This window comes from Paenibacillus haidiansis (assembly GCF_036553665.1).
Lineage (GTDB): Bacteria > Bacillota > Bacilli > Paenibacillales > Paenibacillaceae > Fontibacillus > Fontibacillus haidiansis.
The window spans coordinates 570,853-628,523 of sequence record NZ_JAZHPZ010000001.1 but is presented as its reverse complement, the minus strand read 5'-3'; the positions used below and the strand labels follow the sequence as shown (position 1 = coordinate 628,523).

The following is a 57,671-nucleotide window of genomic DNA, read 5'->3' as shown; positions in this document are numbered from 1 at the left end:
CGGCTTCCGGGTTCAGCAGCTGTTGTACCGAAAGGCCAGGGAAGGGGTCAAAGTCCGGCTGATCTACGATGGAATCGGCTGCCATAAATTGAGCAAATCGTATATCCGCCGACTAGAGGAGGCCGGGGTGGAGACCGGCTGTTTTTTGCCTCCATGGCTTTCCTTCTTCAACCGGAGCCTCAATTACCGGAACCACCGCAAAATCGTGGTTGTGGACGGGAAAATCGCCTATTTCGGCGGATTGAACATCGGGGATGAATATTTGGGCAAAGATCCGAAGGTGGGCCATTGGCGGGACACTCATTTCAGAATCGAAGGCGATGCGGCATTATGGGTTCAGTATACGTTTCTGACCGATTGGTACTTCGTGAAGAACGAATTGTTGAGCGATCCGGACTTTTATCCGCTACAGGAAAGCAAGGGGAGCGAATGCATTCAAATCGTCAAAAGCGGGCCGGACGAACCGATCTTTGAGACCGTTTTTTCCTGCCTTATTTCGGCCAAAAGAAGGCTCTATATCGAAACGCCTTACTTTGTTTTGGAGCCTGCCATATTTTTGGCTTTAAAAACCGCGGCCGCCAGCGGAGTCGACGTGCGCGTCATCCTGCCGGCCAACCCCGACTCCCGGATCGTTTACCTTGCTTCCCTCTCCTTTGTCGAGGAGCTGCTGGAGGCCGGGGTGCGTTTTTACTTGTACGAGCAAGGGTTCATTCATGCCAAGGTGATTATCGTCGACGACTTGGCCTGCTCCGGCTCCGCCAATATGGATATCCGCAGCTTCTTCGGCCAATTCGAGTTGAACGCCCTCTTTTTTGACGGCAAGACCGTCGACCGCCTGGTCCGTGATTTTTACCGGGATATCAGCGTAAGCAAGGAAATCGACTTGGCCCGGTTCCAAAAGCGCCCGCAATCGCAAAAGTGCAAGGAGGCGGCAGCCCGCCTATTTTCACCGTTGTTCTAGTTCCAGGTTGACAGCATGCTTTGAAAATCATTTATAAAAATAAGAGGGGTGAAGTGAACGCCTAATTTTTGCAGCCCGGAGAACAGGTTTTCAGCTTTTAAGCGTTCAAAAGCGTAGCGAATGACCGCGTTCGTGACGCCAGGTTCCCACTATAACATTCCGGCGAAATAAAAAAGAACCCCGTTTTAAAATTTACTGCAAAAGTGCAGTTATTTCCCTGGCAAGCGCCCGAATTGGGTGGAATACCTGCAAATGTGCAGGTATTTCGCATCCGATTGCTCATAAGAGGCGAATTGGCGGAAAATTGCTGCATAATAGCAGGCATTTCTTCGGTTGCTCAACACTAGCAGAAGAAAACTGCACTTTTGCAGGAATATCATACGGATTCTTTTTTTAGCTCGATGATGGTCTTGAGGATGGAATCCAAATAGGTATTCCAATGCAAGCAGGATTCCCTTTCGTAAAAGTGACCCTCTATGAAATTATGCTTCGCGCAACCGCCCATGCATAAAGGAAGAAACCTGCAATCGATACATTCGTTTATTTTTAAGGGGCTTAAATTGTGCCATCTCCCGAAATTGGAATGATGGTCGTAATCGTCCCAAATGTAAGAAGCCCCCAATGAAGAGTCATGGATGTCCAAGCCGCATTTGAATACCTGCCCTGAGGGGTGAATACATAGAGAGTTGGGGTTTTGCGCTCCACATGCGCGGCGTATGGATTTTGGTATTTCGACCACATCCTCGACTTCCAGGTTTGGAAATCTCCTAAGAACCTCTTTCTGAAAATTCAATGCATTTGCATAAAACTCTCCCACCGGAATTGTTTCGTCGTTCAAACTGCCGCATGCCGAGCTAAGCGGGCCGATCATTGAGATATAAGGGACCACCTTTCTCCCGTTCGAACTTAAATGAAGGTCAGCGAGCCGGTCCAATAGTTCATAAGCCGCGGGCAGAGTTTCCTGGTTTACATTAATTCGTATGAACGTATCGATCTTTTTGGCGGCCGCCTGAATTCCGTTCAGGACGGAATCGAAGCTTGGCTTTCCGCCTCGGTAAGGCCGATTGTTGTTATGTATAGAAGGCGGGCCGTCCAAAGTAATCTGAATACTGGAAACTTGCAGTTTATCCAAGGAGTCGACGACAGCCGGGGTTAGCCGGGTGCCGTTCGTGACCATGCTCGCTTTATAGTCAATGTGCAAATTCGAGGTCAGCCCGATCAATTTTTTCGAGAGATATTCGATGCTTTCCAAAGCCAATAGAGGCTCACCGCCATACCAATCAACGATTAATTTCTTATAGTTTCCTTGAGTCAGCCTTTGTTCAATATGAAAAAGAATTCTATCGCAAATCTCTCTATTAAGCTGGATCGCGCTGTGCTCCTGGTAGCAATAATAACATGACAGATTGCAATTCAAGGTGGTGGCTATGGTTACCGAAAAAGTTTGCGAAGCCACAGCAGAATTATATTTTTCCTCAATGATACTCAACTCGTCGCTATCTTGGCGCACAATAAACCCGCCTTCTAATAAGGCACCCACGACTGAAGAGCTCGCCGCCGAATGATCGTCGATCAGGAGAGGGTTGTCTTTGGAAATCGAGTCCAATAGGATACCGACCGAACGCGGCAGCTTAATGAAACTCCCTTTTAAGCAATTAAATAAATAAATTTGGTCAGGGTCATCCGTGATGACCCGGTAATTGTATTTTGAGCATACGTAATGTCCGGTTATCATGCGATACATACATTCCTGCATCCGCAGAGTCTGGTTACGGTTGGGTCGGCTTCACCTTCGCCAGGCTTAAAAATCCACAAATCTTCTATTTTTAATTTCGATAACTCTTCCATAGAGAGTGTGTTTATTTTCACAATCTCGAACCCTTGTTTTTCTTCATTATTATTTTTATCCATAGCTTTAATGCTCCTTTTTTAATTTTTCACTTCAAAGTATCCCCTGGAAAAAGGATTTGTATACCGGTCCTCGTACCCATTCCCCTCAAAAAAGTAAGCGCTTTAAAAAATCCAATCGGAGCGATAAATAACCAACCGTTGTTATATAGGCGTGCTATGCGCTTCCCTTTATGATGGAGATATCAACAAGGGGGGATGCATATTGTTCGCCAAGTTTTACAAGTATCGCTGGCAATACTTGATGATTCTGCCCGGCGTATTGCTGCTGTTCCTGTTCAACTATATTCCGATGGCGGGGATTCAGGTGGCCTTCCGGGATTTCCAAATCGGAACATCGATCTGGAACAGCCCGTGGATCGGGTTCGACAATTTTTCATTCCTGGAGGACCCCCAATTTTTGACGGTGGTCAAAAATACGCTGTACATCTCGGTGCTCAAATTCATTTTCGGGTTTCCGGCTCCGATTCTGCTGGCGCTGCTGATCAACGAGGTGACCCGGCCGTTATTTAAGCGTTTCGTGCAATCGGTCAGCTATTTGCCGCATTTTTTCTCTTGGATTGTCGTCGCTTATATTTTGCAGTCCTTTTTGACGCTCGACGGCGGCTTGATCAACCAGTTCATCACCAAGGCGGGGGGCGAACCGATCTTCTTTCTCGGCTCGACGGAGTGGTTTAGGCCGATGGTCATTGCCAGCAGCCTGTGGAAAGAGACCGGGTGGAACACGATTCTCTATCTAGCCGCGATCACGACGATCGATCCGCAGCTGTACGAATCCGCCAAGGTGGAGGGGGCCGGGAAGCTCGCGCAAATCCGGCATATCACGATTCCGGGAATTCTTCCGACAGTCTCGATCGTGCTGATCCTGAGCATCCCGAGCCTGATCACGGTCGGCATGGATCAAATTTATCCGCTCATGAATTCGGCCAACCAGCAGGTGGCGGATGTGCTGGATACGTACATTCTCCGCAGCGGTTTGCAGCAAGGCTACTTCGGCATGGCGACGGCCGTGGGCTTGTTGTCCTCGCTGCTCAGCCTGATTTTGGTCGTGTCGACGAATCAGTTTTCCCGAAAAATCAACGGCGAAGGATTATGGTGACGGCCTATGAAAATGAGCAGCGCTGAAAAAATAGCCCAGTATATCATCGTGACGCTTCTGGCCCTGCTGTGTCTGTCCGTACTGTATCCGTTCCTGTATATGCTGGCCATCTCGCTGAACGACGGCGCGGATGCGGCCAAAGGCGGAGTCTATTTATGGCCGCGGAAATTCACACTGATCAATTACGAAATCGTGCTCGGCAATGAGACGATCCGGCATGCCTATCTGATTACGATCCTACGAACGGCGATCGGAACATTTACGGGACTTATTGTAACGCTCATGGTGGCGTTCGGCGTGTCTTACCGGAGGCTGCCGCTCAGAAACGCCATTCTCGGTTATATTCTCGTGACCATGCTGTTTAACGGCGGACTGGTGCCCTTTTATATTCAACTGAACAATTTGGGGCTGATCAATAACTTTTGGGTTTACATTCTGCCGGGCATGTTTTCGGTTTGGAATATGTTCGTCATGCTGAAATTCATTCAGGGAATCCCGGAAGCGCTGGTGGAATCCGCAGAACTGGACGGTGCCGGGCCAATTCGGATTTTGCTGCAGATCATTATTCCGCTATCCAAGCCGATGCTGGCCGCGCTCGGGCTGTTTACCGCCGTCGGTCATTGGAACGATTGGTTCGCCGGCGCCTTCTATGTGACCAAGCAGGATTTGATCCCGGTCCAAACCTTCTTGCAGCAGCTGCTTGCGGCCTCGGACCTGTCGGCCGTACTCGGCTCGAACAACAATCAGGAGGCGCTGGCCAGAAGCGCACAGATGCAAAATATTACACTGATGTCGATCAAAATGGCCGTCGTGATGGTGAGCGCCATTCCGATCCTTTGCGTGTATCCGTTTCTGCAGAAGTATTTTGTGAAAGGAGTCCTAGTGGGCTCGGTGAAAGGCTGATTTTTGGGTACTTTTGCAACAATGACATACAGCTTCTGAAGTACAATAATGGAACAGGGGGAGTTCATCAGTGAAAAGCAAAAAAGTACGTTTGGCGGCCGTTGCTGTCGCGGCCATGCTGGTCTTGGCCACCGGCTGTTCGGGTTCGGGCGGAAATACCGCGGGAAACGCCGGCACAGGCACATCCGACGGAACGGCCGGGAACCTGCAGGCGAGCGGCTCCACGGCATTCAATCTCTGGTTAGGATGGTCGGCGACCATTAACAATGACAGTACGATTCAGAAATATTGGCGGGAAGGGGAACCGGGGATCGATGTCGAGCTGGAAACGAGTCAAGGGGACGCGATGACCGCGCTGAATCTGAAAATCAATACCGGCGGCTTCGAAGACGCGGCGATCTTCGCCCGCAACGAAACCGTAAAGAGTGCCATGAAGCGTTCCAACCAAGTGATGCCGATGGAGCAGTATTTTGACATGCCGGACAAATACCCGGGACTCGCTGCGATACCCAAGGAATATCTGGGGCTCATGAAAGACGAGGACGGTCATATCTGGTCCATTCCGACCTGGTTCGATCAGAATCCGGACGATCCGTGGCCGGGCTGGGCCTCGCAGGGCTGGTTCGTCAGAAGTGATGTGCTGGAGAAGGCGGGCATGACCAAAGAAGATCTGGCTACGATCGAAGGGGTTGAAACTTTCCTTCGCAAAGCCGCGGAGCAAAAGGATGAATCCGGCAAAGCCCTGCTTCCGCTATCTTTCCTGATGGACACAAACGATACGATGGGCTGGAATGACGAGAACTCGATTTTGACCGCTTTCGGGGTGAGTACGGCCGGAAGGGGCGGCGTCGAGAAGCGCGGCGACGATTTTATGTTCGCCTTCGACGATCCCAACTATAAGGCCGCCTATCAATGGATGAATAAAATGTACCGGGAGAAGCTGATCGACCCCGAGGTCGTAACCAGCAAGAAGGAGCAATATAACGAAAAGAACAAAGCCGGACGGGTCGCGATGAATGTGGGCGCGTTCTGGAACATTCCGGCCTCCGTTTGGGAAACGCTGGACGGCCCGACGGAAGCCGGATGGTACTATGAGGTCATTCCGTTCCCTCAAGTACCGGGCGTTGAGAAACTGGGCATCAATCAGGTGACCAATCCGAATCCGGGCTACGATGTGTATATCAGCAAGGATACGAAAAACCTGGAAGCTATTTTGAAATTTTTCGATTATACGCTGCAACCGAACCCCGAGCAGCAGCAGGTCATTAATGAAGGACCGGCCGGACTTTACTGGGATTGGATCGATCAGCCGCTCGGCAAGTGGAAATTCACGGACGAGACTTACAAGGCCAGCCGCAATTCCGGAGACACGGCTCAAAAAGCCAAGGTAACCCCGGAGCTGTATATGACTTCATCCTACAGCAACGAATGGTATCCATGGTGGAATACCGAGGATGCCGGCAAGGCGGGGGCCGCCAAAACGATCCAGTTTACGGAGGCGATCGGTAAAATGGGGACGATCCGCGTTGCCGAGCCGTATGATCTGCTCGAGACCAAGCCGGGTGGACTCTGGGAGAAATATTCGCTGGAGCTCGAGAACATCCGCAAGGAATATCGGGCCAAGCTGCTGATGGCCAAAGACGACGCCCAGTTTGAAGCCGATTGGAATGCGTTCCAGACGGCGCTGGAGAAACGCGGGCACTGGAGTGAAGTGAAGCAGGAATGGTTTGACAGCTATCGGGAAGAAATCGCGGGCGTACAGAACTAGATTTTGCAGGAGCAGCCTCTCTTTTGGGGGTTGCTCCCTTTGCGGTTTTCGGGGAGGACATATGAAGCTGAGACAACGCGTGGAGAGATGGATCATTCGGATCACCCGTTCCATGAACCTGAGAAGCAAGATCGTCCTGTTTTACGGTTTGATCGTGTTCATTCCGACCGTTCTGCTGGCCGTAGGCGCCGGCTATGCGGTGCTGCAGACGGTGCGGGCCAATTATATGCTGACGATCAAGGAGGCGGTCCGCCAGAGCGCACAAAGCATCGAGTTCCGCAAGCAGAGCTATGACCTCCTTGCCACCCGGACGGCGATGGACGGTGAGCTGATTTCCAGATTGTCCAGGGACTACGAGGATGTTGCGGAGCAATTAAGCACGATCAATTATGTGGACCGATCTTTCCTGCTAACAAGCAAATACCTGCCGGGGATCGAGAATTTCCGCATCTACCACGACAACCGGACACTCACGCAGGACGGAGGCCTTCTGTGGAAACCCGAAGAACGGATGCTTTCCGGCCTCCCGGAACGGGTCTGGTATGCCCAGAGGCTGCGTTCCCCGGACACCCTGGTCTGGACCAATGCCGTGGACGACAAGACGAAGCTGGTGGTCTCCCGCAAAATCCTGAATATTTACGGCGATGTTTACGGGATTGTCTATTTGCTGCTGAACTATAACGAGGTATTTGCGGAATCGTTCAACCATCCATTTGACGGGGCCGGCGAAATGTACATTGTTGACGGCAATGGCGTGATCATCGCTTCTTCGAATCCGGCCGAAATCGGCATCCTGCTGTCTTCTTCCTCGCTCTACCCGTATTGGGACAGCCAGGGAGAAACGCGGAAAACGATTCAAGGAATGGCGCTGATCACCGAGGAGATCAAGTCCGGCTGGACCGTCGCCGCGTTAGTGCATCTCGACCGGTTGGAGGAACAATCCAAACGGATTATGTACTATATTGCGCTCGGCATCGCCTTTTTCCTGCTGCTATCCATCTTTCTGATCATGATTGTGCTCAGGAACGTCATTTGGCGGATCCGCAAGCTGGGCATCCGGATGATGGATATTTCCGAGGGATATTTCGAAGCTACCGTGAAAAACCGCGACAATGATGAGCTCGGTGAGCTTGAGGTCATGTTCAATACCATGTCCGGCCGCCTGAGAAAGCTGGTCGAGGAACACACCGAGGCTATCATCAAAGAGCGCGAGCAGTCGTTCAAGGCGCTGCAGGCGCAGATCAATCCCCATTTCATTTACAATTCGCTAAGTTTGCTCCGCTGGCGGGCGCTGGATTTGAAGGATGAGATGCAAATCCGGACCATCGACGCTTTGACGACCTTTTACCGGCTGGCGCTGAGCAATCGGGTTAACGTAACGCGAATCCGTGACGAGCTGGAGCATTTAAAAGCGTACGTGGAAATCCAGCAGCTTCGCTATCCCGGCCGGGTGACCATAGAATGGCAGGTGGAGCCTGAGGTGCTCGATCTGTACACCATCAAGCTGATTCTCCAGCCGATCGTGGAGAATTGCTATTTGCACGGCGGCATTACGACAAGGCCGCATGCGTTCATCCAGATTGCGATCGGGCGCAGCCTTGATGCGGTCCGGTTCCAAATTTTCGACAACGGCAAAGGGATCGAGAGCGGGAAGCTGGAGCGGATCCGCGGAGGCAGCTACACCGGTACGAGAAACGGATTCGGCATGAACAATATCCGCGAACGGCTGGCGCTGTACTTCGGCCCGGAGGGCCGGTTTGAAATCGACAGCATGGAAGACGAATGGACGGTAGTCACCATTCATATCCCCGTTTGCAAAGAGAGTCCCGAAATTAAAAAGGGGGGGATTATGATGCGGGCGTTGATTGTCGACGACGAGCCCATGCAAATCCAGGGGCTGGTTCGTCATATCGGCTGGGAGGCCCTGGGGTACGAACAGCCGCTGACCGCGGAGTCGGGAGAGGAGGCGCTGGCGTTGCTAACCGCCGCTCCGGTGGATGTTCTGATCACGGATGTCTCAATGCCGGGCATGACCGGCATCGAGCTTCTGGCCAGATGCAAAGCGGACTATCCGGAGCTGCAGCATCTGCAAACCGTGATCATCAGCGGTTACGATGAATTTGAATTCGTTCAGGAAGCGATTAATCTCGGGGCCAAAGCATACGTTCTCAAGCCGGTGAAGACCGGAGAGCTGGAAGAGAAGCTGGCTTCGTTCCGGACGGCTGCCGAAAAGAAAAAAGAAATCGAACGGGAAACCGTCAAGCTGAAGGAAAGAGTAACCGAAAGCCGCGAGGTACTGCAGGAACGCTTCGTCAAGGATTTGCTCGAAGGCTGGGTCCACAGTGAAGAGCTCCTGGAATCCTGGCGGCGGCTTCTGGAGCTGCCGCCGGAAGAATGGCGCGCCACGCTGTTCCTGTTCGGCTACGACCACCTTATCCTGCACAGTCCGCACGATGCCAAGGAGCGGATTATGCTCAGCGAGGGGCTGATGAATTGCGTCAAGCTCGGGCTGTCCGGCTTCTCCGGAACCTACATCGGCAAGACGGGCGCGGACGAGGCCGCGGTCATCTTGTTGAACGCGGCTCCGCTCTGCCGGGCCAAGCTGGAGAAGCAGCTCGCTTTGATCCGGGATGTTCTGCAGGAGCAGTATAACGCCTCGGTTACGGTCGGGATCAGCCGAGAGTGCCGATCCTGGTCGGAGATTCCGCTGCTCTACAAGGAAGTCCGACATATGATGGCGAACGCCAGGCTGGACGGTTACGGACAGATCCTCTATTTCGACCGGCACCTGATGCAGGAATATAACGACTTCCGGCTGCGAGAGGAGTACATTCCCGAGATCGTCAAGCTGCTGGATGGAGAAGAGAGCGATAAAGCGGCCGCTTATTTCGACCATGCCTTTGAGCTGATGCTTGCGGAGGAATGTGTCTCCTTTTCCTATGTGCAGGCATTCGGAATGGGTCTCATCAGCGAGCTGGCGCGGAGATTGAAACGGCCCGCGGATACGGACCCGGAAACGAACATTCGGATGTGGCAGCGGCTGATCGACTGCAAAAATGCCGAGGAAGTCAAAAAAGTTGTACAGGAATATTTGTCCGAGTATGCTAATATGAAGCAGAAGGAACAGACTGTGCAGCGGCACAATCTGATCCGGCGTGTCGCACGCCATCTGGAGGAGCATTTACGGGAGAATTTGACGGTGAAGCAGCTCGCCGAGCAGTTTCATCTGAACCCAAGCTATTTGAGCGTCCTCTTCAAGAAAGAGATGGGCCGGACGATCTCCGATTTCGTCCAAGAGGCGCGCATGAACAAGGCCAAGGAGCTGCTCCGCGACCCAAACGTGAAGGTTTACGAGGTGGCCGAGCAGGTGGGATTTCAGACCGCGGCTTATTTTACGTTCCTGTTCAAGAAACTGACCGGCTTAACGCCTCAGGATTTCAGGGACTATCATTATTAGGAGGGATATTTTGCTTACGAAGATCAGCTTGGAGGGCGAATGGAGCCTGCAATTGGATGCGGCGAAACAGGGAGCGGAGCTGCCGTATACGGACGTCATCACGCTTCCCGGCACAACGTCGCACGCCCGGAAGGGACCGGTAAACGAGCATAAATTAGTCGGTGCCCTGACGGATGAGTATCTGTTCGAGGGATACGCCTGGTACGCGAAGGAAGTAGTGATCCCCGAGGAGCTTGCCGGGAAGACCTGTTTCCTTTATCTGGAGCGTACGCGGATGACGACGGTTTGGGTGGACGGTCAAGAGATCGGCAGCCGGAATAGCCTCAACACGGCCCATGTCTACGAACTATCCGGTAAGCTTGGGGCGGGAAGTCACACCATCACCGTCCGGGTCGATAATACCGATTATCCGACCAAAGGCGGTCATTTAACCTCTCCGGATACCCAAACCAACTGGAACGGAATAACCGGCCGTATTGAGCTTCAATTTTACGGCGAATCTTATTTGAACGGCATCCGGCTCGATCCGGATCTCTCCGCACGATCCGTTCGAATTACGGCCCGGTTGGAGGGCGCGGCCGGAGTAAGGCTTACGATATCGGCCGCAAGCTTTAACGGTGCATCGAAACATGAGGTGAATGAACGCGCGTTCACAGTCTCGCCGGGGGATATTTCGCTTCAATATGAGCTGGGCCAAGGGGCGCTGCTCTGGAGCGAAGCCGCGCCGCATCTATATAACCTGAGCATTACCCTGAAGGATGACAAGGGAGAGGTTGCAGACCGGCATGAACTGATCTTCGGCCTGCGGGAATTCAAAACGGACGGCGACAAGTTCACGATCAACGGAGAGAAGACTTTTTTGCGCGGCAAGCATGACGGCCTGATCTTCCCGCTGACCGGGTATGCCCCGACGGACGTGGAGGAATGGCTGAGAATTCTCGGCATCGCCAAATCGTACGGGATCAATCACTACCGCTTCCACACCTGCTGTCCGCCGGAAGCGGCCTTTACCGCCGCCGACATACTCGGCATCTACATGCAGCCGGAGCTGCCGTTCTGGGGAACGATCACGGAGGAAACGGACGAAGGCCATAACCAGGCGGAGCAGGATTACCTGATCAGCGAGGGATACGAGATTTTGAAAGCGTTCGGCAACCACCCGTCCTTCGTGATGATGTCGCTCGGCAATGAGCTGTGGGGCAGCAGACCGAGAATCGACGCCATTTTGAAAGCCTATAAAGAGTTTGACGACAGGCATCTGTATACGCAGGGCTCCAATAACCATCAGTTTATGCCGGAGGTTCTGGAGCATGACGATTTCTTCAGCGGCGTGCGTTTTTCCCGGGACCGTCTGTTCCGTGGCTCCTACGCGATGTGCGACGCTCCGCTCGGTCATGTCCAAACCGATTCGCCAAGCACGATGAAAGATTATGACGACGCGATCGTTCCTCCCGATTTCGGAAAAGGCGGGGAAAACGGCGAGCAGGCCGGAGGTACGATCCAGATTCAATACGGCACGGAAGCCAAAACGGTGCAGGCTGGCGACGGCTCGGGAGAATGGATTCCACAAATTCCGGTCGTCTCCCATGAGATCGGGCAGTACGCCACTTATCCGGATTATGAGGAAATCGAGAAATATACGGGCCCGCTGAAGGCCGAAAATTTCAAAATATTCCGCGAACGGCTGGAAAGCAAAGGGCTAGGCCATCTCGCCGCCAAGTATTTTGAGAGCTCGGGACAGCTGGCGGTAGCCTGCTATAAAGAAGAATTGGAAGCCGCCTTCCGCTCACGCCGCCTTGCCGGGTTCCAGCTATTGGACCTGCAGGATTTCAGCGGTCAGGGAACGGCGCTCGTCGGCATCCTCGACGCCTTTATGGATTCCAAGGGCATGATTACGCCGGAGGAATGGCGAACATTCTGCAACGATGCGGTACTGCTGGCGAGATTTCCGAAGTACAACTACGCTTCCGGCGAAAGCTTCAACGCCCATGTCGAGCTGAGCCTATTCCGGAGCGGGGCGCCCGAATCCGTCTCGCTGCAATGGAAACTGGCCGCGGCCGGAGGCCAAACGCTGGCGGAAGGCCAAGCTGAGGCCGCTGTTCCGGCGGGCGCGAATTATATCGATATCTGCGACCTCGCCGTCGACCTGCCCGCCGTGGAGCGGATGACCAAAGTGGTATTCTCGCTGCAACTCGCGGGAACGGACATTCGTAAGAATTACGATTTGTGGCTTTATCCGTCGAACGTAAGCGCCGATTTCAGCGGTGTCCGGATGTTCGAAGAGCTTACCGACGAGGCGCTTGCGCTGCTGGAACAAGGGGAAAACGTGCTGCTGATGCCGAAGCCGGAGTCGCTCGAAAACGCGATTGAGGGCTTTTACTGTACGGATTTCTGGTGCTATCCGATGTTCCGCTCTATCTCCGAGAGCATGAACCGGCCCGTTCCGGTCGGCACGATGGGGCTGCTGATCGATAACACCCACCCCGTGTTCCGCGACTTCCTGTCCGAAGAATATTCCACCTATCCGTGGTGGAACATCATCGAGAACTCGAAATCGATCATCATGGACGGAACCGCCCGGGAATGGAGTCCGATCGTGCAGACGATCGACAATTTCGAGCGCAACCACAAGCTCGGATTTTTGTTTGAATGCCGCGTGGGCGCAGGCAATTTGCTCGTATGCCCGCTGGACGCGGACAAAGTGAGCGGCACGCCGGAAGGCAGACAGTTCCTGTCCAGCCTGGCGGGCTACATGAAATCGGCGGATTTCAAGCCTCAGTATGAAGCAAGCGCGGCCGAGCTGCGCGAAATGATTCGATAAACCGCCGGTTAAAATGAAACAGCGGTTGGCTAAGATTTGCGAGTCTTAGTCAGCCGCTGTTTTTGTATTGAACGGGAGTATTCTTTTATGCAAGCTGTTTGGTAAGCATAATTTCCAAGGCCTGAGAATCAAGTATTAGACATCCCGAGTCTTTATAACCCAGCTTTCGATAGAAATGTTGAGAGCCCTCATCCGCTTGAGTCGATGTCATTACCATTGTATGACCTTGCCGCTTCATTTCATTCTCCCAAAAATCCACTGTAATTTTTCCAAAACCTTTACTGCGGTAAGGTTCCTCGATCCAAATCATATTCATAAAAGGCGTATTGTCCCAAAAATACCCGTAGCGCATCCAACCGATCTTTTCTCCGTTTTCGTCCTGTAATAAGTAAATTTCTTTTCCCTTGATTTTCGGCAGGATTAATTGTTCGTGGAGATGGCGGTCCTTTTCTCTGACCCATTCGAAGTCCTGTTCGGTTGCGTATGTAATTTTCAACTTTCGGTTCCCCTTTCCATTATATGGAGGATGGCTGAGCTTATTATCCTCTTCTTCACTTCGCATTGGCAAGGGGGAGGATATCTATAATCAATTTCGGACAAAAATAAAAACCCTTGGATTCCAAGGGTTACAATGCGTATGTATGGTCGAGACGACAGGATTTGAACCTGCGACCTCTTGCTCCCGAAGCAAGCGCTCTACCAAGCTGAGCCACGTCTCGATAATCATAAATATGGGGGAAACAATACTTAATTATACTCTTTTCGTCGAAACTGTAAAGAGCGGCACTTTAAAATTTTTGTGAACAGTCCGCAGCAAGCGGCCCCATTGACGAAGCGGGCTCATTTTTATATAATGATTGGTAATTCAAAAGCATATTTGCAAACTTTGATGAGGATTATTAGTTTGGATCCGGCCATGCAGAGAGCCGGCGGTTGGGTGCAAGCCGGTTGGAGGGAACAAACGAACTCGCCTCGGAGTTATGATGCAAACATCATCGTTTTACCTGCGTTAAGGGTATAAAGGGAGCTGAGGACAAAGCATGTCCGACGCTAACTAGGGTGGTACCACGGGAAATTTCCTCTCGTCCCTAGCGATGATACGCTATGGATCGGGAGGTTTTTTATGTTTAAGCAATGCAAGCAATTGAAGAGACGTATTTAGGGAGGATTTTAGCACTATGGCGGACAATAATGTGCCACAAGATGTTTACCGGGCCCAGAGCATTGAGCCGAAATGGCAGGCATTCTGGGAAAAAAATCAAACCTTCAAAACCCGGGAGGATGCGGGCAAGCCGAAATTTTACGCGCTCGACATGTTCCCTTACCCTTCCGGCGCCGGCCTTCATGTAGGCCATCCGGAAGGCTATACGGCGACGGATATCGTATCCCGCTTCAAACGGATGCGCGGCTACAATGTGCTTCACCCGATGGGCTGGGACGCGTTCGGCCTGCCTGCGGAGCAGCACGCTTTGGATACGGGCGAGCACCCTCGCGATATTACGATCAAGAACATCAACAACTTCCGGCGCCAAATCAAGTCGCTTGGTTTCTCGTACGACTGGGACCGCGAGATCAGTACGACCGACCCGGAATATTACAAATGGACCCAATGGATCTTTATTCAACTATATAAGAAAGGGCTCGCTTATGTCGCCGAGGTGCCGGTGAACTGGTGCCCTGCGCTCGGTACGGTGCTGGCGAACGAGGAAGTCATCGACGGCAAGAGCGAACGCGGCGGCCACCCGGTCATCCGCAAGCCGATGCGCCAATGGGTGCTGAAGATTACCGAATATGCCGAACGTTTGCTGGAAGATCTCGAAGATCTCGACTGGTCGGAGAGCATCAAAGATATGCAGCGCAACTGGATCGGCAAATCCGAAGGCGCGGAAGTCGTATTTGCCATCGACGGCCATGACGAAGTGTTGACCGTGTTCACGACCCGTCCGGATACGCTGTTCGGCGCGAGCTATGCGGTGCTTGCACCGGAGCATGAGCTGGTGGCCAAGATTACGACGGACGCCCAGAGCGAAGCGGTCAAGGCCTATCAGGAACAGGCCGCCCGCAAGAGCGATCTGGAACGGACGGACCTGGCCAAGGACAAAACCGGCGTGTTCACGGGCGCTTACGCGGTGAACCCGGTGAACGGCGCGAAGCTGCCGATCTGGATCGCCGATTACGTGCTGGCCGGTTACGGCACCGGCGCGATCATGGCCGTACCGGGCCATGACGAGCGGGACTACGAGTTCGCCAAGCAGTTCGACCTTCCGATTGTCGAGGTCGTCGAGGGCGGCGATCTTGCCAAGGAAGCCTATGCCGGAGACGGGCCGCATGTCAATTCCGATTTCCTGAACGGACTGCGCAATGAGGAAGCGATCAAGAAGATGATCGTCTGGCTCGAAGAGAGCGGCAAGGGCAAAGGCAAAGTCACCTACCGCCTGCGCGACTGGCTGTTCAGCCGCCAGCGCTATTGGGGCGAACCGATCCCGATTCTGCACCTCGAAGACGGCACGATGAAGCCGGTGCCGGAGGATCAATTGCCGCTTGTGCTGCCGGACGTGGACGCGATCAAGCCTTCCGGTACGGGCGAATCGCCGCTCGCCAACGTGACCGAGTGGGTCAACACGACCGACCCGGAAACCGGGCTGCCGGCCCGTCGCGAGACGAACACAATGCCGCAATGGGCGGGAAGCTGCTGGTATTATCTGCGGTACATTGATCCGCACAACGATAAGGAGCTTTGCTCCAAAGAGAAGCAGGAGGAATGGCTGCCGGTCGACCTTTATATCGGCGGAGCGGAACATGCCGTGCTCCACTTGCTTTACGCGCGGTTCTGGCACAAGGTGCTTTACGATCTCGGTGTCGTGTCGACCAAAGAGCCGTTCCACAAGCTGGTCAACCAAGGAATGATCCTCGGAACGAACAACGAGAAGATGAGTAAATCCCGCGGCAATGTCATCAACCCGGACGAAATCGTGAATGAATTCGGCGCGGATACTCTGCGGGTATACGAAATGTTCATGGGCCCATTGGAAGCCACGAAGCCTTGGAGTACGAACGGCGTAGAGGGAGCGCACCGCTTCTTGTCCCGCATCTGGCGCCTTTTCGTCGCCGAGGACGGCAGCCTGAACGCGAAAATCGTCGATCAAAACGGCAGCGACGAGTTCAAACGGACCTGGCATAAGACAATCAAGAAAGTGACGGAGGATTTTGAGGCGCTCCGCTTCAATACCGCCATCAGCCAATTGATGATCTTTATCAATGATGCTTACAAAGCGGATATCGTGCCGAAGGCTGCAGCCGAGAACTTCGTGCAATTGCTGTCCCCGCTGGCGCCGCACTTGGCGGAGGAATTATGGGAACGGCTCGGCCATACGGATACCATCACGTATGAACCGTGGCCGGTTTATGACGAAGCTTGGACTGTGGATGCCGAGGTCGAAATCGTCGTCCAGGTCAACGGTAAAATCGTCGACCGGACGAAGATTTCCAAGGATCTGGACCAAGCGGCCATGCAGGAGCACAGCCTGAGCCTGCCGAACGTCAAGCAGGCGGTGGAAGGCAAGACGATCCGCAAAGTGATCGCCGTTCCCGGCAAGCTGGTCAATATCGTCGTCGGTTAATCCGGTTCGTCATCGGCGGTGCCGTTTAGCAGCCGCCTGCCGAACAAATCGTCCAGCTTGCTCAGGTCTTCGTCGTATTTCCGGTGCGTCGTTTCGATCAGTCCGGCAAACACATGCTCCAGACTGGAATGCAGCACCGCGATTCCCTCGGCGGTAACTCCGCCGGGGACGGCGACGCGGCGCTGCAGCTCTTCCGGCGAGAAGCCGCCTTCCGTCAGCAGCTTGCCGGTGCCGTGCAGCATTTCGGCCCCCAGGACGATCGCCTCCGCCCTTCCGATTCCGGTATGGCGCGCGGCAGCCTCCGCCCACTGCTGGAGGATGAAGGCGATAAACGCCGGACCGCAGCTGGCGATATCGGAAGCGATGCGCGTCTCCGTTTCCCGGATGGCCACGGGGACGCTGATGGAGGACATCAGCTGCTCCAGCAGAAGGCGATCCTCGGGCTGGATGCGGCTGCCGTAGATGCACAGCGATGCCCCGGAGAGAGCCGAGTGCGTAATGCTGGGGATGATTTTGGCGACTTTCGACGGAATCCGTGCTTCCAGCATGCGAATTTGCACGGGGCTGGTGATGGACACGACGATTTGCCGCTCGTCAAGTACCCCGGCCAGCTCTTGAATAACGGCCGGATAGTCGAGCGGCTTCACACATAGAAATACGATTTGGCTCCCGTTCGCGGCTTCGGCATTGCTGCCGGTAACGCGAAGTCCGGGATGCCGTTTTGCCAGCAGCTCCGCCTTTTGCAAGGAGCGGTTGCTGGCGCAGATGAAATGCGGGTGCAGCGCACCGGAACGCAGGAAAGCTTCAATGAGCAAGCTTCCCATGGATCCTGTTCCGATGAAGGCTACTTTCATCCCGGTTCCCCCTTCCGTGCGCAACCTGATTTACGAACAACCTATTTATATGTATGCATCTTGATCGGATCTTCATGACCTAAAGGAAGCAGATTCTTTAAAGATGGGGGCGTTCAAGGTTGAAGAAGGAGTATGTCATCACTTCGGTCGTCTCCGCGGCTATTGGAGCCGGGCTGATGCTGCTCGCGGTCGGCAGCGGCAAACCGGCCGGAATCGAGGGCTGGATTCCGCTGAACGAAAGCGTCGCCGCAGCGATGGCGGAGCAGGGGCAGCCGCAACCGCAGACGGCCGCTCAGGCGGGCGGAACCGGATCCGACGCCAAGACGTCGCCGCAGGCGGATGCCGGCGGTCAAGGCCAGGTATCGGCCGGGATAAATCCGCCGGCAAACGGGAACACCGCCGGGACTGGGGAGGCGGTGACTGCCAGCGGCCCGGGTACGACCGCTGCGGGAACGGCCGGCAATGCCGGGGAGGCTTCGGCCGCCGGCGCGGATGCGGCCGCAAAGCCGCAGCAGACGGACCAAAGCGGGTTGATCAGCATCAACACCGCGGGGATCTCCGAGCTCCAGGAGATTCCCGGGATCGGGGAGAAGAAGGCGCAGGCGATCATCGATTACCGGAATCAGCACGGTCTATTCCGTTCCGTGAACGATCTCACCAAGGTGAAGGGGATCGGCGATAAAATGCTGGAGAAGATGAAGCCTTATATCGGGCTGTAGGACAGGAGGCATGTCTGGGATGAATCAGGATCAACGCAAAGACTGGGATACGTATTTCATGGATATCGCTTATATGGTGTCGACGCGCTCCCGCTGCAGCCGCCGGCATGTCGGCGCCGTGCTGGTCCAGGGCAAGAAGCTGCTCGGCACGGCCTATAACGGCGCCCCTTCGGGCGTTCCGGACTGCTCCGAAGCCGGCTGCATGATCGCCGAGGAATATGAACTGTCCATCGTGGACGGACAGGAAACAATGGTCAAAAAACAGCGCTGCGTCCGCACCATCCATGCCGAGCAGAATTTGCTGCTGTTTACTGACCGGATCGACCGCGAAGGTTCGAGCGTGTACGTGACGGATGAGCCGTGTTGGACCTGCGCCAACATGCTGGCCAACAGCGGGATCACGGAAGTGGTGTACCACCGCCCATATCCGAAGGATACGGCGAAGGTCAAGGCGATGATGGACCAGAAGGGCATCGTCTTCCGGCGTCTTGAATCGTATGAGCCGCCGCGCGAGACGGTCATGGACATCGAGAATTAAAGCCGATTATCAAACATAGCATGCAAAGATGAAGGAAGAACCTCATCCGCTTTTTAAGCAGATGGGGTTCTTTTTTTGTGCGTTTCGGTGGTTACAAGTTTAGGGATCGGGGGATGCTCATGGAGCGCAGACCTTTGGCGGTAATCGCCTGCTGCTGGATCGCCGGCAGCGGCTTGTCCTGCCTTTATGACGGAACAACGTTCTGGCTGCTTTGGAGCGGTCTGACGTTAATAGCACCTTTGTTTGCCGTCGTCGGACGCTTGTCCTGGAAACGCCTGCTCGTTCTGTGGCTGGCCTTTTCGCTAGGAGCGGCGTATTGGGCTTATAATGACGGCAGAAACATCAGCGGCATCGGAGCTAAGCTGGAGCAAGAGTACAGCGGCATAATATCTTTGGCAGCGGACCCGGGTTTGGAAGCCGAAGAGATCCCGATCCGGATGGAAGGGACGATCGTGTCACCGGTGGAGATAGACGGGGATCGCGCCGATTTCACCCTGAAGCTGAGCGGATACGAATTTGCCGGTGGAGAGGGGGAAGCGCCCGGAGGAAGCGGTAAAGCCGTGAAGAAGGAATTTAAATACGCGAGCAGGGAAAAGATTGCGGTTCAAGTACGCCTGGCTTCTCAAGATGAACTTGCCGTTGCGGCTTCCTGGAAACGCGGCCGCAAGCTTGCCATAAGCGGAACCTTGGAGGCTCCGTCCACGGCGAGAAACTTCGGCGGATTCGATTACCGCAATTATTTGCGGCACCAGCGGATTCATTGGCTGCTGAAGGCGGCCGGCGCTTCCGCCGTGACGGCCGGGGAAAACCAAAGCTTCAGCATATCCCTCATGCTAGGAAAGATCGACGATTTACGGACAAGCCTAGGGAATCGTGTGGGAGAGCTATTTCCGGACTGGCAGGCCGGGTACATGAAGGGGCTGATCATCGGGCTGGCGGATGAACTGGAGCCGGAGAAATATACCCAGTTTACCAATCTGGGACTTACGCATATTCTGGCGATCTCAGGCAGCCATGTGGCCATCAATGTTGGCCTGCTGTTCGGCCTGCTTCGCTTATGCCGGATCACCCGTGAGACCTCACTGTGGATCGTCATGGTTTTTGTCCCGGCTTATGTGCTGCTGACCGGTTTCACCCCCTCGGTGATCCGCTCGGGGATCATGACGATGCTCGGCCTTTACCTCATGCGCCGGCGTCTGCTGAAGGACGGACTGAACGTGCTGTCGGCCGCCGCCCTGCTCATGCTGATATGGGACCCCTATTATCTTTTGAATGTCAGTTTTCAATTGTCTTTTGCGGTTACGGCCGGGCTGATCTTGTTTGTTCCGCTTCTGTCTCCTTATCTCCGCTGGCTGCCCGAGCGGCTGCGCGGTGCGACGGCCATAACGGTCGCGGCCCAGCTTGTTTCTTATCCCTTAACGATCTTTTACTTTAACCAGTTCTCCCTGCTTTCGTTGGCGGCGAATATGGTGATCGTCCCCCTAGTCAGTCTGGTCGCGCTCCCGCTAGGTACCGCCGCTCTGCTGGCGAGCGGGCTTTGGCTCCCCTTGGGGCAGTGGATCGCCTATCCCGTGCGTCTGATCAATTCGCTCACCTTTGTTGCCGCCGAATGGTTGAACGGGCGCAGCGGATTTATGACCTATTGGAAATCTCCGTCGCTTCTCTGGATCGCCGCCTTTTATCTCCTGACCTACGGGCTTCTTTTCCGCTCGGCGCGAAAAAAGGCCCGGCAGGAGCGCGATCTAGCCGCCGGAGACGATACGGTACCGTTGCCGCCTCTTTCGGGCGGAAAAGGCGGGCAACCGAAATCGAATCCGAAATCGGCGTTCCCCTCTCTATGGCTCCAAACATCCTGGAAGGACGTCTCAATAACCGCGGGGTTGGCGGCGGGATTGTTCGCGTTGATCTTCTCCGGATATCAGCCCGCCAATGCGAAGGGAATCGGTCATGTCCAATTTATCGATGTCGGACAAGGAGATTGTGCGCTGATCACGACGCCGGAGGGGGTCAATATCCTGGTTGACGGCGGCGGAACCGTCTCGTTCCGCAAAGCTTCGGACGCCTGGCGCGACCGTAAAGAGCCGTTCGAGGTCGGCGCCAAAACGGTAGTCCCTTTGCTCAAAAAACGGGGAATTCACCGCTTGGACGCAATTATATTGACCCATGGCGATCAGGACCATGTTGGAGGGCTGCGAGCGGTAGTCGAACAGTTCCCGGTCGGGGCGCTGATTCTGAACGGCAGCCTGGCGGACTCCGCTACCATGAATAAACTAATGTCCGCCGCCCTCGTTCGGGATATTCCGATCTACGCCGCCCATGCGGGGATGAGGCTTATGCCGGATCATGCCACCGTGCTGCAATTTTTGGCACCGCCCGCGGAGCCGGGAGAACCGGGACAAGCAGGCCAAACGGGCGAAGCGGAAATCTTCTATGACAAAGACCAGAATCACCGGTCATTGGTTTTCCGGCTTGATATGGACGGAGCCTCATTTCTTTTTACGGGCGATATGGATATCGCGGCGGAGGGAACCGTGCTGGACAGCCTGAGTACTGCCGGGCCGGCGGCAGAGCGGGTCGACGTCATGAAGGTGGCTCATCATGGAAGCAAGACGTCAACCTCCGAGGAGTGGCTTGCGTATTTCAACCCGGCCGTGTCGGTGATCTCCGTCGGGGCGTCCAACAGCTACGGGCATCCGAATCCGGGGGTTTTGGAGCGGCTAGCCGTGGCGGGCAGCGGAATTTACCGGACCGACCGGGCCGGAGAAATTCAGATGAAGGTTACCGGGAGCGAAATTTTAGTCAGGACCAAGCTGGGGCGTTGACAGTTTTTTGAACCGGCGATAAAGTACGACAAAGGGCGCGGATGACGCGTCCCCTTTTTTTTGGTATTCTAAGGTGAGATTGTAGACAGAAGAGTTAGCTTATTCATACCTTTTACCTATATTTGACGTAAAAAATAGTAACAACATTGCAACATATCGAAGGACGATCACGTCTATAAGGTTGCAAGGAAGGGGGAGCCTTTGTGGTGGAGCAAGGACTCATCAGAGCCGCTCAAACGGGCGATCGCGACGCTCTAATCACCCTATTGCGAGAAATAGAGACTCATGTGTACCGTACGGCTTACTACATTTTAAACAATGAACAAGATGCTATGGACGCTGCCCAGGAAGCGTTGATTCGGATTTATACCAAAATCGGCTCCTATGAGGAGAAAGCCCAGTTCAAAACCTGGGTCCAGCGGATCGTGACCAACATCTGCATCGACAAATTCCGGAGAACGAAGCCGACCGTTTCGATTGAAGAGCATGAAATGGTGTTTCAGGGGAACGAGAGCGTCGAGAAGGAAGTGATGTCCGGTTATTTGGCGCAGGACATCCGTGAAGCGATCGACCAGCTCCCGGAGCATCACCGCACGGTCGTTGTGCTGAGGTACTTGCAGGATTTCTCTTATAACGAAATTGCCGACTGCTTGAATTTGCCGCTGAATACGGTGAAATCCTATTTATTCAGGGCCAGGCAGCAGCTGCAACATTTACTCCAAGATTATCAGAAAGGTGGTGTATCAGGATGAAATGCTCGGAGGCGGTGGAATGGATGCATCGTTATATTGACCATGATCTGAGCGAGGAAGAAAGCTCGCTTCTGTTTGAACATATGCGGAGCTGCAAGGATTGCTCAGAAAAATTCGCGCTGCTTACCGAACTTTCGGCCAAGTTGGAAGATCTGCCGAAAGTGACCCCGCGCTTTAGTCTGGTCGATGCGATTATGCCTCAGCTCGACGAGATCGACCGGGCGCGGAAGGAAGGCGGCAGTGCGGCGGAAGATGTGCCGGGCACGATGGTGGCCGTGCAGGACGAGAATACCGGAGCTAGCGGTCGGGTCGACCGGAGCGAACGCCGGATGAGAAGCCGGGCTTATCGTACCGGCGCCTTGGGATTGGCCGCGGCGGTAGTGCTGGGCGTATTTATTTACCAGTACGAGCCCCGCGAGGTCCCGAACGCGGAAATTGCCTCCAACACGGCGTACGACAAGGATAACTCCAGTACCGGAAGTTCCGCTTCGACGGACGAGGCCGCTAACGACAGCCCGACATTGTTCACGGAACAATTGGACGGCGAAAGCGGCTCCAATGCGCAGAACGGCGCGAACAAGCCGGCGGCGGATACCGAGACTCAGCCCGAAAGCCCCGGCAATGCGGGCGGATCGGAACTGAAAGCTCCCGCGAACAACGGAGAGAAGGACGATCAGGCGGTTCCGGACCGGTCCGGGGATGATGCGGTTCCCGCGGAGGCCGATTCGAAGGCTCCGGCGGAGGATCGGGCGGAGCCGAAGCCTGCGCAGTCCGGCTCTCCGAACGATAGCGTGACCCCGCCGAAGGAGAGTGAAGTCCCGGATCAGGAGGCTTTGGTCGAGACGGGCGATGTCGTAGGGAGCTTCAAATCGACCCCGCAAAGCCCGGCCGAGGATAGCATGGCCGATAGCAGATTGATGGGCATCACTAACTTTACGGTGGCTTTAAATCAGTGGACGTCTCCTGACGGCACCTATATGGCCGAATTCAAGGACGGATATCTGTTCGTATACCGGAACGATTTCGAGGGCTATACCCTGCTAACGGATAGGGAAATTGACGGCAGTTGGGTAAAGGGAGAGTGGTCCGAGGACGGCAAAACGTTTACGTACGAAACGGAGAAGGACGGAAAGACATCCACGCATACCGTGGACCCACTGGAAAATGCGAAGCAGGGGGAACCGGCGGAAACCGCCGATCCGGCGCAGCCGGAGGGCAATTCCGGTTCGAATGCCTCGGCGAACCAGCCTTAACCGAGAAGTCGATCCGCCAATTTTGACAAAAAATCAAAAAAATATGGTTTTCGGCACAGTCACCTTTTCGAGAGATATGGAATAGGTTATAAATAAATAGAGACAAAGACGGATAGACCCTGATCGTCGTATGACCGCCGGCGGGAAAGTTTCTAGAGCTTTTCAGCCCGCGTTTATATAGATGCTCCGGGACAAAGGGATCTTTTGCGATTAGGCGGAGGTCCCTTTGTTGCGTTATAACCTTGATTACTTGGAGTTGGGAGATAATTAAAGTATCATAATAGAAGTGCGATAAAGTTGAAATTAGTGAAATGTAAGGGAGATGCCGGATGGACGTAAAAGCAGCGGTCAAGCAACTGAAGCAGGGGCAGGTCTCCCCGTTGTATTTATGCTACGGAACGGAGAAATATCAAATCAAGGAATTTATCGGCCTGCTGGAGGAGCGTGTGATCGACCGGGGCCAGCGGGACTTTGCGGTGGCTGTGTACGATCTGTCCGATACTCCGGTGGAGGCTGTCATCGAGGAGGCCGAGACGCTGCCTTTTCTGGTGGAGCGCAAGCTGATCATCGTGAACGATTCGTCCCTATTTACGGCCGGCAAGGATGGCGGCAAGATTGAGCATAAAGTCGAGGCGCTTCTATCATATATCGATAATCCGGCGGAGCACAGCGTCATCGTGTTCGTCGTAGCCGGTGAAAAACTGGACGAGCGCAAAAAGGTCGTCAAGGCGATGAAGGCGGCGGCAACGGTGCTCGCGTTCATGCCGCTGGGCGGGAGCGAGCTGACCCAGTGGGTCGTACGCGAGGTAGAGAAGCGCGGTTCCCGGATCGGCCGGGAGGCCGCCGAGGCGCTGATCGCGGCCTGCGGCGTACAGATGTCGGCGCTTGCTGTCGAAGTGGACAAGCTGTGCTTGTACGCCGGCGAGGGGGGCATGATCGATACGGCGGTCATCGATCAATTGGTCGCCCGCACCACAGAGCAGAATGTGTTCGCGATGGTCGAGCATATCGCCGGGCTCAAATTGGAGCCGGCGCTGGACATTTTCTACGAGCTGCTGAAGCAGCGCGAAGAACCGATCAAAATCGCCGCCCTGATCGCCCGGCAATTCAGGATAATGCTGCAGGTCAAGGAGCTGGCGCGGCAAAGTTATTCCCAGCAGCAGATCGCCTCGCAGCTCGGATTGCACCCCTATGCGGTCAAAATTGCCGGGGAGCAGGCCCGGAAATTCGAGCCCGCACGGTTGAAGCGCATATTGTCCGATCTGGCCCAGCTCGACTATCAGATGAAGAGCGGCGGGATTGACAAGGTGCTGGGCTTGGAGTTGTTTTTGCTGAAGCTCGGGGCCGCTTAAGGAAAGCGGAGTTAAATTAACTGGAAAACCTCCAGTTAATTTTGAGGTTTTGCCCGAAACATGATAAATAACTGGATAACCTGCAGTTAATTTGCTCGTCCGGGCCTCATATTCGCAACTTTGGCTAAATTAACTGTAGGAAATCCCGTTAATTGATCAACGCAAAGGAAACTTGGCAAAATAACTGGATATAATCCAGTTAATCTTCCTAAGCATAAACCGGAGCACCTAGTAATCGGGAATCTATAGGTAATCAAAAAGACCTGAACGATATTCGTTCAGGTCTCTTTGAGCTTAAGTTTATAAATAGCGACGCTTACGCCTCGGACGTAAGGGCGTTCAATTTTTTAGCCAAGCGGGATTTCTTGCGGGCAGCTGCGTTCTTATGGATCAAACCTTTAGTAACGGCTTTGTCCAATTTTTTGGAAGCAGCGGCGAAAGCAGCTTTGGCTGTGTCCACTTCGTTGTTTGCCAGAGCGGTGTCGGCAGCTTTAACTACCGTACGCAGAGCGGACTTTTGCGAAGCGTTCAGCGCGCGGCGCTTGTCGTTAGTTTTCACACGTTTGATTGCGGATTTAATGTTTGGCATTGCATTCACCTCCTGTAAAGCATATATCATCCCAGATGATTCACAACTTAAAACATTTTATCATGCCCCCCGCCAAAATGCAATCAGTTCCTAAGAAACTAAGATCAGGTGAATAAACGCCTTACTTCTCCGCACACTAAAAGACAATCGAGGAAAAGGAGGTCATCATAACATGAATCTGGATTTGCGGAATTATTCCGTCCGGACCGATTTGGCCGTGGAATCGAAGGAGTTGGCCGAGACCGCCTACGGCGGGCCGGTGCCGGGCCTGAACGAGCAGGTCGAGGAGCAAGACGGGATCAAGATCACCCGCCTGGACATCACGGATGAAGCGGCATCGCGCCGGATCGGCAAAATGCTCGGACATTACATTACGATCGAGGTTCCGGGTTTACGGAGTCAGGACAGCGATTTGCAGGAAAAGGTGTCGGCCGCGTTTGCCAAGGAATTCGGCGCTTTCCTGTCCAAGATCGGCATTGCCGAAGGTGCCAAGGTGCTGATCGTCGGACTCGGCAACTGGAACGTAACCCCGGATGCGCTGGGACCGCTGGTGGTGGAGAATGTGCTGGTGACCCGTCACTTCTTCGAACTGGCTCCGGACCAAGTGTCGCCGGGCTACCGGGAAGTCAGCGCGGTTGCCCCGGGGGTGCTTGGCGTTACCGGCATCGAGTCGAGCGAGGTCGTCCAGGGGATCGTGGACCGAACCAAGCCGGACCTCATTATCGCGATCGACGCGCTGGCCGCGAGAAGCCTGGAGCGGGTCAATACAACCGTCCAGATCGCCGATATCGGCATTCATCCCGGCTCGGGCATCGGCAACAAGCGCCGGGGGCTGACCCAGGAGATTTTAGGCGTTCCGTGCATCGCGATCGGCGTTCCTACCGTTTGCTATGCCTCGACGATCGTCAACAACGTATTCGACCTCATGAAACGGCATTTTGACGAAGAGACCGGCCAAGAGCAGGGGCAGACGAAACAGATCCTCGGCCTGATGACCGAGCTCAGCGAAAACGAACGGCTCGGGCTCGTCAAAGAGGTGCTCCAACCGCTTGGACATGACCTCATCGTTACCCCGAAGGAGATCGATGAGTTTATCGAGGATATCGCCAACGTGATCGCAAGCGGGCTGAATCTGGCGCTGCATGAGGCCGTAAATCCCGATAACGTCGCCACGTACACGCATTAGTAAAGTCGGGCGGTTTACGGCCACCTTAGGCTGCAGAAGTCTGTACAATGCGGGCCGCGGCAGTACTTCCCCCTTCTATGAAGTTCGCAATCTAGCGGACTTCTTTCTTTTTGTGAGAATCCCAAGTTCTAACCTCCTCGCTAGGTTCATAGATTTGGAGTAAAAGAGATTCGAGCCTTGGAGATACCGGCTGGAGGAGGACAAGCAAAATGAAATTCAGAGCATGGAACATCGGAAAAATGAAGCGGAGTTTGCTGCAGGTGTTGGCGATGGGACGAACCTTTCTATTGATGGCGATCATGTCGGTCATATTTTTTATATTGCTCGGAACCTTCGGCATTGCCGAGAAGAATCTGAACACTTCGCCCGTTTCGTCCATGAAAGGATTGGCGGCGTCCCTGTCGAGCCGATTCTTTATCGAAATGGTCGGCATGGAGCTGCCGCATTCGGTCAGCGAGCAGCAAAGTCCCGCCTTTTCGGGCAAGCAGATGTCCCAGTTTGTGTTTCAGCTGTTGACCAATGTGAACCCGTCCGACCCGAAAAGCCTGATCGCCCGGGAGGTCCCGGGCCTCGGCGCGGACAGCCCCATCCTGCTGCGGACCGGGTCGGGCAATACGACCGTACAGGCGCCGGAAGATTACCGTCCGGGCACGGGCGCTCAAGGCAGCGGGCCCGATCATCCCGAGTCGGAAGGCGGCGACCATTCTGGTGAAGACGGCTCGTATCCTTCCAAGCCCGCGGATGAAGGCGCGGCCAATCCCCCTACCGGCGGTCAGGCCGGGGAGGAAGACGATGCGACCGCGATCAAGCCGGGAAACAAAAATATCGTGATGATCTATCATTCCCATCCGCAGGAATCCTACAATCCGCTGATCGGCGCGAATATCGACAATCCCAGCTCGGCCGAGAAAACGAAAAGCGTCGGGCTGGTCGGGGATTTTCTCACGAAGGAGCTGGAGCGGAAAGGGGTGGCCACACTGCATACTTACGAGAATTATTCGGCTTCCAAAAGTAATTACAGCTACAATTATTCATATAAATATTCCAGACAGACCGTAAAAACGGCGATGGCCGAAAACGGCAAATTGCAATATTTCCTCGACATTCACCGGGACTCGCAGCGACATGATAAGACGACGACCGATATCGCCGGAAAATCCTACGCTCAGGTTTACTTTATTATCGGCCATGCCAATGAGAACTGGCGGGAGAACGAAGCTTTTGCCAGTTCGATTCATGAGCGGCTGGAACAGTCGTATCCCGGGATCTCGCGCGGTATATGGGGGAAAACGAGCGCCCAAGGCAACGGGGAATACAATCAATCCTTGTCCCCGAACAGCATATTGATTGAAATCGGGGGCATCGACAATACGGCGGAGGAGCTCGAACGGACGTCCAAGGTGTTGGCGGGAATCATCGCGGACCTTTATTGGGAAGGTCAGGAAGCGGAGAAGGCGGGCTCTTTAAGTCAGGGTGCGCAGAGCAGCTCAAGCAATTCAAAATCGTAGCGCGAACACGTGAATATACGAAAGGAGCGGGGTTCTAGTGGCCAAAATGTTGCGGAGAACGATGTTGTACGGTATTTTGCTGGTGGCCGGCGTCACGCTGGGCATGCAGATGTCGGAACCGGGGCCGGTGGAGACCGGGTTGGAGCAGAACGGTTCATGGACACCGGCCGCAGGAGCCGGCTGGCCAAATTACAATCCTTACAGCGGCGCAGCCCAGCCTTCCTATGGGAACCCCGCGGGTCAAACCGGCAACAACGGTATGGTTTGGTATGGGAACGGATATGGAGCTCAAGGCGTAACTCCGGGCGGGACCGTGAACGGAGTTCCGGGCGGAATCCAAGGCGGATATAACGCAGCGGGAAACGGCACGATGTATGACGACAGCTATTATTACGGGCAAATGAGCGGCGAAACGACGCAAACGCCCGCCGATCTGCTCCTGCCCCAGCCGGAAAGCCCGGCGGTGGACCGGTTTGCGGACAAGACGGCGCAACTGCTTCAGCAGGTGTCCCGCAAAAGCATTCACTGGTTTGCTTCCTGGTTCGGACCGTCACCGGAATAATTTCCGGAATAATTTTAGTAAAAACCTTAAAATCGAATGTATCCCCGCAGCCGAGTTTGTTATAATGAAGTTAGCATAAGAAATTAAATTGTTAGTGTGTGCGGGGGTATTGTGAAGTTGAAAAAAGTTACGATGCAGCAAATCGCCGACCATTTGGGCGTATCCAAATTCGTTGTGTCCAAGGCGCTTTCGGGCAAGGGCGGAGTGAACGAGACGACGAAAAACCGGGTTATTCAAGCCGCCTCCCAGCTCGGTTATTTCGCGCAGAAAAACGCCTATATGAAAAATCAATCCTTTGCCCAGCAGTCTCCCGTTGCCGCCGGAAAGCAATCGGTTATAGTGCTGATGCCCAATATCCGCTTTCAGACGAAGGATTCCCTTTACTGGGGCAAGATACTGGAGGGTGTTTCCGCGGAATTGGAGGCCCGGGGAATCGGCATGGTGATCGTTTCGGATTCCCGGGTCGATCATTTTAGTCATGTCCTGAATCCCGGCGGTATTCTCGGCCTGATCGGCGTGGGGCAAATCGATACCTCTTTGCTGCTTGAAGTGCACCGGCTCGGCATTCCCATGGTGTTGGTCGATCATGAGGACGGGCTGATTCCTACCGATACGGTGTTCGCCAACAACGGGGACAGTATTTTCCGTCTGTGCAATCATTTGATCGGTCTGGGGCATACGCGGCTTCATTTTATCGGCAACATCCGATTTTCGCGCAGCTTCCGCGACCGCTGGGCCGGCTTCCGGGAAGCTCTGGAGGAGAACGGGTTGGAAACTCCCGCCGTCGATGATCCGATGCTGCTGCTAAACGGGGTGGATACGGGCGAATTCGTCTCGGACTTTGAGGAATGGCTACTCGCCCGCAAGAAAGCCCGGCGAATGCCTACCGCACTCGTCTGCGCCAACGATTCGATTGCAATCCGCGTGGAGCAGGTGCTGAAGAAAGTCGGTATCGAAGTACCTGCCCAGATGACGGTGACGGGCTTTGACAATATCGACGATGCGTTTCGCAGCGACCCGCCGATCACCACGATTCATGTGCCGAAGGAAGCGATGGGGCGGAGGGCGGTTATTAAGCTGATCGAGCGGATCGAGCATCCCGAGCAGGCAATCGAGAAAATGCTTGTCGCCGCCGAACTCGTTCACCGCGATTCCTCTGTGGCCCCGTCCGGGACATAGACAATACATTAAAAAAGATGCTCCATGGCGGATTGCCGCCGCGGAGCATCTTTTTTACTATATACATTTTATTATTTCAAAGATAAATTCCGGTTAATCAAATCGATTCTTTGCTCCACGCAGGCGAAAGAACGCATAGCGTCCTCCGGCGTATTCACTACGTAATCGAGCAGCTGGTCAACGGTCGTGGTGGCGACGTGAACCCGGGTATCGGAGGATGCGTAGTAGATGTAAACGTCCCCGTTGTCAGTAGCGATGACGCCGTTGCAGAACACGACATTGGACACGTCGCCGACGCGTTCTTCGCCTTCCGGCGCGATCAGGTGGCCGCCCGGGCGGTGCGTTACTTCGTACGGCTTCTCCAGGTCGGAGAGGAACGCGTAGAGCACGTATCTGAGACCCGCCGCCGTATTGCGCACCCCATGGGCGATATGCAGCCAGCCGCGCTCGGTTTTGATCGGCGCCGGACCTTGGCCGTTCTTCACTTCTTTGATCGTATGATAATAACGTTCATCGATGATGATTTCTTTCTTGATCACGGCGTTCTCGATCGTTTCGGACAACCCCCAGCCGATGCCGCCGCCGGAGCCGGTATCGATGAAGCCGTCCTGCGGACGGGTATAGAACGCGTACTTCCCGTCCACGAATTCCGGATGGAGCACGACGTTGCGCTGCTGCGGGGACGCGGTTTTCAGATCGGCCAGGCGCTCCCAGGTAACGAGATCCTTGGTCCGGGCGATCCCGCATTGGGCAACGGCGCTGGAGAGATCGCCGCGCGGCGCATCCGGATCTTTCCGCTCCGTGCAGAACAGGCCGTAGATCCAGCCGTCCTCATGCTTGACCAGCCGCATGTCGTACACGTTCGTGTCGGGTTCGTCCGTTTCCGGCAAGACGACCGGACGGTCCCAGAAGCGGAACCCGTCGACGCCGTTGTCGCTCTCCGCCACCGCAAAGAACGATTTGCGGTCCACGCCTTCCACGCGGGCCACGAGATAGAATTTCCCGTTCAGCTCGATTGCGCCCGGGTTAAACACGCCGTTGACGCCGAGGCGTTCCATGAAATACGGGTTTGTGTCCGGGTTGAAATCGTACTTCCAAACCAGCGGGGCATGCTCGGCCGTCAGCACCGGGTATTTGTATCTGTTGTAAACGCCGTTTCCCAAAGGGGAGATTTCGTTAGGACGGTTAATTAACGCTTCGTAGCGCTCCGTAAGCTGCTGCTTTCTTTCCTCGAATAAATTCATGTTTGTTCCTCCAAATGAATGAATTATTACTGCTCTAATTTAGTGCCCAAGGCGCTCCAGCATTTCCAGGCAAGCCCGGCTGTTGTGGTAAGGGCATTTCCATGGGCTGACTTTCGGCTCGCGCGCGAGCGGTTTGCCTTCACTGTCCACGCCCCAGTACCATTCGCCGTTCTTTTTGTCCACAATGTAAGATTGGATAAATTCCCACGAATGGGCGGCGGCGCTTCTGAATTTGTTGTCGCCGGTCATTTGGTAGGCGTTGTAGAATCCGACCATCGCCTCCGCCTGCGGCCACCAGTCCTTGTTCGTGTCGGTCAGGCCGTTCTCGTCGGCTTCGTTCCAGATTCCGCCGTCCTTGTCGATACCGCCTGCATATACGGCTTCGGCCATCGCGGTCGCCGTTTGCTTCACGCGCTCAAGCAACGCTTGCTCGCCAAGTACTTCGGCCGCTTCGACGAGGAGCCAGCTGCCTTCGATGTCATGGCCGTAGGAAATATGATGGCTCTTCACTTGCCAAGCTTCATCGAAGAACAGCCAGAACCGGGCATTCTCCGGATCGATGATATGATCCAGCGTCACCTCGATCAGCTCGGCCAGGCTGTGTTTTAGTTCCGGCGTTTTCCATACCCGATACAGATTCGTGTAGGCTTCAAGCACGTGGAGATGGGTATTCATCGATTTCTTCTCATTCAAATCTTTGTCGCTCAGGCTGAGGTCGCCCGTCTGCTTCCAATCGCGGGACAAAGCCTCGATATAGCCTTTATATTCGGAATCGTAGCTGTATTTCTCCAGCAATCGGTAGAGCTCGACGGCCAGATCCAGGGCCTCTTTATGGCCGGTTGCCCGGTGATATTCCGCCAAGGCGTAGATGACAAAGGCCTGGCCGTACACTTGTTTCTTGTCCTGAACGGGCTTGCCCAGATAATCGACCATCCAGAACAGGCCGCCGTGCTCGCGGTCGAGGAAATGACTCAGCAAATAGTCGTAAGCGCGCTCCGCCATTTTCAAGTATTCATTGGAAGGATAAAGACGATGTGCGGACGCAAAGGTCCACAAAATCCGGGCGTTGAGCACAAGCCCTTTGTCCGCTTTGCTGTTAGTTACCAGATTCTGATCGATCCCGCCGATAAAACCGCCATGCTCATTATCGATCGTATGGTCGATCCAAAATTGCAAGATGTTATCTTGAAGTTCCGTTTGCAGCTGTTCTTTCCATTGTTGTTTATCCACAGGTGTATTTCCTCCTTGTTATTTGGTAGTGCCGAGCTTGGCGGCGTAGGCCTCGGCCACGACGGCTTCCGCTTCCTTGCCGTACACGCAGTAACCGTAGTCTTCGCCCGCCTGCCCGCGCTCGTATAGCTGCGCCGGCCAATCCCACAGCATAAAGCCGCGCACCCAGTCGCGCCGGCTGCATTTTTCGAACATCGTGCGGTAGAAGTCGGCCTGCTCGGCCTGATTCGCCTCTCCGCGCAGCGTCCAGTCGTTCGGAATCGCGGCGGAACCCGTCCGGCTCGGACAGCCCGCCTCCATGAAGATGAACGGCTTGTTGTAGCGTTTGACGACGTCTTCTATCCGGTCGAGCTGCCGGTCCCAATCCGAGGCCGGATAGTATCCGCTCGAGCTGATCAGGTCGAGGTCGTCCCACCATGTCACGTTGTCTTCCTGATATTTGTCGCAATTATAGGTAACGAGACCGCCGTATACCTTGCGGACTTCCGCAATCAGGGCCCGCCATTCGGCCTCGCGCCGGTCGGTCTGCACCATTTCGCAGCCGATACACAGCATTTCACAGCCGGTTTCCTCGGCAATTTGCGCGAAATGAAGAATGTAAGCCCGATAGGAGGCGAACCAATCGGACCATTTGGGCTCGCATGGCACGTCCTTGTCGAAAAAGTTGATATGCGCTCGCCATGTACCGTCCGCACAATTGACGATGGGCTTCAAGCAAACGTGAAGCCCGAGCAATTTCGCTTGACGGATCGCCCATTTCACTTCGTCATCCGTTACCGTCGGCTTTTGCCAATAGGGGATCTCCGTTGAGAAGGCTGTGGCCTGAAGAGCGGCGAAAGCGATCGCCGTCCAATTGCTGCCCGTCGTCCGGACCATGGCCTCCATCGAGGCTGCGGCCCGGTCGTTGGCCCAGGTGCCCCGGGTGCCCATGAATCCCCAAGTCATGCCCGCCACGTATGGTTCTAGTTGTTCTATTTTTTCCACCTCGCAGTATCGAAGGATGCTGATAGTTTTTACTTTGTTATCATTTGTTAGATAATATAATAACAAAATATCTACCTTATGTTTAATATAAATCCAAACGCCGAGCGATTTCAACTCTTTTAATTTATAGGTTTGTTATAATTTCCATTCCTGTTTAAGAACAAAAAAACCGCCGGAACCGGCGGTTATAAATTTGAAGCGATATAATTGACTATTAGCTAACGAAGTTTGTTATCATTTGGCGGAGTCCAATTTGCGAACGGAATCACGGAAAATAATCTTGCCTTGCACCATCACCCTGCCGTTTCGGCGGTTAGGGTTCGATACCTTTTCCATAATCGATTTGACGGCCGTCCGGGCCATTTGCTCGATGTCGACCTCCATGGTCGTCAGCGGGGGAGAGGTCAATGTTGCGTAAATGTCGTTATCGAAGCCGACGACGGAGCAATCTTCCGGAACCCGGTAGCCGTGATCGTTAAGCCGTTCGCACAGGTTGTAAGCCACCTGGTCGCAGTTGCAGACGAAGGCGGTGGGCATTTTCTCCGGCAGCTCGATCTCGATAAACTTGCCTCGTTCATCCCGGTCGCTAAGCAGCATGCGGTCTTCGAACACAAGCCCGTGCTCGAGCAGAGATTTATAGTAGCCAAGGAAACGATCCTGAATGCTGCTAGTGGAATAAATGTTGCCGACATAAGCAATATCGCGATGCCCGCAATGTATCAAATAATTCGTCAATTCATAAGCCCCGTAAAAGTTGTCCGTGACGATCGAATCGATCTCCGCATGCTCATCGTAAAAGTCGAGAAACAGCTTGGGCAATTCCATATTTTCGACGGTTTCGATATATTTCTTGCTGACCTGGCCGAGGATGATGATTCCATCGACCCTGTTTTCACTGTAAAGCCGCGGGAAATTAAGCTCCTCTTCGTCTTCGCTGCTCAAAATATTTAAAATCCCGAAGTAGCCGTAATGGTCCAGATGAACGGCAATTTGCTGGTAAACGCGAAGGTAGAAGGAATCGTTCAATCCGGTAAACCGCTCCGGTATCATGACCCCTATATTATAAGAAAGTCCCTCTTTGATCGATTTGGCCGCGGAATTAAAACGGTAGCCCATTTCGCCCGCGACCTTTTTGATCTTTAGCTTCAGGCTATCGCTCACGCCTTCTTTATCATTAAGCGCTTTGGATACCGTTACGCTGCTGACCCCCAATTTATCCGCGATATCCTTCATCGTTATATTATTTTTCATTAACTTAATTCACCGTCCTGTTGAACTTGAATGCAGGAATCAGCCTGGATGTCTAAGTTCAGTATACATTATAAAGCTAATAAATAAAAAGCGACTAAAGTTATTAATTGATATGAAAATAACTTGTAACTTTACAATATAATATTCAAAGGGAAAATGTAAATATATTCATTGACTAGTAAGCGCATTCAATATAGAATGTAAACGTAGTTTATCGATAACTTAATTTATTAAGTCGAAAGGGGTTAAAAAAGTGAAGAGAAACAAAGTAATGATTAGCTGCCTGGCATTGGTGCTCGTGCTGACGATGCTTGCCGGATGTTCTTCCAAGAACAACGCCTCGGGCGGCGACGCATCGAACAATGCCTCGGGCAGCAACAGCGCGCAGACGGAAACAACGGGGAATAGCCTCTCCGGAGAGATCACCGTTCTGACGCAAAGAACGGATATCGTGGATACGGTATTCAAGAAATATGCGGCTGAATTCAACAAACAGTATCCCGACGTTAAAGTAAATTTCCAGGCTTTATCCGATTATGAAGGCCAAATCACGGTACGTATGAACTCCGATGATTACGGGGATGTGCTGCTCCTGCCGACCAGCATTCCGCTGGCCGATACGCCGGAATTTTTCGAACCGCTCGGCGACTTCTCGGAATTGAGCAAGGAATACATCGGCTTGGAAGAAAGAGTGGTTGACGGAAAGGCTTACGGCATTCCGATCGCCGTCAACTTCTCCGGCATTCTGTATAACAAGAAGGTGTTCGAAGACGCCGGCGTAACTACGGCGCCGAGAACTCCGGCCGAATTCATCGACGCGTTGCGGAAGATTAAAGAGAAAGGCGACGCCATTCCGCTGTACACGAACTATGCCGACAGTTGGCCGCTGACGCAATGGGAAGCCGTACTGACTACCGTGGCGGGCAGCGTTGACTATGTAAACGTGGAGCAGCCAAACACCGACGACAACTTCGTTGCCGGAAAGCCGCATTATGAGCTTTACAAAGTGATGTACGACGCAGCCAAAGAAGGCTTGATCGAAGCCGACCCGACGACGACGAACTGGGAAGCTTCCAAAGCCGACATGGCCAACGGCAAAATCGGCGCCATGGTGCTCGGTTCCTGGGCGATCGGACAAGTTCAGGGGCTGGCCGCGAATCCTAGCGACATTGCTTACATGCCGTTCCCGACCAACGCCAGCGAAGTCATCATGCCATTGGCCGACGATTATACGCTCGGCATCAGCAAACACAGCAAAAACAAAGAAGCGGCAAGAGCATGGATCGACTGGTTCATCAAGGAATCCGGCTATCCGACGGAACAAGCCGGCGGCATGAGCCCGGTTGTCGGCGCGCCGCTTCCGGAAACGCTGAAACAATTCGAAGGCACGGATGTCAAATTCGAACTGCAAACTCCGGCCCAAGCGGGTCAAGAAGGCTTGGTCGACAAGATCGACAAGGATGCCGAAATCGGCCTCTGGCAGCCTGAGTTCAAGAAACGCATCATCGAAGCCGCGATCGGCAATTTGAACGAATCCTATGACGACATCATGAAGGACCTGAATGACGCATGGGTGGAATCGCGCGCGAAAGTAATGAGCGAATAATAGCGTTCAACGGTTTATCCAAATAGAAACAGGGAAACGCACAGCTCGTGCGTTTCCCTTATATTGACTTGCAGAGACAGAAACCATATGCGGCAAGACCATTGGAGGTGTGAGTGGTGTTCAAAAATTTAAGCTATAAAACCCAGAGAAAGGTCATCATCATCGCCTTCTCGATTATTCCGGTCGCCTTATTGTTCACTTTCGCATATCTGCCTGTATTTAATATGTTTAAATACAGCTTTACCGACTGGAACGGGTACAGTAAGCATTACGATTACGTAGGATTCGAAAACTACAAAACGATATTCACGGATCCCAAATATTTTACCGTATTTAAAGTCAGCTTGTATTATTTCCTCGGTTCTTTTGTGCAGTTGGGACTCGCTTTATATTTTGCTACCATTTTAAGCTTTAAAGTCCGGTTCAAAAACTTCTTTAAAGGAGTATTGTTCTTTCCTTACCTTTTAAATGGAGTTGCTATCGGTTTTATCTTTCTGTTCTTCTTCAGACCAGACGGTACGCTTGATACTTTAATGCAATTTATAGGCCTCGGCGATTATACGCAAGGCTGGCTGCTGAATCCGAAAATCATTAATATTTCGCTTGCCGGCGCTTCCCTCTGGAGATACATGGGCTTCAATTTTATTATTTTTCTGGGCGCGATCTCCTCGATCGGCAAGGACGTGTATGAAGCCGCGGATATTGACGGAGCCAACCGCTGGCATCAATTCCGGCACATCATCCTTCCCAGCATCAAGAGCATCGTGCAGTTGAATCTGATTTTGGCTATTAGCGGCGCGATCAGCGCTTTCGATATTCCATATATTATGACCGGCGGTTCCAACGGAAGTAACACATTCGTTATTCAAACCGTAACCACCGCGTTCAAGTACAACAAGCTTGGCCTTGCCTCCGCCATGGCCGTCGTTCTGTTGTTCATCGTTATTATCGTAACCCTGCTGCAGAAGCTGCTGATTAAGGAGGAGAAGTAGAATGTACAGACTTAAATATGCGGCGGCGAATCTCGTCAAGTATGCCAGTTTGCTGCTTGGCGCTTTTGCGGCGCTTATTCCTATCGTCGTCGTTCTGTTCGCTTCCTTCAAGACGAATAAGGAATACGGCGATTCCAGCCCGCTCGCTCCTCCGGACAGCTGGCTTAATTTCGATAACTATACCAAAGCGTTCACCAATGGGAAAATGTTGCTCGGTTTCGGAAATACGGTCATTATCGTCGTTGTGTCAATTATCGGCGCCACGCTGATCGGTTCCATGATCGCCTATGTCCTGAACCGCTTTAAATTCCGCGGCAACAAGCTGCTGATGGGCGCTTTCCTGCTGGCAACCTTGATTCCGAGCGTAACGACGCAGGTTGCGACATTCCGGATCATCAACTTCTTCCATTTGGTCGACACCCGGTTTGCTCCGATTTTACTGTACCTCGGTACCGATATCATCGCCGTTTATATCTTTATTCAATTCCTGGAGTCCATTTCGGAATCGCTGGATGAATCGGCCATGCTCGACGGGGCTTCCTACTTTACGATCTATTGGCGCATCATTTTGCCGCTGCTCGCTCCGGCGATCGTGACGGTGATTATCGTGAAGGGCGTAAATATTTATAACGACTTTTATACCCCGTTCCTGTATATGCCGAGCGAGGATTTGCAGGTACTGTCGACCGCGCTGTTTAAATTCAAAGGTCCGTACGGCTCGCAATGGGAAGTCATTTGCGCGGGAATCATGATTACGATTGTTCCGATCCTTATCGTATTTTTGGCGCTGCAGAAATATATTTATAACGGATTCGCCCAAGGATCGGTTAAATAATCTTTTTATTTTTTATCATGAAAGGAGATTGTTACATGTCAACAGTCAAAATTATTGGAGCAAACCTGCCGAATATCCCTTGGCAGAATAAGCCTGCGGATGCGGTCGGTCCGGTATGGAGACACGCCGAAAATCCGGTCATCGGCAGAAATCCCGTAAAAGGAATCGCCCGCATTTTCAACAGCGCGGTAGTGCCTTATGAAGGAAGCTTTGTCGGCGTGTTCCGCGCCGAAACGATCAACGGGCGGCCACATCTGCATTTGGGCCGGAGTGAAGACGGATTGAACTGGAGCATCGAAGAGGAGCGGATTCCTTTCGTCGATGAGGAAGGAAAGCCTTTTCAGCCGAATTATGCGTACGACCCCCGCTTGGTCAAGGTCGAGGATGCTTACTATATTATCTGGTGCACGGATTTTTACGGAGCTTCGATCGGCGTGGCGAAAACGACCGATTTCAAAACGTTCGTCCGCTTGGAGAATCCGTTCCTTCCGTTTAACCGCAACGGCGTGTTGTTCCCGCGTAAAATTAACGGCAATTTCGTCATGCTGTCCCGTCCGAGCGACAGCGGCCACACGCCGTTCGGCGATGTGTTCCTGAGCGAAAGCCCCGACTTCGTATATTGGGGCAAACACCGGCATGTCATGACCAAAGGCGGCCAAGGCTGGTGGCAATCCGTCAAAATCGGCGGCGGTCCCGCCCCGATCGAAACGACGGAAGGCTGGCTTATGTTCTACCACGGCGTGACCGGAACTTGCAATGGCCTCGTCTACAGTATGGGCGCGGTGATTCTCGACAAGGACGAACCTTCCAAAGTAAAATACCGCTCCAGCACCTATGTATTGACGCCGGAGGAATGGTACGAAGAACGGGGCTTCGTTCCGAACGTCGTGTTCCCATGTGCAACTTTGACCGATGCGGAAAGCGGTAAAATCGCCATTTATTACGGCGCCGCGGATACTTATGTCGGGGTTGCCTATACGACGGTTCAGGACATCGTCGATTATGTTAAAGCGACCCATGAAAACGTGGGCGATGACGCGGAAATCGGCAGAATGTAATACGACGGGTGCATAACAATTTGCGAGAACGGATAATTCGGCTGTGGATTTATCCGTTTTCGACTTTTTGGGAGGGAAAATAGATGGCGAACGATAAAGTGGAAGATTTGTTGAAGTATAAGGGAATCAGTCCCAAGCCGCAGGACTTCGACGCTTATTGGGACCGGGCTTTGAAGGAGCTGGATGCCCAGCCGCTGGATTACGAGCTCGTCGAGGCGGATTTTCAGACTCCGCTGGCGGCATGCTATCATCTTTATTTTACCGGCGTCGGCGGAGCCAGAGTGCATGCCAAATATGCCAAGCCTAGGCAAGCTCGCGGGAAAGGCCCCGGCCTGGCGCTGTTCCACGGCTACCATACCGGCAGCGGCGACTGGTCCGACAAGGCGTCGTACGCCGCGTACGGCATCACCGTCATCGCGATGGACTGCCGGGGGCAGGGCGGGCTTTCCGAGGACAATCTGACCGCCAAGGGGACGACCTTGAAAGGCCATATTATCCGCGGGCTTGATGAAGAAGATCCGGACAAAATGTATTTCCGGAATGTGTTTCTCGACTTGGCGCAAACGGTGCGGATTCTCATGTCCATGGAACAGGTCGACGAAGACAGGATCGCGGTTCACGGCTGCTCGCAAGGCGGCGCCTTGACGGTGGCCTGCGCGGCTTTGGAACCGAGAGTGCGTCTGGCGATTCCGGTATATCCGTTCCTGACGGATTACAAGAAAGCGTGGGAAATGGATATCACCTCCTCCGCTTACGAAGAGATCGCCTACTACTTCCGCTTCATGGATCCGCTGCATCGGCGGGAGGAGGAGGTCTTCAACAAGCTCGGGTATATCGATATCCAGAACCTGGCGGGCCGCATCCGGGCGCGGGTCGTGTTCGTAACGGGGCTGGCCGATACGGTCTGCCCGCCATATACGCAATTTGCGACTTATAACAAAATCAAGTCCGACAAAGAGCTGGTCGTCTATCACGAATACGGTCATGAATATTTGCCTTATTTGGGTGATCGGGTGCTGCAAGAGCTGCTGAAGCTGTAACATATCGGATTCATAAGGGGGAAGCAGGATGAAGAGCCATCCGCCGAAAGAGGAAAAGCGCCCGTTTGTCCGGCTAAGCGGCTTTGGGATTCATCCCGGCAAATCGGTAGGCGCGCGGCTGTTTTTCATTTTCTTTTTTGCCATGTTGGCCTTCGTCTTGAGCCTGGGCCTCGTCTCTTATCAAATGTCGAAGCGTACGATCGAGCAGAACGCCGTGCTCTCCAACCGGCAGACGGTGAACCAGACCGCGGAGAAGCTGGATCTGACGCTGCGGCGATACGAAGACTCCCTCCAACAAAGCCTGTTCGGCGGCGAGATCCAGGATCTGGTGAGGAAGGGCTCCCTGAAGAGTACGGATGCCCGGCAGCAGATCGTCATTAAACAGAAGCTGACCTCGGCGCTGGGCAATTGGGCCTTCTCCAATTCCGGGGTGCTCGGCGTCTGCCTGATCCCGGAAAGCGACGCGATGCAGAGCGTTACATCCGGAATGACAGAGGAAGGATTCCTGAAAAGCGCTAAAGAGGCGGAGTGGTTCCGGGAGGCGCTGGCCGCCGGCGGTTCGGTCTGGATGGCGGGGAGCGCGGCCGGGGAAGGGCAGGGAACTTCTTCGGCATTTCATCTGGTGAAGGCGCTTCCCGGCTCCGGCAGGGAGGGCTATGTCATCGTCGCTAATATCAAGACTTCGATATTGACCGAAGAACTGAATAAAATCAATCTCGGTGGTCAATCGACGGTTCAACTCGTTGCGGAGGATCACCGCCTGATCGCCTCATCCGCCGAAGCCGGACAAGCCGGATACGAAGACATGCTCGGTACGGCCGCTACAGGAGAGGATGGCAGCGTCCGGGGGACGAACGCCGCCGGGGAGAATATGTTGACGGTATACGGTACGCTCGGTTCCACCGGCTGGAAGCTGGTTAATGTCATTCCGGTCGGGGAACTGGTGAAGGATGCGAAGAAGATTCTGCTGACTACATACCTGACCGCCATCGTTGTGGCCTTTCTTGCGGTATTCGTCGGATTGTGGATGGCCCGCACGATCGCCGGCCCGCTTAACAGGATGAAAGAACTGATGCGGCAAGCGGCAAAGGGGGATTTGCGGGTACGGATGACGCGGCGGAGCCGCGACGAAATCGGCGAATTGTCGCTTTCGTTTAACGAGATGTTGGACCAGATCACGGCGCTGGTGGACCAGACCGGCGGAACGGCGCTGGAGGTGCTGGAGACGGCGTACGAGCTGGGCGAAATTTCTCGCAAAACGGCCGGCGCCGCCAAAGAGATCGCGGGCGCGACGGAACAGATTGCCGCGGGAGCGTCGAGCATGGCCCAGGAAGCGGAGCGCGGCAGCGATCTCACCGGGCAAATGTCCGGCCGCATCGGCGAATTTGTCGCGGCGAACCGCGAGATGAGCGGCGCCGCGGCCGATGTGGGGTCATCCAGTGAACGCGGCATCGGGCAGCTTCTGTCGCTGGAGCGGGAAGCCGATCTTACCGGACGGAAGACGGAAGCGTTGGTGGATAAGGTGAACGGCTTGAAAGCTGCGACACTATCGGTACTTAAGGTGCTTGACGTGATGCAAAATATTACCAACCGGACGAGCATCTTATCTTTGAACGCCTCTATTGAAGCGGCAAGAGCCGGAGCGTCCGGCAAAGGCTTCATGGTCGTTGCCGGCGAGATTCGCGCATTGGCCGAGCAATCGAGGGAATCGATCGACATGGTCGGCCGGATTGCCGACGGCATCATGAATGAAATGAATGAAACGGTCCAGGCGCTGTCCGAGGTGACGCCTCAGTTTGACAGACAACGGGAGGCGGTTCGGGAGACGAACGGCATCTTCCATGACGTCCGGGAGCGGATGGAGGCGTTCATCGTCCGCCTGACCGAGGTGACGGCTTCCGTCGGGCAACTGGAGGAAGCACAGCTGATCCTGTCGGATTCCATGAGCAATGTCAGTGCCGTAGCGGAGCAATCTTCCGCGGCTTCCGAGGAAGTGGCCTCTTTAAGCGGCGAGCAGCAGGCGGTGAGCGAACAGCTGGTGCAGCTGTCGGGCAAGCTGGAGCTGGCATCGGTCAGGCTTAAAGAGAAGCTGTCGCTGTTTAAGCTGTGATCTTAAGATGCAGGAGACAATCCTCGCCGGCGGGCGGGGATGCTCCTGTTTTTTCATATTTAAACCGGACATAGAATATCCCAAACTTCAATGTTATAATGTGGTGGATTAAGCGACGAACGAATCATTTTCTTTCTTCGGGACATCGCTATACAGATAAGGCGGAGATATTCGCCGGGGACGCGCCGATTGATGCCTCCCTTTGCACCTGATATAATAAATTGATTGTACTTCAAGGATTTGTAGTGGGGGTAAGGATGACTGATATTAGGGCAAGACAGGAAAAGATACGGAATTTCAGTATTATCGCACATATAGACCACGGTAAATCAACGCTGGCCGACCGGATCCTCGAGTATACGGGAGCGCTGTCCTCCCGGGAAATGCAGGAGCAGGTACTGGACCAGATGGATTTGGAACGGGAACGCGGCATCACGATCAAGCTGCAGGCCGTACGCTTGGCGTACCGTGCGGACGACGGGGAAGAGTACCTGCTCAACCTGATCGACACTCCGGGGCACGTCGACTTTACGTACGAGGTCTCCCGCAGCCTTGCCGCTTGTGAAGGGGCGCTGCTCGTGGTCGACGCGGCCCAGGGCATTGAGGCCCAGACCTTGGCCAATGTGTATTTGGCGCTGGACAACAACCTGGAGATTCTGCCGGTCATTAACAAAATCGACCTCCCGAGCGCCGATCCCGATCGCGTCAAACAGGAGATCGAGGACGTAATCGGCCTTGATGCGAGCGAAGCGGTACTGGCCTCGGCCAAGGCGGGCATCGGGATCAAGGAGATTCTGGAGCAGGTGGTCCAGAAGGTTCCCGCGCCGACCGGAGATCCGGATCAGCCGCTGAAGGCGCTGATTTTCGACTCGCATTATGACCCGTACAAGGGCGTTATCGTCTATGTGCGCGTCATCGACGGCCATATCAAGGCCGGTTCGAAAATCAGAATGATGGCGACGGACAAGACATTCGAGGTCATCGAGGTCGGCGCGTTCAAGCCGCGCATGACGATTGTGGACGAGCTCAGCGTCGGCGATGTCGGCTTTATCGTCGCCGGGATCAAGAACGTCGGCGACACCCGGGTCGGCGACACGGTGACGGACGCGAAGCATCCGACCGCCGAGCCATTGCCGGGTTACCGCAAAATCAACCCGATGGTCTTCTGCGGTCTGTATCCGATTGAATCGTCGGAATACAACGACCTTCGGGAGGCTTTGGAGAAGCTGCAGCTGAACGATGCCTCGCTGAGCTTTGAGCCGGAAACGTCGAGCGCGCTCGGCTTCGGATTCCGCTGCGGATTCCTCGGCCTGCTGCACATGGACGTCATCCAGGAGCGGATCGAGCGTGAATTCAACATTCCGCTCATTACGACCGCGCCGAGCGTAATTTACCATGTGACGCTGACGAACGGCGAAATGATCGCGATCGACAACCCGTCCAACTATCCGGAGGTCGGCAAGATCGAATACGTGGAAGAGCCTTATGTGAAGGCGGCGATTATCGTGCCGAACGATTATGTCGGAACGGTAATGGAGCTGTGCCAGAACAAGCGGGGCGAATTCGTCAACATGGAATACCTCGATACGACGCGCGTGACGATTACGTATCAGATCCCGTTGTCGGAAATCGTGTATGACTTCTTTGACCAGCTCAAATCGAGCACGAGAGGCTACGCTTCCTTCGATTACGAGCTGTCCGGCTACCGCCAGTCCAACCTGGTGAAGATGGACATTCTGCTTAACGGCGAACAGGTCGATGCCTTGTCCTTCATCGTGCACCGGGAGCGGGCATTCCATCGCGGCCGGGCTATTTGCGAGAAGCTGCGCGAGCTGATTCCGCGCCAGATGTTCGAGGTACCGATCCAAGCCTCGGTTGGCACGAAGATCGTCGCCCGCGAGACGGTCAAGGCGATGCGCAAGAACGTCCTCGCCAAATGCTACGGCGGTGACATTTCACGGAAGCGGAAGCTGTTGGAGAAGCAAAAGGAAGGCAAAAAGCGGATGAAGCAGGTCGGCAGCGTCGAGGTGCCGCAGGAAGCTTTTATGGCGGTATTGAAGATCGACGACAAATAGCCGGACAAATAACGGTAGCCACCAGGCCGCTTTAGGCTTATGGCGGATAGTGACCGAGATCATTGGCTGCTATAAAGAATGATAAAGGAAAGCCCGAGGGCTTTCCTTTCCTTATAAGAAGTGTTGCCTGCCGTGAGGCGGTTAGATTCATTGGAAGGAATCCAATGAAGGGCTACCGTGGGGCGGAGCGATGACGTCTTGATTGGAACAAATCCAATCGGATCGGCGGGATTTAAAGAACTTGCATTCCGTTTGGCATTCCGTAATGGATAATATCCAATGAGGCTTCTTGAAAAGCAGCCGATCAACCATGGTCCTTGGAAATTATCCAAGCAAGAGAATGCAATTTCGGTGGGGTTATGCAGTTGACGTATAGTAGTATGGTGCTTATGATGCGAATGATGCGTATGGTGGTATGGTACGTTTAGTGTGCGCATGGCAATTTAGTATAGAACTCCGGTTCTATAATGGAAAAATCCAATGTGAGACGCCGTATCAAAGGCTGATGGCTTTTTACTTGGATATATCCAATGCAGCGGGCACGTTCGGCGGCTTTTTTCGGAATCCGGACCTCGCACTTGGAAATATCCAATCCCGGCACCGGCGAAGGCTAAAAACAAGCTCTCCTATTGGGAATTTCCACTCAAGGCAGAATAGGTAATAGAATTTTTTACTATATAATATAATAGACAGAATATACCCAGTATGAATTAAGGAGGCATTGCCGTGAACCGTATCGACGACAAGCAGGACCAGGGAATGCCTGCAACCGGGCGAGAAAATCATACCGCCCCCAAGGCGGTTTATATACACATTCCGTTTTGCACGAACAAGTGCTTTTATTGCGACTTCAATTCCTATGTGCTGAAGGATCAGCCGGTGATGGATTATTTGCGGGCGCTGGACCGCGAAATGGAGCTGACCGTGCGGGAAACGCCGCCGGGCGAAATCAAAACGATCTTTGTCGGCGGAGGGACGCCGACGGTGCTGAATCCGCAGGAGATGGAGTTTTTCCTGAATTCGGTCAAAAAGAACTTTCCGAACTGGGCGGAGGATATCGAATTTACGATGGAGGCGAACCCGGGCACCACGGATCGCGACAAGCTGGCCGTGATGAAGGCGGGCGGCGTCAACCGGGTCAGCTTCGGCGTGCAAGCGTTCCAGAACGAGCTGCTTTCGGGGATCGGCCGGATTCACAATACGGACGATGTCTACCGCAGCCTGGAAAATGCGCGAAATGCCGGACTCGACAATTTGTCGATCGATTTGATGTTCGGCTTACCGAACCAGACGGTCGAGATGCTGGACTATAGCGTAAGCAAGGCGCTGGAGCTGGGGCTCACGCATTATTCGATTTACAGTCTCAAAGTGGAAGAGAACACGCTGTTCCACACGCTATTCCAGAAAAACCAGCTTCCGCTGCCCAGCGAAGAAGACGAACTGAAAATGTACCAGCTTCTGATGGACCGGATGCAAGCCGCCGGATACAAGCAGTATGAGATCAGCAATTTCGCCAAGCCGGGCTTTGAAAGCCGGCATAATATGACGTACTGGCGGAACGAGGATTATTACGGCCTGGGCGCGGGTGCTCATGGTTACGTCAACCGGCGGCGCCACATGAACATTAAGGGCGTCAATCCTTACGTGGAAGCCGCCATGCAAAAACTCCCGAGACTGGAGCAATTCTCCGTACCGGAAGCGGAAGCGATGGAGGATTTCGTCATGGTCGGCCTCAGAATGCTAGACGGCATCCGGTCGGCCGATTTTGCCGCCCAATTCGGCGTTTCCCTGGAGGAAACTTTTGGGCGGGAGCTGCATAAGATGCTTTCGTCCGGTTTGCTGGAAGAGCATGAAGACCGCGGCGGCTACCGGCTTACCGGCAAAGGCGTTGTGTTCGGCAACGAAGTGTTTGCCGAGTTTATCGGGGTATTGACCTAATTCAGACGTTCCTTTACTTTCTCTCTTGAAGTTTTATACGAGATCATGTATATTTATTCATGTTATCATGACTGCCGGACTAGAGGGGGTAAGGGGATGCAAGCTGTTGCCGTTTGCAGACAAGCGAAGCTTGAAGATGTGGAGCCGCTGTTTTTATTGATCGATAATTATGCCCGCCAAGGGATTATGCTACCGCGTTCGCGCGCCGTGCTGCAGCGGCAGATCGACAATTTTGTCGTTGCGGAGATGGACGGCATGATCGTCGGCTGCGGGTCGTTGTGCAAACTTGGAGAGGAACTGGTGGAGATCCGTTCGCTGGGAATAGCAGAGGGGCATAAGGGCAAAGGGCTTGGCTCCATGCTGGTCGATCAGCTTGTTCAAGAGGCAAAGCAACGCGGTCTCCCCAAAGTGATGGCATTAACCTACGAGGTTTCCTTTTTTCTGAAAAACGGGTTTTCGGTGGTACAGAAAGAGATATTCCCCGAAAAGGTGTGGACCGATTGCGTCAATTGCGCCAAGCAGCATGCTTGCGATGAAATAGCCGTGCTCAAGATACTGGACTGACTTGACAATCGTCAGGTCGGTCTGGTATTTTTGTAGTATGATTTAGCACTCGACGAACTAGAGTGCTAACGAGAGGTTCAAAGATCAAATTAGGAGGGATTTCCATGTTGACGGAACGCCAAAGAATGATTCTGACGGCTATTGTAGATGACTATATTCGATCGGCGGAACCGGTGGGATCCCGAAGCATCTCGAAGCGCGGGGATGTCGGGTACAGCCCGGCAACGATTCGCAACGAGATGGCCGATCTGGAGGAGCTTGGTTTTCTGGAACAGCCTCATACTTCGGCCGGCCGCATACCATCGCATAAAGGCTACCGATATTATGTGGACCACCTGGCTCCGTTAAACCTGCTGTCGTCCAACGAGTTGAAAATGATGAAGACCTTTTTTGCCGAAAAGCTGAACGCGGCCGAACAGGTCGCGCAGCATGCCGGAACGATTCTTTCCCATATGACGAATTACACTTCCATCCTGCTGGGGCCGGAAGTTTTTCATACGTCTTTGCGGCATTTTCAACTGCTTCCGATCAACGAGACCACCGCGGTGGCCATCATCGTAACCAGTACCGGCCAGGTGGAAAGCCGTACGGTTTCCGTTCCGGCCGAAGTGTCCGTATCGGAGATGGAGAGAGTCGTAAACCTGCTTAACCGCAAGTTGGCAGGGGTACCTATTTATAAGCTGAAAACGGCGCTTTACAACGAAATAGGCCAGGAGATGCAGCGGTATGTCGAGCACTTCGAAGAATTGATGAAGGTGCTGGATGAAGCGCTTGAAGGCGGTTCGGACGGACAGCGGCTCTTCCTGAGCGGGACGACGAATATGCTTAACCAGCCGGAATTCCGGGATGTCGACAAAGTGAAGAGCATTCTCGATCTGTTCGAGGAAACGCCGACGCTTATGAGAATGATGGCCGCGGCATCGTCGGGCACCGGTATTCAGGTAAGGATCGGAACCGAGAACGATCATGAAGCCTTCGCCAATTGCAGCCTGATCACGGCGACATATGCGATTGAAGGCGAAGCGGTGGGCACAATCGGAATTTTGGGCCCGACCCGTATGGAATACGCCCGGGTGATCGGGATATTGGATATTCTATCCAAGAACTTGACGAAATTTTTGTCTCGCCCGCATTAAGAAATGAGCAAACTAGAGTAAACCAACATGGTAACGTCTATTGTAAGGAGGTGACATCTTGAAGGAACAAGAACCGATTCAAGACAATATGGAAACGGGTGTGGAAGAAGAATTGAAGCTGAATGAAGAAGAAGCTCAGGATCAAATCCTGAATGAAGAGCAAGAAGTTCCTGCCGGGGATGCACAGGAGGTTGTGCGGGAAGATGCACAGGGGGCCGCTCCGGAAGCACAAGCCGAGCTTGATAAACTGCGTGCCGAAGCGGAGGATCATAAACAACGCCTGCTCCGTGCACAGGCCGATTTCGATAACTTCCGCCGCCGCACGATCAAGGAGAAGGAAGAACTCGGCAAATACGCATCCGCCAAACTCATTACCGAGCTATTGCCGGTTGTCGACAACTTTGAGCGGGCTTTGGGATCCGCCTCGGAGAATGCCGAGATTTCCTCTTACGCCAAAGGCGTGGAAATGATTTTCCGTCAGCTTGAAGGCGTGCTGAAAGCGGAAGGCCTGGTTCCGATGGAATCCGTAGGAACTCCGTTTAACCCCGAGTACCACCAGGCGATCATGCAGGTGGAGAGCGACGAATACGAAGAAGGCACCGTGGTGGAGGAAGTGCAGAAAGGCTACATGCTGAAGGATAAAGTGCTTCGTCCGGCGATGGTGAAAGTCAGCGGTTAAGCAAAGACCGGAAACAAAGATAGCAAAGCAGCAACTATTTAAGGAGGATATTTTCTCATGAGTAAAGTAATCGGTATTGACCTTGGTACTACCAACTCTTGCGTTGCGGTTATGGAAGGCGGCGAAGCCGTCGTGATCCCGAACCCGGAAGGCGCGCGTACAACCCCTTCGGTTGTAGGCTTCAAGAAAGACGGCGAACGGATCGTCGGCGAAACGGCGAAACGCCAAGCCATCACCAATCCGGACCGCACGATCATTTCGATCAAAAGACATATGGGTACGAACCACAAGGAAACGATTGACGGCAAAGACTTTACGCCGCAAGAAATTTCCGCCATCATTTTGCAAAAATTGAAAGCAGACGCCGAAGCTTATCTCGGCCAACCGGTAACCCAAGCGGTTATTACGGTACCGGCTTACTTCAACGACAGCCAGCGCCAAGCTACCAAAGATGCGGGTAAAATCGCCGGCCTTGAAGTGCTGCGTATCGTCAACGAACCTACGGCGGCCGCGCTTGCATACGGGATGGAAAAAGCCGAAGACCAAACGATCCTCGTATTCGACCTTGGCGGCGGTACGTTCGACGTTTCGATCCTTGAGCTCGGCGACGGCTTCTTCGAAGTTAAAGCGACCAGCGGGGACAACCACCTCGGCGGCGACGACTTCGACCAAGCAATCATCGACTACCTGGTAGCCGAATTCAAGAAGGACCAAGGTATCGACCTCAGCAAGGACAAAGCGGCTGTACAACGTCTGAAAGACGCGGCCGAAAAAGCGAAGAAAGAGCTGTCCGGCGTACTTACAACGACGATCTCCCTTCCGTTCATCACCGTCGTTGACGGCGTGCCTCAACACTTGGAACTTAACCTGACTCGGGCCAAATTCGAAGAATTGACGGCCGATCTGGTTGAACGGACTTTGGGGCCGACTCGCCGCGCGCTCAGCGATGCGGGCCTGACTCCGGCCGATATCCACAAAGTCGTGCTGGTGGGCGGCTCGACCCGGATTCCGGCCGTACAGGAAGCGATCAAGAAGTTGACGGGCAAAGAGCCTCATAAAGGCGTAAACCCGGACGAAGTCGTTGCGCTCGGCGCAGCCGTGCAAGCGGGCGTCTTGACCGGCGATGTGAAAGACGTCGTACTGCTCGACGTTACTCCGCTGTCGCTCGGGATCGAAACCGCCGGCGGCGTGTTCACCAAGATGATCGAACGCAACACGACAATTCCGACCAGCAAATCGCAAATCTTCTCGACTTACGCGGACAATCAGCCTAGCGTTGAAATCCACGTGCTGCAAGGGGAGCGCGAAATGGCTGCCGGCAACAAAACGCTCGGCCGCTTCATGCTGGGCGACATTCCTTTGGCACCGCGCGGTGTACCGCAAATCGAAGTTACCTTCGATATCGACGCCAACGGGATCGTCAACGTGTCGGCGACTGACAAAGGCACCGGCAAGAGCCAAAAGATCACGATCACTTCCTCCAGCGGCCTCAGCGACGACGAAGTGGAGCGCATGATGAAGGACGCCGAGCTTCACGCCGAAGAAGACAAGAAGCGCAAAGAGCTGGTTGAAGCGAAGAATACCGGCGACCAATTGATCTACAGCGTAGACAAAACTCTTAAAGAGCTCGGCGACAAGGTCGACGCGGCCGAAACCGAGAAGGCGAACGCGGCCAAAGAAGAATTGAAAAAAGCGCTGGAAAGCGATAACCTGGAAACGATCAAATCGGCTTCCGATAAATTGACCGAGATCGTACAGCAGCTGTCCGTGAAGCTTTACGAGCAAGCGCAGGCTCAGCAGCAAGCAGGGGGCGCGCAAGACGGGGCTTCCGCTGCCGGCGGCAAAGACAATGTTGTCGATGCCGAGTACGAAGTCGTAGACGAGGACAAGAAGCAAGACTAAGAACTCGAGTTAGAAGCACAGGTCGGCTGACCGGTGAATAGACTTAGGTGAACTGGGAAGGTCAAAGTGCGGGCTGCTTCCGTACTTTGACTTTCCTTTTGCCGGGTTAAGGAGAGATTCCTCCGGCACGCCGAACTAGTCAAACGGGGGTGGAAGAATGGCTGAGAAACGAGATTATTACGAGGTGCTTGGCGTTGGTAAGAGCGCTTCCGATGAAGATATCAAGAAAGCCTACCGCAAACTGGCGCGTCAATATCACCCGGATGTTAATAAGGCGGAGGATGCGGAGGCCAAGTTTAAAGAAGTAAAAGAAGCTTACGATGTCCTGAGCGATTCGGGCAAACGGGCACGCTACGATCAATACGGTCATGTCGATCCGAACCAGGGTATGGGCGGAGGCTTCTCCGGGGCCGATTTCGGGGGCTTCGGCGACATTTTCGATATGTTCTTCGGGGGCGGAGGCGGACGGCGCGATCCGAACGCCCCGCAGCGCGGCAACGACCTGCAATATACGATGACGATCGAGTTTAAGGAAGCGGTGTTCGGCAAAGAGACGGACATTACGATTCCGCGGACCGAAAATTGCGACACCTGCTTCGGCTCGGGAGCCAAACCCGGCACCAAGCCGGAAACCTGCTCCGTCTGCCATGGCACGGGACAACAGGAAGTCGTGCAGAACACGCCTTTCGGCCGGATGGTAAACCGCCGGTCCTGCAGCAACTGCGGCGGCCGGGGCCAAATCATCAAGGAGAAATGCCCGACCTGCTCCGGCAGCGGCAAGGTGAAGAAACAGCGGAAAATTCATGTCCGCATCCCGGCCGGCGTGGACGACGGCGCGCAGCTCCGGATGTCCGGCGAAGGCGAAGGCGGTTTGCGCGGGGGCCCGGCGGGCGACCTGTATATCATTATCCGTGTAAAATCGCATGAGTTTTTCGATCGCGAAGGCGACGACATCTACTGCGAGGTGCCTTTGACCTTTGCTCAGGCGGCGCTTGGCGACGAAATCGAAATCCCGACCCTGACGGAGAAAGTGAAGCTCAAGATTCCCGCCGGCACGCAAACCGGTACCTATTTCCGCCTGAAAGGCAAAGGGGTGCCGAAGCTTCGCGGCATCGGACAAGGGGATCAGCATATCAAGGTGGTGGTCGTGACGCCGAGCAAGCTGAGCGATGAACAGAAAGAATTGATGCGGCAGTTTGCGGCGCTTGACGGCGAGCAGACGCACGAGCATGAACAAACCTTTTTTGACCGGATGAAACGGGCGTTTCGCGGGGATTGACCGATAGATAAAGCAAAAGCAGCGGTTTAAAGGCACATGCCCTTAAACCGCTGCTTTTTTGCTAGTTAATTTATTGCCGTATGGAAGCCGTAATCTCCTCGTCCAGCTCCAGCGTAATATCCTCGCGGAAAGCCCGGATGCCGTACTCTTTATATACATATTGCATAATCGCTTCCATAATGTTGGATTCGACGATGTATCTGCTTCTGCCGCCGGCCCAGACTTCTCCGGTATAACCGGTGTCCTCGTCCCAGCTCAGCTCGACCTGCACATCGGTGGGGCGGAGACCGGTCCGTTCGGCGGTGTGAAGGCAGATGGCGTTAATGATTTCGTCCATACTGAGAATCATCATGCTCAGTATCTTCCTCCGTGCCGGTTGTCATCGGTCTGCGGCCGGCGTTTAAAGCGGCGGAACAGCCATACCACTACGGAGATTACGGCATAGATGGCCAGCAGATTGACGGCGAGCCCGAGCAGGTTGCCAAAGAAGCCCATTCCGCTGAACAATCCGCCAAACAGCAAACCGGCGAGGCCTCCGACCATCAAGCCCTTCATAAAGCCGCCGCCGCTAAAGAAACCGCGGCCTGTATTTGTACCGGTCGTCGCTCCCGGTTTTTGCGTTGAGGAAGTGTCGCTTGATTTTTGGTAATCGTTCGTCGTCGATTTCTTCGGCGTCGTCGTGTAAGAACGGGTACCGGATTTGAATCCGCCGCGCTTGGCATCCGCCAAGTCAGGGGAGGCGAAGGCGAAAATCAGCGTAAACGCCATCACGATCATGGTTAATCTTTTTAGCATTGAGTATGTTGCCCTCCTATGAATTGAATTATTGCTATTGCTATAAAAGGTATTACGGGACAAGCGGTAAATCGTTTCAAATTTTATCAATCAGGGAATAAATGCAAACGGAAATTGTCATCCTAATTCGAAGAACCGACAAAGCACCTAGGTTAAAGGGTTCCATTACGATCAGCAGGAAAGGCAGGGCTCGACAATGGGTGAGAAAAATATTCTGGCGTATTTCAAAAGTCCCGAAGAGGCCGAAGGCGTAGCGAAAAAGCTGCAAGCGCTGCGCGCCGCCGATGTCTCGGTCGACCGTTTTAGTCGTTACGCCGGCGAAGGGTACGACCCGATGAATCCGATTACCGGCAGTATAAGCAGCTTGGCGGCAATTACACAAGACGCCGCGGTAACCAATACTTCCGCCGGGATTTTAAGCGCGGCGGATCCGGCGGCCAGCGGCATGAGCCATGGCGGGCAGGGGGGACCTACCGGACATGACATTTTGCTGACGGCGGTTGTGGACGAGAGTATTCATCACCAGGCGTTGCGTATAGTGGAAGAAGCGGGCGGGTTAATATAATCAGGCGAATGATGAAAGGGGAATAAACCGATGACTGAGTCGCAGCCGGATCGCGTGACGAAAAGACAAAAGTCCAAAACATCCCGAATCGCGATCGGACATAACGAGGATGTTGAATTCTCGGAGGAATTGGCGGATCAAGAAGATTGGGAGGCGCTGGAACGAAGCGAACGTGCGGATGCCCGCCAGCAGGGCCAGCACCGTCTATAATTTGCGGTATAAATAGCGTTTCAGGCAAACTCGGCCGCCGGGGAAGTTCTCCGGCGGCTTCTTGGGCTTAGGCCGAATTGTGGCCTTTGTCTCTCTATTCATTCTATAGTACAATAGATTTCATGTGGAATTTCAAGGAGGAAAACTTACGATGATATGGAAAGAGTTGACTATACATACAACTGAGGAAGCGGTGGAGATGATCTCCAACTTCCTGCACGAAGCGGGAGCCGGCGGCGTAACCATCGAAGAGCATGTCGACAACGACAAGCCGCGCGACACGTCCCTGGGGCAATGGTTTGAAATCCCGCCGAACGATATCCCGGAGGGAGAGGCGAAAATCAGCGGTTATTTTCCCGAAGGAGTCGATATCGAAGAAGTCATTACCCAGGTTAAGGAACGCACCGCTGAACTGCGTGAATACGACATCGACCCGGGCGATGCGACGATTACGGTCAGAGATGTCAGCGAAGACGACTGGGCCAACAATTGGAAGCAGTATTTCAAACCGCTGCGCGTTTCGGAGCGGCTGACGATCAAGCCGACCTGGGAGCAATATGAGCCCGAGTCCGCGGAGGAGCGCATCATCGAGCTCGACCCCGGCATGGCCTTCGGTACGGGAACGCATCCGACCACATCCCTGTGCCTGCGGACTCTGGAAGGGATTATCCGGGAGGGGGACGAGGTGATCGACGTCGGCACCGGTTCCGGCATTTTGGCGATCGGGGCTTGCCGGCTGGGCGCGTCCAAGGTGCTGGCGCTTGATCTCGATCCGGTCGCGGTGTCCAGTGCGACGGAGAATACCAAGCTGAACGGGCTGGAGAAGCAAATTCAGATCGTCGAGAGCGACCTGTTGTCCGTACTCAAGCAAGGAAGCAAAGCCGCCGTAAACGTACAGCTGCCGGTCCGTGTCGTGGTGGCCAATATTTTGGCAGAGATCATTCTGCTCTTCATTGAAGATGTCTTTGAAGCCTTGCAGTCCGGAGGTTACTATATCGCATCGGGCATTTACAAAAATAAAGAACAGGCCGTGGAGGAAGCGTTGGTGGCAGCAGGTTTCGAGATCGTCCAAACGGCCCGGGAAGAAGACTGGGTCGCTTTCGTAGCGAGAAAGAGGTAGACATGAATTTTCTGGATCAAATACTATGGCTCCCTTTGCGGGACCTCCCTTTTTATCTGATAACTTTGATTATCGCGTTTACGGTTCACGAGTTTTCCCATGCTTATTTCGCCAACAAATTCGGCGATCCCACGGCCAAGCTGCTTGGCCGGGTGACGTTGAATCCGGCGGTGCATTTCGATCTGCTGGGCATTATCCTGCTGCTGCTCGCCGGCTTCGGCTGGGCGCGACCGGTTCCGGTTAACCGTGACAATTTCACCAAGCCGCGAATGATGGGCATCGTGGTGTCCGTCGCCGGACCGCTGAGCAATCTGCTGCTCGGGATCGTGGGCGCCGTCATCTTTGCGGCACTGATGCAGTTCGGCGCCATTAGCCCGAATGCGATGAACGGGAAGCTGGCGGAAGCCGTGTTTACATTCTTTCCTTTGTTTATTTATATGAACTTTTTTCTGTTCTTATTTAACCTTATCCCGCTTCCGCCGCTTGACGGCTACCGGATCGTCGAGGATGTGGTTCCGCGCCGCGTGCAGAGCAAGCTCCAACGGGTTGAGCAGTGGTCGCTGCTGATTTTTCTGTTGATCCTGATTGTGCCGGGGGTTCGAAATTATACGATTACCCCGCTCTATAGAGCGGCAAGCTGGATGATGGGCAATTTCCTGAATTTGTTCCAATTGATGTTCGGAGCTTGACCGGCCCCTGGATTTTGCCTGGAACAAGCACTGGAAAGAGCATATCAAAAGTTGTATCATGTACTTTGGTGAATTTTAAATATAGTTCAATAATTGCAAGGATTGGTGAGGATGCAGCGGTATTTTATTGATCCCGGACAATTTGGCGATAAGCAAGTTGCCATTACCGGCGAGGATGCACGCCATATCGGAAAGGTCATGCGCTCCAAGCCGGGGGATAAGGTGATTGTCAGCGACGGCGACTCGCGCGAAGCGCTGGCCGGGATCGTCAGCATCGAACCGCAGGAAGTGATCGCGGAAATTATCGAGCGTCTGGAACCGGCGGGGGAGCCTTGGCTACAAGTGGCCGTGGCGCAGAGCCTGCCGAAAGGCGACAAGATGGAGACGGTGATCCAGAAATGTACGGAGATCGGGGCGGCTTCGTTCGTACCCTTTATATCGGAACGTACGGTGGTTCAATACGACGGAAAAAAAGAAGAAAAGCGGACGCTCCGCTGGCGCAAAATCGCCAAGGAGGCCGCCGAGCAGGCGCATCGCAGCAGGATTCCCGCGATCGAAGCGCCGCTTGTCTGGCGAGAACTGCTCGCCGGTTTTTCCGCTTATGATTTGATATGTTTATGCTATGAAAAAGAAAACGGCCGGCAGCTTCGCGATGTGCTTAAGCCGTTCGTCGACAAGCTGGCCCCGGGGCAGGCTTGCAGGGTAGCTGTGATCGTCGGCCCCGAGGGCGGATTTTCCGAATCCGAGGTCGCCGAGGCGGAAGCTGCGGGGGCGGTGTCCGTCGGCCTCGGCCGGCGGATATTAAGAACGGAGACGGCCGCGATGGCCGCCCTGACTTGCATCATGTACGAATCCGGAGAAATGGGGGGAATTTGAGCATGCCATCCGTTGCATTTTATACGCTCGGCTGCAAAGTGAATTTTTACGATACCGAAGCCATCTGGCAGCTATTCAAAAACGAGGGATACGAACAGGTCGATTTCGAGCAAACGGCCGATGTTTACCTGATTAATACCTGTACCGTAACCAATACGGGCGACAAAAAAAGCCGGCAAATCATCCGGCGCGCCGTACGGCGCAACCCGGACGCGATCGTGGCGGTGACGGGCTGCTACGCCCAGACCTCCCCGGCGGAAATTCTGGACATTCCCGGCGTCGATCTCGTGATCGGAACGCAGGACCGGGACAAGATCATTCCTTACGTGAAGGAAATTCAGGCGCAGCGCAAACCGATCAACGCAGTGCGGAATATTATGAAGACCCGCGAGTTTGAGGAGCTGGACGTGCCAAACTTCGCCGATCATACGCGCGCGTTTTTGAAAATTCAAGAGGGCTGCAACAATTTCTGCACCTTCTGCATTATTCCGTGGTCCCGCGGGTTGTCGCGCAGCCGCGATCCGCAAAGCGTTGTGGCCCAAGCGCGCCAGTTGGTGGCCGCGGGATACAATGAAATCGTGCTGACCGGGATTCACACCGGCGGCTACGGCGACGATTTGGACAATTACACCTTGTCCGATCTGCTGTGGGACCTCGACAAAGTCGAGGGGCTCGGCCGCATCCGCATCAGCTCGATCGAAGCGAGCCAAATCGACGACCGGATGCTCGAAGTGCTGAAGGGCTCTTCGAAAATGTGCCGTCATTTCCATATTCCGCTCCAAGCCGGCAGCAATGAAGTGTTGAAGCGGATGAGAAGAAAGTACACGATTGAGGAATTCGAGGAGAAAATCAAGAAAATCCGCGCCTTCATGCCGGACGTGGCGATCACGACCGACGTCATCGTCGGCTTCCCGGGCGAAACCGACGAGCTGTTCCGGGAAGGCCTGGAAGCGATCAAGCGGATCGGCTTCTCGGAAATGCACGTGTTCCCGTATTCCAAACGGACGGGTACTCCGGCCGCGCGAATGGAGGATCAGATCGACGAAGAGGTCAAGCATGCCAGAGTGCAGGAGATGATCGACTTGTCCGAACAGATGCAGTTTGCTTATGCCGAGAAATTCGTCGGCCAGGTGCTGGATGTCATTCCGGAGCGCGACGAAAAAGGGGTATGGGGCGAAGGCTTCGTGACCGGGTTCAGCGACAATTATTTGCAGATCAAATTCGACGGGTCTCATGACCTTGCCGGCAAAATGTGCCGCGTTAAATTGACCAAGGCCGACGCCAATACGAGCGAAGGACAGCTCCTGCGCGTGCTCGATGCCCCGGCCCAGGCTTTGGCATAGCATTTGTATTTAAATTAAGCGATGAACGTAAACAGGGATTTCACCCCGCGGGGTTGAAGTCCTTGTTGCCCAAATAAGGGCAATTCGATTACTTCTTAGATGGGTAAGGAGGCTGGTATCATGTCGGACAAGGAAATATCCGCCGGGGGCGTCGTCTACCGCAAGGACGCCGGACGGCTGCAAATACAGCTCATTACGGACCGGTACGGACGGCTTTCTTTTGCCAAAGGGAAAAGAGAGCCCGGGGAGACGGTGGAACAAACGGCGCTTCGGGAAATACGGGAGGAGACCGGCATTGC

General features: G+C 54.0%; 48 protein-coding genes, 1 tRNA gene and 1 other annotated feature (2 of these 50 only partly in view). Of the genes, 37 read left to right on the top strand and 12 right to left on the bottom strand.

Going from position 1 to position 57,671, the window contains the following annotated elements; genetic code table 11:
* Positions 1-961: the 3' portion of a cardiolipin synthase gene (gene cls, locus V3851_RS03005; protein ID WP_331844989.1), read on the top strand. 455 nt of this gene lie to the left of the window's left edge; only the last 961 of its 1,416 coding nucleotides appear in the window; the start codon falls outside the window, past its left edge; it ends in the stop codon at positions 959-961.
* Between the two features lie 376 nt (positions 962-1,337).
* Here cls and V3851_RS03000 read toward each other — a convergent pair whose 3' ends face one another.
* Both V3851_RS03000 and V3851_RS02995 read right to left on the bottom strand, forming a co-directional pair.
* Entirely contained in the window at positions 1,338-2,705 is a 1,368-nt protein-coding gene (locus V3851_RS03000) for a radical SAM/SPASM domain-containing protein (RefSeq protein ID WP_331844988.1), read from the bottom strand.
* The gene (locus V3851_RS02995; protein WP_331844987.1) at positions 2,693-2,872 is read right to left on the bottom strand and encodes a hypothetical protein; all 180 of its coding nucleotides are present in this window, start codon (positions 2,870-2,872) and stop codon (positions 2,693-2,695) included. The genes V3851_RS03000 and V3851_RS02995 overlap by 13 nt, the downstream gene beginning before the upstream one ends.
* Positions 2,873-3,074: 202 nt before the next feature.
* Here V3851_RS02995 and V3851_RS02990 point away from each other — a divergent pair, with 202 nt between their 5' ends.
* The 5 genes from V3851_RS02990 (at position 3,075) to V3851_RS02970 (ending at position 12,917) form a co-directional block, all read left to right on the top strand.
* On the top strand, positions 3,075-3,968 hold the full coding sequence (locus V3851_RS02990) for an ABC transporter permease (protein WP_331844986.1): 894 nt from the start codon (positions 3,075-3,077) through the stop codon (positions 3,966-3,968).
* Positions 3,969-3,980: 12 nt separating this feature from the next.
* Complete coding sequence (locus tag V3851_RS02985; RefSeq protein ID WP_331844985.1) at positions 3,981-4,871, top strand: carbohydrate ABC transporter permease; 891 nt, start codon at positions 3,981-3,983, stop codon at positions 4,869-4,871.
* A 70-nt stretch (positions 4,872-4,941) separates the two neighbouring features.
* A complete protein-coding gene (locus V3851_RS02980) occupies positions 4,942-6,639 on the top strand; it encodes a type 2 periplasmic-binding domain-containing protein (protein WP_331844984.1) in 1,698 nt (565 codons plus the stop codon).
* Positions 6,640-6,700: 61 nt separating this feature from the next.
* The gene (locus V3851_RS02975; RefSeq protein WP_331844983.1) at positions 6,701-10,096 is read left to right on the top strand and encodes a response regulator; all 3,396 of its coding nucleotides are present in this window, start codon (positions 6,701-6,703) and stop codon (positions 10,094-10,096) included.
* Positions 10,097-10,106: 10 nt separating this feature from the next.
* The gene (locus V3851_RS02970) at positions 10,107-12,917 is read left to right on the top strand and encodes a sugar-binding domain-containing protein (protein WP_331844982.1); all 2,811 of its coding nucleotides are present in this window, start codon (positions 10,107-10,109) and stop codon (positions 12,915-12,917) included.
* An 85-nt stretch (positions 12,918-13,002) separates the two neighbouring features.
* Here V3851_RS02970 and V3851_RS02965 read toward each other — a convergent pair whose 3' ends face one another.
* Together V3851_RS02965 and V3851_RS02960 are read right to left on the bottom strand one after the other, a co-directional pair.
* Positions 13,003-13,413 carry a GNAT family N-acetyltransferase gene (locus V3851_RS02965; protein WP_331844981.1) on the bottom strand — a complete coding sequence of 137 codons (411 nt, stop codon included), beginning with the start codon at positions 13,411-13,413 and terminating at the stop codon, positions 13,003-13,005.
* A gap of 146 nt (positions 13,414-13,559) precedes the next feature.
* Positions 13,560-13,636 (bottom strand) — tRNA-Pro (locus V3851_RS02960).
* A gap of 158 nt (positions 13,637-13,794) precedes the next feature.
* Positions 13,795-14,010, top strand: a binding site (T-box leader).
* 85 nt (positions 14,011-14,095) lie between these two features.
* On the opposite strand from V3851_RS02960, the gene leuS reads away from it, so the two are divergent.
* Entirely contained in the window at positions 14,096-16,537 is a 2,442-nt protein-coding gene (gene leuS / locus V3851_RS02955) for a leucine--tRNA ligase (RefSeq protein ID WP_331844980.1), read from the top strand.
* Here leuS and comER read toward each other — a convergent pair.
* Positions 16,534-17,391 carry a late competence protein ComER gene (gene comER, locus V3851_RS02950; RefSeq protein ID WP_331844979.1) on the bottom strand — a complete coding sequence of 286 codons (858 nt, stop codon included), beginning with the start codon at positions 17,389-17,391 and terminating at the stop codon, positions 16,534-16,536. The genes leuS and comER overlap by 4 nt on opposite strands.
* Positions 17,392-17,510: 119 nt before the next feature.
* Between comER and V3851_RS02945 the strand changes: the two genes are divergently transcribed.
* The 6 genes from V3851_RS02945 (at position 17,511) to holA (ending at position 24,827) form a co-directional block, all read left to right on the top strand.
* Entirely contained in the window at positions 17,511-18,110 is a 600-nt protein-coding gene (locus tag V3851_RS02945) for a ComEA family DNA-binding protein (RefSeq protein ID WP_331844978.1), read from the top strand.
* A gap of 19 nt (positions 18,111-18,129) precedes the next feature.
* Positions 18,130-18,648, top strand: coding sequence for a deoxycytidylate deaminase (locus tag V3851_RS02940; RefSeq protein WP_331844977.1), 519 nt, complete (start codon positions 18,130-18,132; stop codon positions 18,646-18,648).
* Positions 18,649-18,767: 119 nt separating this feature from the next.
* Positions 18,768-21,470 (top strand): ComEC/Rec2 family competence protein, encoded by a 2,703-nt coding sequence (locus V3851_RS02935; RefSeq protein ID WP_331844976.1) that lies wholly within the window; start codon positions 18,768-18,770, stop codon positions 21,468-21,470.
* 203 nt (positions 21,471-21,673) lie between these two features.
* On the top strand, positions 21,674-22,222 hold the full coding sequence (locus tag V3851_RS02930) for an RNA polymerase sigma factor (RefSeq protein WP_331844975.1): 549 nt from the start codon (positions 21,674-21,676) through the stop codon (positions 22,220-22,222).
* Entirely contained in the window at positions 22,219-23,475 is a 1,257-nt protein-coding gene (locus V3851_RS02925; RefSeq protein ID WP_331844974.1) for a zf-HC2 domain-containing protein, read from the top strand. Before V3851_RS02930 ends, V3851_RS02925 begins: the two co-directional genes overlap by 4 nt.
* Positions 23,476-23,804: 329 nt before the next feature.
* Positions 23,805-24,827, top strand: coding sequence for a DNA polymerase III subunit delta (holA, locus tag V3851_RS02920; RefSeq protein WP_331844973.1), 1,023 nt, complete (start codon positions 23,805-23,807; stop codon positions 24,825-24,827).
* A 316-nt stretch (positions 24,828-25,143) separates the two neighbouring features.
* Here the strand turns inward: holA and rpsT are convergent, their stop codons facing one another.
* Positions 25,144-25,416, bottom strand: a complete 273-nt coding sequence (rpsT, locus tag V3851_RS02915; protein WP_331844972.1) for a 30S ribosomal protein S20 — start codon at positions 25,414-25,416, stop codon at positions 25,144-25,146.
* Positions 25,417-25,588: 172 nt separating this feature from the next.
* On the opposite strand from rpsT, the gene gpr reads away from it, so the two are divergent.
* From gpr to V3851_RS02895, 4 genes are all read left to right on the top strand, one after another.
* The gene (gpr, locus tag V3851_RS02910; RefSeq protein ID WP_331844971.1) at positions 25,589-26,602 is read left to right on the top strand and encodes a GPR endopeptidase; all 1,014 of its coding nucleotides are present in this window, start codon (positions 25,589-25,591) and stop codon (positions 26,600-26,602) included.
* A gap of 209 nt (positions 26,603-26,811) precedes the next feature.
* Positions 26,812-28,110, top strand: a complete 1,299-nt coding sequence (locus V3851_RS02905; protein WP_331844970.1) for a stage II sporulation protein P — start codon at positions 26,812-26,814, stop codon at positions 28,108-28,110.
* A 37-nt stretch (positions 28,111-28,147) separates the two neighbouring features.
* Positions 28,148-28,672 (top strand): hypothetical protein, encoded by a 525-nt coding sequence (locus tag V3851_RS02900; protein ID WP_414859247.1) that lies wholly within the window; start codon positions 28,148-28,150, stop codon positions 28,670-28,672.
* 117 nt (positions 28,673-28,789) lie between these two features.
* The gene (locus V3851_RS02895) at positions 28,790-29,851 is read left to right on the top strand and encodes a LacI family DNA-binding transcriptional regulator (RefSeq protein WP_331844969.1); all 1,062 of its coding nucleotides are present in this window, start codon (positions 28,790-28,792) and stop codon (positions 29,849-29,851) included.
* A 71-nt stretch (positions 29,852-29,922) separates the two neighbouring features.
* Here the strand turns inward: V3851_RS02895 and V3851_RS02890 are convergent, their stop codons facing one another.
* The 4 genes from V3851_RS02890 to V3851_RS02875 all read right to left on the bottom strand — a co-directional run bounded on the left by V3851_RS02890 (position 29,923) and on the right by V3851_RS02875 (position 34,560).
* Entirely contained in the window at positions 29,923-31,095 is a 1,173-nt protein-coding gene (locus V3851_RS02890) for a glycoside hydrolase family 130 protein (RefSeq protein ID WP_331844968.1), read from the bottom strand.
* 39 nt (positions 31,096-31,134) lie between these two features.
* The gene (locus V3851_RS02885) at positions 31,135-32,325 is read right to left on the bottom strand and encodes an AGE family epimerase/isomerase (protein ID WP_331844967.1); all 1,191 of its coding nucleotides are present in this window, start codon (positions 32,323-32,325) and stop codon (positions 31,135-31,137) included.
* Positions 32,326-32,343: 18 nt separating this feature from the next.
* Positions 32,344-33,270 carry a glycoside hydrolase family 113 gene (locus V3851_RS02880; RefSeq protein WP_331844966.1) on the bottom strand — a complete coding sequence of 309 codons (927 nt, stop codon included), beginning with the start codon at positions 33,268-33,270 and terminating at the stop codon, positions 32,344-32,346.
* A gap of 273 nt (positions 33,271-33,543) precedes the next feature.
* Positions 33,544-34,560: a substrate-binding domain-containing protein gene (locus tag V3851_RS02875; RefSeq protein WP_331844965.1), complete on the bottom strand. Its 1,017-nt coding sequence runs from the start codon at positions 34,558-34,560 to the stop codon at positions 33,544-33,546.
* A gap of 253 nt (positions 34,561-34,813) precedes the next feature.
* Between V3851_RS02875 and V3851_RS02870 the strand changes: the two genes are divergently transcribed.
* From V3851_RS02870 to dnaJ, 13 genes are all read left to right on the top strand, one after another.
* Positions 34,814-36,166: an ABC transporter substrate-binding protein gene (locus tag V3851_RS02870; protein ID WP_331844964.1), complete on the top strand. Its 1,353-nt coding sequence runs from the start codon at positions 34,814-34,816 to the stop codon at positions 36,164-36,166.
* A 116-nt stretch (positions 36,167-36,282) separates the two neighbouring features.
* On the top strand, positions 36,283-37,158 hold the full coding sequence (locus V3851_RS02865; RefSeq protein ID WP_331844963.1) for a carbohydrate ABC transporter permease: 876 nt from the start codon (positions 36,283-36,285) through the stop codon (positions 37,156-37,158).
* Between the two features lies 1 nt (position 37,159).
* Positions 37,160-37,993, top strand: a complete 834-nt coding sequence (locus V3851_RS02860; RefSeq protein WP_331844962.1) for a carbohydrate ABC transporter permease — start codon at positions 37,160-37,162, stop codon at positions 37,991-37,993.
* Positions 37,994-38,028: 35 nt separating this feature from the next.
* Positions 38,029-39,051 carry a glycoside hydrolase family 130 protein gene (locus V3851_RS02855; RefSeq protein WP_331844961.1) on the top strand — a complete coding sequence of 341 codons (1,023 nt, stop codon included), beginning with the start codon at positions 38,029-38,031 and terminating at the stop codon, positions 39,049-39,051.
* An 83-nt stretch (positions 39,052-39,134) separates the two neighbouring features.
* Complete coding sequence (locus tag V3851_RS02850) at positions 39,135-40,091, top strand: alpha/beta fold hydrolase (RefSeq protein WP_331844960.1); 957 nt, start codon at positions 39,135-39,137, stop codon at positions 40,089-40,091.
* A 28-nt stretch (positions 40,092-40,119) separates the two neighbouring features.
* A complete protein-coding gene (locus tag V3851_RS02845; protein WP_331844959.1) occupies positions 40,120-42,201 on the top strand; it encodes a methyl-accepting chemotaxis protein in 2,082 nt (693 codons plus the stop codon).
* A 257-nt stretch (positions 42,202-42,458) separates the two neighbouring features.
* The gene (gene lepA / locus V3851_RS02840) at positions 42,459-44,276 is read left to right on the top strand and encodes a translation elongation factor 4 (RefSeq protein WP_331844958.1); all 1,818 of its coding nucleotides are present in this window, start codon (positions 42,459-42,461) and stop codon (positions 44,274-44,276) included.
* Positions 44,277-45,035: 759 nt separating this feature from the next.
* Positions 45,036-46,214: a radical SAM family heme chaperone HemW gene (hemW, locus tag V3851_RS02835; RefSeq protein WP_331845258.1), complete on the top strand. Its 1,179-nt coding sequence runs from the start codon at positions 45,036-45,038 to the stop codon at positions 46,212-46,214.
* Between the two features lie 96 nt (positions 46,215-46,310).
* Positions 46,311-46,778 (top strand): N-acetyltransferase, encoded by a 468-nt coding sequence (locus tag V3851_RS02830; protein WP_331844957.1) that lies wholly within the window; start codon positions 46,311-46,313, stop codon positions 46,776-46,778.
* A 104-nt stretch (positions 46,779-46,882) separates the two neighbouring features.
* Positions 46,883-47,914, top strand: a complete 1,032-nt coding sequence (gene hrcA / locus V3851_RS02825) for a heat-inducible transcriptional repressor HrcA (RefSeq protein ID WP_331844956.1) — start codon at positions 46,883-46,885, stop codon at positions 47,912-47,914.
* Between the two features lie 88 nt (positions 47,915-48,002).
* On the top strand, positions 48,003-48,593 hold the full coding sequence (gene grpE, locus V3851_RS02820) for a nucleotide exchange factor GrpE (protein ID WP_414859257.1): 591 nt from the start codon (positions 48,003-48,005) through the stop codon (positions 48,591-48,593).
* Between the two features lie 57 nt (positions 48,594-48,650).
* Positions 48,651-50,495 carry a molecular chaperone DnaK gene (dnaK, locus tag V3851_RS02815; RefSeq protein WP_331844954.1) on the top strand — a complete coding sequence of 615 codons (1,845 nt, stop codon included), beginning with the start codon at positions 48,651-48,653 and terminating at the stop codon, positions 50,493-50,495.
* A 157-nt stretch (positions 50,496-50,652) separates the two neighbouring features.
* Positions 50,653-51,774, top strand: coding sequence for a molecular chaperone DnaJ (dnaJ, locus tag V3851_RS02810; RefSeq protein WP_331844953.1), 1,122 nt, complete (start codon positions 50,653-50,655; stop codon positions 51,772-51,774).
* 70 nt (positions 51,775-51,844) lie between these two features.
* On the opposite strand, the gene V3851_RS02805 is transcribed toward dnaJ, so the two are convergent.
* Together V3851_RS02805 and V3851_RS02800 are read right to left on the bottom strand one after the other, a co-directional pair.
* Complete coding sequence (locus tag V3851_RS02805) at positions 51,845-52,123, bottom strand: YxcD family protein (protein WP_331845257.1); 279 nt, start codon at positions 52,121-52,123, stop codon at positions 51,845-51,847.
* A 5-nt stretch (positions 52,124-52,128) separates the two neighbouring features.
* A complete protein-coding gene (locus V3851_RS02800; protein WP_331844952.1) occupies positions 52,129-52,569 on the bottom strand; it encodes a hypothetical protein in 441 nt (146 codons plus the stop codon).
* 196 nt (positions 52,570-52,765) lie between these two features.
* Between V3851_RS02800 and V3851_RS02795 the strand changes: the two genes are divergently transcribed.
* The 7 genes from V3851_RS02795 to V3851_RS02765 form a co-directional block, all read left to right on the top strand.
* Positions 52,766-53,134: a hypothetical protein gene (locus V3851_RS02795; RefSeq protein WP_331844951.1), complete on the top strand. Its 369-nt coding sequence runs from the start codon at positions 52,766-52,768 to the stop codon at positions 53,132-53,134.
* A gap of 30 nt (positions 53,135-53,164) precedes the next feature.
* Positions 53,165-53,344 carry a YfhD family protein gene (locus tag V3851_RS02790; RefSeq protein ID WP_331844950.1) on the top strand — a complete coding sequence of 60 codons (180 nt, stop codon included), beginning with the start codon at positions 53,165-53,167 and terminating at the stop codon, positions 53,342-53,344.
* 151 nt (positions 53,345-53,495) lie between these two features.
* Entirely contained in the window at positions 53,496-54,464 is a 969-nt protein-coding gene (gene prmA, locus V3851_RS02785) for a 50S ribosomal protein L11 methyltransferase (RefSeq protein ID WP_331844949.1), read from the top strand.
* Positions 54,465-54,466: 2 nt separating this feature from the next.
* Positions 54,467-55,153: a site-2 protease family protein gene (locus V3851_RS02780; RefSeq protein ID WP_331844948.1), complete on the top strand. Its 687-nt coding sequence runs from the start codon at positions 54,467-54,469 to the stop codon at positions 55,151-55,153.
* A gap of 111 nt (positions 55,154-55,264) precedes the next feature.
* Positions 55,265-56,029, top strand: a complete 765-nt coding sequence (locus tag V3851_RS02775; RefSeq protein WP_331844947.1) for a 16S rRNA (uracil(1498)-N(3))-methyltransferase — start codon at positions 55,265-55,267, stop codon at positions 56,027-56,029.
* Positions 56,030-56,031: 2 nt separating this feature from the next.
* Positions 56,032-57,372: a tRNA (N(6)-L-threonylcarbamoyladenosine(37)-C(2))-methylthiotransferase MtaB gene (gene mtaB / locus V3851_RS02770; RefSeq protein ID WP_331844946.1), complete on the top strand. Its 1,341-nt coding sequence runs from the start codon at positions 56,032-56,034 to the stop codon at positions 57,370-57,372.
* 120 nt (positions 57,373-57,492) lie between these two features.
* Positions 57,493-57,671: the 5' portion of an NUDIX hydrolase gene (locus V3851_RS02765; RefSeq protein ID WP_331844945.1), read on the top strand. The gene runs 253 nt beyond the window's last position; only the first 179 of its 432 coding nucleotides appear in the window; it begins with the start codon at positions 57,493-57,495; its stop codon lies beyond the right edge, outside the window.

Excerpts from the sequence above, each read along its gene's own strand:
- hemW (WP_331845258.1), top strand. The coding sequence starts at position 45,036 with ATGCCTGCAACCGGGCGAGAAAATCATACCGCCCCCAAGGCGGTTTAT.
- V3851_RS02855 (WP_331844961.1), top strand. The coding sequence starts at position 38,029 with ATGTCAACAGTCAAAATTATTGGAGCAAACCTGCCGAATATCCCTTGG.
- V3851_RS02830 (WP_331844957.1), top strand. The coding sequence starts at position 46,311 with ATGCAAGCTGTTGCCGTTTGCAGACAAGCGAAGCTTGAAGATGTGGAG.
- V3851_RS02975 (WP_331844983.1), top strand. The coding sequence starts at position 6,701 with ATGAAGCTGAGACAACGCGTGGAGAGATGGATCATTCGGATCACCCGT.
- V3851_RS02935 (WP_331844976.1), top strand. The coding sequence starts at position 18,768 with ATGGAGCGCAGACCTTTGGCGGTAATCGCCTGCTGCTGGATCGCCGGC.
- V3851_RS02985 (WP_331844985.1), top strand. The coding sequence starts at position 3,981 with ATGAGCAGCGCTGAAAAAATAGCCCAGTATATCATCGTGACGCTTCTG.
- dnaK (WP_331844954.1), top strand. The coding sequence starts at position 48,651 with ATGAGTAAAGTAATCGGTATTGACCTTGGTACTACCAACTCTTGCGTT.
- gpr (WP_331844971.1), top strand. The coding sequence starts at position 25,589 with ATGAATCTGGATTTGCGGAATTATTCCGTCCGGACCGATTTGGCCGTG.
- V3851_RS02800 (WP_331844952.1), bottom strand. The coding sequence starts at position 52,569 with ATGCTAAAAAGATTAACCATGATCGTGATGGCGTTTACGCTGATTTTC.
- V3851_RS02905 (WP_331844970.1), top strand. The coding sequence starts at position 26,812 with ATGAAATTCAGAGCATGGAACATCGGAAAAATGAAGCGGAGTTTGCTG.
- V3851_RS02890 (WP_331844968.1), bottom strand. The coding sequence starts at position 31,095 with ATGAATTTATTCGAGGAAAGAAAGCAGCAGCTTACGGAGCGCTACGAA.
- grpE (WP_414859257.1), top strand. The coding sequence starts at position 48,003 with ATGGAAACGGGTGTGGAAGAAGAATTGAAGCTGAATGAAGAAGAAGCT.
- rpsT (WP_331844972.1), bottom strand. The coding sequence starts at position 25,416 with ATGCCAAACATTAAATCCGCAATCAAACGTGTGAAAACTAACGACAAG.
- V3851_RS02805 (WP_331845257.1), bottom strand. The coding sequence starts at position 52,123 with ATGATTCTCAGTATGGACGAAATCATTAACGCCATCTGCCTTCACACC.
- comER (WP_331844979.1), bottom strand. The coding sequence starts at position 17,391 with ATGAAAGTAGCCTTCATCGGAACAGGATCCATGGGAAGCTTGCTCATT.
- V3851_RS02850 (WP_331844960.1), top strand. The coding sequence starts at position 39,135 with ATGGCGAACGATAAAGTGGAAGATTTGTTGAAGTATAAGGGAATCAGT.
- prmA (WP_331844949.1), top strand. The coding sequence starts at position 53,496 with ATGATATGGAAAGAGTTGACTATACATACAACTGAGGAAGCGGTGGAG.
- V3851_RS02860 (WP_331844962.1), top strand. The coding sequence starts at position 37,160 with ATGTACAGACTTAAATATGCGGCGGCGAATCTCGTCAAGTATGCCAGT.
- hrcA (WP_331844956.1), top strand. The coding sequence starts at position 46,883 with ATGTTGACGGAACGCCAAAGAATGATTCTGACGGCTATTGTAGATGAC.
- V3851_RS02940 (WP_331844977.1), top strand. The coding sequence starts at position 18,130 with ATGAATCAGGATCAACGCAAAGACTGGGATACGTATTTCATGGATATC.
- lepA (WP_331844958.1), top strand. The coding sequence starts at position 42,459 with ATGACTGATATTAGGGCAAGACAGGAAAAGATACGGAATTTCAGTATT.
- V3851_RS02790 (WP_331844950.1), top strand. The coding sequence starts at position 53,165 with ATGACTGAGTCGCAGCCGGATCGCGTGACGAAAAGACAAAAGTCCAAA.
- holA (WP_331844973.1), top strand. The coding sequence starts at position 23,805 with ATGGACGTAAAAGCAGCGGTCAAGCAACTGAAGCAGGGGCAGGTCTCC.
- V3851_RS02875 (WP_331844965.1), bottom strand. The coding sequence starts at position 34,560 with ATGAAAAATAATATAACGATGAAGGATATCGCGGATAAATTGGGGGTC.
- dnaJ (WP_331844953.1), top strand. The coding sequence starts at position 50,653 with ATGGCTGAGAAACGAGATTATTACGAGGTGCTTGGCGTTGGTAAGAGC.
- mtaB (WP_331844946.1), top strand. The coding sequence starts at position 56,032 with ATGCCATCCGTTGCATTTTATACGCTCGGCTGCAAAGTGAATTTTTAC.
- V3851_RS02925 (WP_331844974.1), top strand. The coding sequence starts at position 22,219 with ATGAAATGCTCGGAGGCGGTGGAATGGATGCATCGTTATATTGACCAT.
- V3851_RS02795 (WP_331844951.1), top strand. The coding sequence starts at position 52,766 with ATGGGTGAGAAAAATATTCTGGCGTATTTCAAAAGTCCCGAAGAGGCC.
- V3851_RS02780 (WP_331844948.1), top strand. The coding sequence starts at position 54,467 with ATGAATTTTCTGGATCAAATACTATGGCTCCCTTTGCGGGACCTCCCT.
- V3851_RS02845 (WP_331844959.1), top strand. The coding sequence starts at position 40,120 with ATGAAGAGCCATCCGCCGAAAGAGGAAAAGCGCCCGTTTGTCCGGCTA.
- V3851_RS02995 (WP_331844987.1), bottom strand. The coding sequence starts at position 2,872 with ATGGATAAAAATAATAATGAAGAAAAACAAGGGTTCGAGATTGTGAAA.
- V3851_RS03000 (WP_331844988.1), bottom strand. The coding sequence starts at position 2,705 with ATGTATCGCATGATAACCGGACATTACGTATGCTCAAAATACAATTAC.
- V3851_RS02880 (WP_331844966.1), bottom strand. The coding sequence starts at position 33,270 with ATGACTTGGGGATTCATGGGCACCCGGGGCACCTGGGCCAACGACCGG.
- leuS (WP_331844980.1), top strand. The coding sequence starts at position 14,096 with ATGGCGGACAATAATGTGCCACAAGATGTTTACCGGGCCCAGAGCATT.
- V3851_RS02775 (WP_331844947.1), top strand. The coding sequence starts at position 55,265 with ATGCAGCGGTATTTTATTGATCCCGGACAATTTGGCGATAAGCAAGTT.